We start from the raw sequence: 52501 nt of genomic DNA, 5'->3' as shown, positions 1-52501 counted from the left end.
CGCCCTCGTCGACCTTCTCGACCGGCTCCTGGCGGGCGGCGTCGTCATCACCGGCGACATCGTCCTCTCCATCGCCGACATCGACCTCGTCCGCATCTCCCTGCGTGCCCTCATCACCTCCGTCACCACCCCAGCCGGCCCCTCCACCCGCGCCGGCGAGCAGCCATGAACGCCGACCCCGACCCGCAGCCGCCCCCCGCCCCCGACCTCGACGCCCTCAGCGACACCATGGCAAACGCCTTCCGGCTCCTCCAGGCACCCCCCACCAGTCCCGGCGAAGCCCAACCCCCGGCTCGCCGCATCCACACCGACCCCGACCGCGTCGGCGAAGACCTCCTGAAGCTCGTCCTCACCCTCGTCGAGCTCCTGCGCCAGCTGATCGAACGCCAGGCCCTCCGCCGCGTCGACGCGGGCGACCTCACCGACGAGCAGGAGGAAGAACTCGGCGCCACGCTCCTCGCCCTGCACGACCGCATGACCGACCTGTGCGCCGAACACGGCTACACCCTCCAGGACCTCAACCTCGACCTCGGCCCCCTCGGCCCGCTGCTCCCACCCGCCCCCTGAGTGCGGCGTCAGGTGGCCCGCGCAGCAACGCAGGAAGAACAGAAAAAGAGGGAACGCAGCACGCGCCGAAGGATCCGTCGCGCGACCCAGACGGTCAGGCGCACACCCCATTTCGTCGTTCGTACACAGCCCCGGCGGAGGAGGGCTCGAGGGGTCCACCGAGCGAGGGCCCGGCGCCTGCGCCGCCTAAATCCGTGCCGCCCCGGAGTGAACTTCACGAGTATCACCTGCTGACTGCAAGATAATCGACAGGCGGATCATCACGGAACCGGAAGTGACGGCCAGGCAGGGGCCGATTTCGAGGTAGCGGCCAACGAAATCTGCGCCGGTCCCGTGAGAGCCGGCAGACGCGAGAAACGGCTTCACCCTCCAAGGGGAAGCCGTTTCGTCGACGCGCCGAGTTGGTGCGCAGTCAGCGCTACCTGTGACGCGCGAACAGGCGGTAGACAGCCAGCAGGATGAGAGAGCCGACGATGGCGGCGATCCAAGTGGAGAGCTCGAAGAAGCCGTCGACGGAGTCGACGCCGAAAATGACCTTACCCAGCCATCCACCCAGAAGACCGCCGGCAATACCGATGAGAATGGTGACGATGATGCCACCCGGGTCCCTGCCCGGCATCAAGAACTTGGCAATGATGCCTGCGAGCAGTCCTAGGAGGATCCAAGCGAGTATGCCCATGATTCCTTCCTGCCTGTGTCATGTAAAAGCCGGTGTCGATTTGACTTCTTTACTGTTCGGGAATTTCTAAACCCCGGAACCTGGGAAAAGTCCGCCCGTACGTCAACGGAACCTGTCCTTGCCCTTCTCCTTGCCATGCCGGGCCTTCCCGCGAGCTTCCAAAGCCGCACCCTTGGCTGCCAGGCCGTCTTTGCCCATCGCGTGGGCAGCCTTCCTCACAGCCTTCCCGGCAACTTGCTCGATCTGAGCCTTCGCCTTCTCGCTGGCGCTCATGTCGGTCCTTTCGCAAGGCTTGGCCTGGCCGGGGGCTGTGTGGCCCGGGCGCGCGACCCGCTCGCCCTGCGGGTGCCCGCGCGGCAGGGGTCCAAACACGAGAAGGGGCTGATGCCCCGCCCCCACCTGAGACCGTGCCAGCCGACCGGGCGCCACGGTGCGGGAGCGGCCCCAGCCACTCGCGGGCCAGACCAAGTACGTGGCATTCCTCCTGGTCAGGAGCCCTTGTTGGACTTTCTGCTGAGACGTGCCCGACGGGGAGTCCGGCGAACTCCTCGCCCGCGGTCCGTATGCCTTGCGAGGCTACTACCGGGCGCCCGACCACAACGCACGCTCCTTCACCACCGATGGCTACTTCCGCACCGGCCACCTCGCGCGGCACACCCCGGAGGGCAACCTGGTGGTGACCGGCCGCCTCAACGACGTCCCCCGGCGGGCCGGCCGCGAAGACGGGCCGCAGTCCCGGCCCCGGTAGTCAAGATGTGGTCCAACGTGCTCATCTGCGATGGCGAAGTCGGCGGCCCACGTCCGCGCCAGATGTGGTTTGGCCGCTGATGAGGGGGTTAGGCGCGCCATAGCGGGCGGCGCACCCGGCCGCCACCCGGAGGGGAAGGCGAGGCGACGCAACAAGACCTCCGCGCTCCAGGAGCACACCATGACACAAACCATCCGAGACATCATGACCCGCGATCCGGTCACGGTCGGCGCACTCACGTCGGTGCACGAAGCGGCCCGCCGCATGCGCGATGCGGACATCGGCGACGTCCTGGTAACCGACGACGGTCGGCTGCGTGGCCTGGTCACCGACCGCGACCTCGTCGTACGCGCCCTCGCCGACGGCAAGGACCCCGACCAGACCACCGTCGCGGAAGTCTGCAGCGAGGACCTCGTGATCATCGACGCCGACGACGACGTCGACCGTGCCGTCGACCTCATGCGCGAGCGCGCGCTGCGCCGGCTGCCGGTGATCGAAGGCGATGAGCTGGTCGGCGTCGTCGCCCTGGGCGATCTCGCCCTCGACCGCGACCCCACTTCCGCCCTCGCGGACATCAGTGCCGCGGAGCCCAACATTTGACGGCCGCCCCGCACCCGGCGCGCACGGCGGTGCCTCCGGGCAGCCAATGCCACGCCATGCCACGCCATGCCACGCCATGCCACGCGCCGGAAGATCCCGCATTCGGGTTTGCCCGGTCCGCGAGGGGTTAGCCGCGCCATAGGGCGCGCGCCGCGCTCCTGGCCCGTGGGGGCCGGCCCCGCTGCGAAGGGAGTTCGCGCGATGAAGGTCTCGGACCACCTGCTGAAGAGGTTGCGGGAGTGGGAGGTGGAGTACGTCTTCGCCTACCCCGGAGACGGTATCAACGGACTGCTCGCCGCCTGGAGCAGGGCGGACGACAAGCCGCGCTTCATCCAGTCCCGGCACGAGGAGATGTCCGCCTTCCAGGCCGTCGGGTACGCGAAGTTCTCCCACCGGACCGGTGTGTGCGCCGCGACCTCCGGGCCCGGGGCCATCCACCTGCTCAACGGCCTCTACGACGCCAAGCTCGACCACGTGCCCGTCGTCGCGATCGTGGGGCAGACCGACCGGTCCGCGATGGGCGGCGCCTACCAGCAGGAGGTCGACCTGCTCTCCCTCTACAAGGACGTGGCCTCCGACTTCTGCGAGATGGTCACCGTCCCCCAGCAGCTGCCCGGCGTCCTGGACCGGGCGATGCGCGTGGCCACGGCCCGGCGCACCGTCACCGCCGTGATCATCCCGGCGGACGTCCAGGACCTGCCCTACGAGGCGCCGACGCACGAGTTCAAGATGGTGCCCTCCAGCCAGGGCCTGGGCCGTTTCGCGCCCGTCCCGGCCGATGAGGAGCTGGCCCGGTGCGCCGAGGTCCTCAACGCGGGCGAGCGGGTCGCCATGCTGGTCGGCCAGGGCGCGCGGCACGCGCGCGCCGAGGTCGAGGAGGTCGCCGAGGTGCTCGGCGCGGGCGTGGCCAAGGCCCTGCTGGGCAAGGACGTACTGCCCGACACGCTGCCCTACGTCACCGGGTCGATCGGTCTTCTCGGCACTCGGCCGTCGTACGAGATGATGCGCGACTGCGACACCCTTCTCGTCGTCGGCTCCAGCTTCCCGTACAGCCAGTTCCTGCCCGACTTCGGCCAGGCGCGGGGCGTGCAGATCGACGTGGACCCCTCGCTGGTCGGCCTGCGGTACCCGTTCGAGGTGAACGTCGTCGGTGACGCGGCGGAGACGCTGAAGCGGCTGCTGCCGCTGTTGGAGCGCAAGACGGACCGGGCATGGCGCGACTCCGTCGAACAGTCCAACGAGCGCTGGTGGGAGGTGCTGGAGCGCAGGGCCAAGGTCCCCGCCGACCCGGTCAATCCCGAGCTGGTGGTGCACACGCTGGACTCGTTGCTGCCGGACGACGTCATCCTGGCCGCGGACTCCGGTTCGGCCGCGAACTGGTACGCGCGGCACCTGCGGATGCGCGGCTCGATGCGCGGCTCCCTCTCGGGGACGCTGGCGACCATGGGGCCGGGCGTCCCGTACGTCATCGGGGCGAAGTTCGCGTTCCCGGAGCGGCCGGCGATCGCGATCGTCGGTGACGGTGCGATGCAGATGAACGGCATGGCGGAACTGATCACCGTCGCCAAGTACTACCGGGAGTGGACGGATCCGCGGCTGATCGTCGCGGTCCTGAACAACCAGGATCTGAACCAGGTGACCTGGGAGATGCGGGCCTTGGAGGGCATGCCGCAGTTCGAGGAGTCGCAGCGGCTGCCCGACGTCCGCTACGCCGACTTCGCCGTCGGGCTCGGCCTGTCCGGCCTCCGGGTCGAGAGCCCGGACGACGTGGAGCCGGCGTGGCGCCAGGCCCTGGCCGCCGACCGGCCCTTCGTGATCGATTTCCGTACGGACCCGGCGGTGCCGCCGATTCCGCCGCACGCCACCTTGGACCAGGCCAAGGCAACCGCCTCGTCGGTGCTGCACGGGGACAGCGACCGTGCCTCGGTGGTCCGTCAGGGCCTCAAAGCGAAGATCCAGGACTTCTTGCCGGGCAAGGGCAGGGACAAGGGCTGATCCCGCTGATCCTGCCGACCCCCTTCGCTGACCTGCAGGCGGTCCGTGCGGGGCGGGACCTGACGGGCCCGGGGGTGAGCTGGTTCAGGTGCCCGTCTCCTTCGACGACCTGGTGGCCCTCGCGCTCGTGCGGGACGTCTTCACCGCCGACGTCGCCGCGGGCGAGTACGGCTACGACCTGCCGTACTTCGCCCGCGCGATCCCGGCCGTCGACTGCCTCCAGACGGGGGCTCCCTGCGACCCGGTGCGGACGGCGCTCCCGGCCGGGGCGCTTCACCCTGCGCACCGACCGGGCCGGCGCGTACCGGACCGGGTAGGGCAGGCCCGTCATGGGCCGCCCGGGCGACGTGGGGATCAGGTGTGGAGGCGGCTGTTGGGGCCGTCGTGGTCGACGGCGGTTTCGTCGTTGAACCAGTAGTCGCCGGCGGCGAGGTAGCGGAACGAGTGGGTGCTGTTGCTCGGAAGCTCCACCGTGACGGCGCGGTTGCCGTCCTTGCGGGGCGTCAGGGTGTGGATGCCGGGCCTCCAGTCGTTGAAGTCGCCGACCACGGAGACCGGTCCCGGCGGCGTGTCGGTGGGGAGGATGAAGGTGACCTGGGTGCGGTCCTTGCGCGGGGTGCGTTCCAGCATGGGGGCTCCTGACCGGTGGTGGGGGTGGGGGTACAGGCCCATAGTCAGCGGCGGGTACCCCGGCCGCATGTCGACGCCACCACCCGGTACCCCGTATCACCCACCCAGCACGTTCCGTGATGCAGCGGATGCGGATCGTGACCAGGCGTGCCAGTGTGGAGGCGAGGAATTACCTCAGCCACGCGTCACAGAGGAGTCGCCGTCATGGGCGGTATGAAGGACAAGCACCAGCAGCCGGGCAAGGGCCGCGAGGAGCAGGAGCGCATGCGCCGCCCCGGCCAGGACCCCGCCCACCCCGTCGCAGGGCAGGAGGGAGTCCGGGGCAAGAGCCCCGAAGAGCTCAAGCGGCGCGGTGAGGACGAGATGCGGCGCGAGCGCGACGCGGACGAGATGCTCGACGAAGAGATCTGACCGCGGGCAAGCCCTTACGCCCACGCACGCAGGACCCGGCCGGGATCAGTCACCATCACCCGGCCGGGTCCTGTCACGTGCGCGCGGAGCCGGCGCAAGGCGCGGGCGGTCGGCGCCTGCGGCCATGGACCGGCTGTCCAGCGGGTGGGCGCGAAGGGCACGGAACGCCCGTCAACTGACCTGGCCCACGAGCCGGCTGTACGCCAACTCCTCCCGTTGCGAGGCCCTGAGCCGGAGATGGGTGCCTTCGAGGAGCTCCTCCAGGACGGCACGGCCGGCCGAGTAGGGCTGCTCCTGTTCCCCGGCGGCGGCAGGGCACCAAAGGATCAGCAGCCGCTCGCTTCTGCGCATGCCCGCCGAGGTCGCGAAGGTGAGTTCGTGGGCGACGAGGCGCGGTTCGTCCGCAGGCAGGGCCTGGAGTACCTCGTCATGCGTCAAATTGCCCTCCAGCTCGAGCACCAGCCCGTCCTCGGCGTCATCGTGGCGGAGGATGACGGTATTGACATCCCGCCGCTCGCGCAGACGATGCAAGGCATGGAGGCAGTCGTCCGAGACGGTGATGGAAGTGCTCACAGGGCCTCATTTCGATCGTGGCCGGCCAGGACCCACGGATCAACGAACGGCCACCGTCGAAGATGCGTTCATGGGTCAGGCTGGTGGAACACGGCTTCGCGAGCCGGGCCCGGCGGCGCCGAGGGGGTGGGCACCGAGGGGACCAGGACGACGCGGTGATCGCAGAGGGTGCGGAGGACGGGTTGCCGGAGGGAGCGGGGCTCCCGTCCTCCGCCGCTCGGGCCGGCCGTTGTAACATGTCGTCCATCCGATGACAAGTAAGACGTCATCCAGCCGACGACGGCGCAGAGCGGGAGCGGGACAAGGCCCCGGCACGCCCAACTGAGCGGTCTCCACTTCATCTCGGCGAGAGTCGCGCGGCGAGCGATGGCGGTCAGCGACGGGGATCCGGAGCGGGACGACCACGGCCGTGTGGTGTGGGCCGGTCTGGCTGCCGGCCGGGAGATCCGGTAGAGGCCCGGCCGTCCACGGGCCGCCTCCACCCTCTGCCCTGCTCCGCCCAGTGCCGGCGGTGAACTGGAGCGGTGGCCCCGGTGCGTTCGGTGGTCCAGGCCCAGCGCACGAAAGGGTACCGGCTGCACCTGATTGCCGGCCTCTGATCGGCACTACTCGCTCCCCAGCGGGCTGAGTTGGCAGAGCCAAGGGGGTGGAGTCGGCGGGTGAGCGCTTGAGAGGTGGGAACCCATCAGACCCCCCCAACCGGCGTTGTCACCCCCCGGCTGTAGGTTGCGTCTCACCCCCTGTACAAGGAGCACCACGCATGTCCATACCGCCGCAGCCGCCGTCGTCCCCCGGGCCGTACTCCCAGTCGGGCCCGTACGGACAGCCGGGGCAGCCCGGGCCGTACGGCGGCCCGCAGGGCTGGCACGCGCCGCCCCAGATGCCGCTGACGCCGCAGAAGACCAACGCGTTGGCCATCGTGGCGTTCGTCATGTCGATCGTCTGCGCGCTTCCGCTGGTCCCGCTGATCCTCGGCATCATCGCCCTCTCCCAGATCCGCAACCGCGGTGAGAAGGGCAAGGGATTCGCCATCGCGGCCATCGCCATCCACAGCGCAACCATCGCGCTCTCCGCGATCGCGCTGATCTTCGGATTCTCCGGAGCACTGGACGACGGCCCTCCGCCGAAGCGCGACAGCAGTGGCCAGGTCACCACCCCGGGCTCCATCGACGTGGAGGACATCCGTACGGGGGACTGCTTCAACACGGGGGGCAAACTGGCGGAGTACAACGACGAGGACGGCGGCCAGGCCGGCTTCTCGGTGAAGATCGTGCCCTGCGGCGAACCCCACGAGGGGGAGGCGTACACCGTCGCCACCCTGGAGGACGGGGCGTACCCGGGCAAGGACAAGGTCATCTCGATCGCCGAGGAGAAGTGCGGCGGCACCGCCCTGACCGACTACGTGGGCGACGACGCGAAACTCCCGGAGACGCTGGAGGTGTTCTACTACTACCCGCAGCGCGCCACTTGGATCCGCGGCGACCGAGAGGTCACCTGCTTCCTGGGCCACACCAACGGCCCCAGCACCGGCTCGGTCCGCGCCACCGGTTCCTGAGCCGCAGTGGTCGGTCGGAGGTGCGGGACGACCCCACCGGCCGCTCCATCGAGGACGGCATCTGCGTAGCGATCCGACCGGGGGCGGCCGCAGGTCGGGCCGATTCCGGACGCAGAGGCGCTGACTGTGGGCCGTACCGGTCATGGTCCCCGGCTGTTTGGGGGATCCGTGGGCCACCTCCGGCGCTTCTTCCACCAGCGCGGGCATCTCTTGAGGAAGCGAAAGAGAGACACGATGCCGCTTTATCTGTCGAGGTTCAGCTACACGCCGGAGACGTGGGCGAGGCTGACCGCGCACCCCGAGGACCGCGGGAAGGCCGCTCAGTCGTACATCGAGTCCGTCGGTGGGAAGCTCCACGGCTTTTGGTACGCCTTCGGCACGCACGACGGCTATAACCTCTGGGAAGCTCCGGACAACGTGTCCATGGCCGCGGTGGCTCTGGCGATCAGTGGAGGCGGCGCGCTCAGCTCATTTGAGACGACCGTTCTCCTGACCGTGGACGAAACGCTGGATGCCTTGCGCCGAGCCGGCCAGATCCGATATCAGGCTCCTGGCATGCAGCGGTGAACAAGACTCGGATGTGTGGGCATCGGCGAGTCGCGCTGGGTCCTGCGGGTCTCGTTCCTGGATGGGTGGCACCCGGGGTCCGGTCTGGCTCGGCGCCCAGGTGACGGGTACGGCCTGTCGGCGGCGCGGCGCAGCTCGGTGCCGCCGACCTGCCACCCACGGTGCGCTCAGCGGCCGCTTGCATCCTGTACCCAGGTACAGGTTTACCGTCGGAGGTGTCCCCACTGCGGGGACCGATGAGGACGGGAGTGAGCACGATGACCGATCCGGCGTGGGTGCCGCAGTCCTGCACGCTGCCCACCGAGGAGCGGCCCTTGCGGGTCGCCGAGTGGGAGGCGCTGTTCTCCGAGCGGCTGACCGTCCTGTCCCGCCCCGAGCCGTTGCACCTGCGTCTTGACCTGGCCGGAGGGCCGGGGGCCGTCGCCCGGGTCCGGGACCTGGCGAAGCGTGAGAGCGGCTGTTGCTCCTTCTTCACCTTCACCGTCACCCCCGGCGAGGACTCGGTCCACCTGGACATCACCGTGGACCAAGCGCACGAGGCGGTCCTGGCCGCCCTCGCCGTACGGGCCGGCGCCGCCAGGGATCCACGGTGAGCACGGGCCTGCGCAGCGGCCAGGTGGCCGAGGCGGCCGGGGTGAACGTGCAGACGCTGCGCTACTACGAGCGGCGCGGTCTGCTGGCCGAGCCGGAGCGGAGCAACGGCGGGCACCGCCTGTACGGCGAGGAAGCGGTGACGGCGTTGCGGGTCATCAAGGCCGCCCAGCGCCTGGGCTTCACCTTGGATGAGGTGGCCGAGCTGCTGGAGGCAGGCCGTCACCGCCACGGCCGCCCGGTCGCCGGATTGCAGGAGCGGGCGGCCGCCAAGCTCGCCGAGGTCGACGCGAAGATCGCGGACCTCACCACCATCCGCGCCGCCCTGGCCGAGGCCTTCGAAGCGGGCTGCGACGACCTGACCGTCTGCGCGTCCAGCGCCTGCTGCCCCCTCCCCTTCACGGACCTCGCCGAGGAGAACCGCCCTGCCGGGCCCTGCTGCTGAGCCGCTCCTACGCAGCAACATCAGCCCGTCCCCCGCCCGAGTTGAGCCACTCCGCGACGGCCGGATGTCAGCAGCTGGCTCGGACGTATGCGGTGATCACGGGACGGGCACTCCCGTTCGGAGGAAGTAGAGACCTGTTATTCGGCCGCTTTCATTGAAGGTGACGCGGAACTCTCCCGGCTGCTTCGCCATGCGCAGCGGCACATTGACTACCGTCCCACTCCCGGATGCAACCTGCTGGGGATCCCCATGGGACTGGTAGCGCCCGAACTCCGCTTGGTAACTCTTCCAGGACTGCTCGAGAGCCTCCGGAGACACCTTTTGTTGCATCGCCTCATCGAAGCGGGATGAGACAGCGGTGAAGCTGCCTTGAATCACCTCGGCGAGAGTATCGAGAGCGAGCTGCTTGTACTGGGGCTGGCGAGGCACCGTCACGGCACGTGGGAGCATCACCTCCGCGGCTGGGACCACAATCTCCGCGGAGGCACGCGCCTGCGTCACCCCCAACACGGCATCGTTCCCGACGAACAACGCACTCGAAGCGACCGTGGCCACGGTCAGGCTCCGGATGAATCGCCGCTCCAGCCGCCGCTTCCCGCCGCACGATCTGTCCTTGCGAGAAATCAGAGCCATAGCCTTCTCCTTCTTCCCCAGGGGGGAGGGAGCAAATACGCCGCTCTGCCCTGCGCGCCATCCGATCGAACATCGGGCGAGAGGGAGTTGAGGAACGTCGCCGCGGCCGGAGGCACACGCCACCCGCCATTCGGGACCACCCTTTATGCTAGGTCGCCGAAATCGCGGCCGCATTTCGGCTCCCGCCGGCCGCAACCCTGCGGCCCGGAGGCGCGGCCGTCGGCCAGGCGAGCTCGTGACCGTCCTCCTTCGCGGGCGTCTTTCCGCCCCGGGTGGCGGCAGGTGCTGCCGGTGGGCGGGTCACAGTTCGGGTCCCGGTGATGTTCAATCGCCACTGGGGTCTGATGGAGCGTCAAATGGGTGGCGCAAGTACGGCGACCAGGTGGCCGCCGTCGCCGGATTCCACCCCGGCCCCCTGGTCACCGACACGCCCGACAGCCCGCACCTCCTCGTCCCCAAGCTCGCCGCCCCAGTCCACCTCGGCCTCGCAGAAAACGACATGCGGCCCGAGGCCGTCAGCGAGCTCAACCAGGCCTTGGACACCGCAGGTGTCGCCACACCTGCGAGATCCACCCCGGCACCGTCCACGGCTTCACCATGGCCGACACCGACGTCTTCAACCCCTCCGCACTGCAGCGCCACTGGGACCGCCTGCTCCTCCTCGGCCGCACCCTGGCCGACAGCTGAGGCTCCGGCTCCCAGACGGCGGGAGGGTCCATGACCGCGCTCGGTGACCTGATCGAGAGCGACGACCGGACCGTACTGGTCCTCGGGCAGGAACTGGATGTCGAGCACGATCAACCGGACGTGGCCAACACCCTCGTACACCGGGAGTCGCCGCTGCCGCCGTCCTCGACGGGCCGGCAGCAGACATGCGTGGTGCGTTCGGCGATCACGGACATGTCGGCCGGGCTGCTCCCCACGTCCGGGCCCGCGGTGTAGCGGCCGCCGAGCGATTCGATCACGTCGCCGAGGTCGTGGAGCAGGGCCGTGCGCTCCGCGCCGGCCGGGCTGCGGTCGGGAGGGCGACGACCGCCTTCGCGCCGCCGTGTTCCAGACCGGCCAGTGCGTTCTTCTCGGTCATCGCCGCCGCCAGCCTCAGTGCGTCCGCAACGTGATGCCGGCTGCAGACGATCACGTTCTGCTCACCGGCTTCGGTATCGCCGTAGACGAGACCGATACCCGAGGTCTCACCGAGATCGACAGCGCCCTGACCATGCTCCGCACCGCCGCTGCAAGCCCCCCGCCGAGGCGGCGCGCCACCGAGAACCAGCAGCCGGTGCAGCCTGGCCGGCGGGGAGTGGAAGGGCGTATCTGGCGGCTGATTGCCACACTCCTGTGCACCGTGGTCGCTGTCGTAGTCGCCGTCGTGGCCTATGACCACCGCATCACGATGGGAGCGACCGCAAACGAGCCGGGCCCGCTCCTCTTGCACATCTTCACCACGGCCGCCTGCGCCGGCCTGGCGGCGTCACTCTTCTTGTGGAGAGGGCAATCAGCCTACGGAATCAGCCCCAGAGCCAGAGCCACCCTCCTCGCCCTCGCCCTCCTGCTCCTGCTCCTGCTCTTGGAGATGGCCAACGGCTGGTGGTGAGCGAGCCAGTGGCCAATGAGCGGGCTGCTTTCCGGCCCCGGGAGCGTACGAGCAGGCCGGCAGGTTGCGCCAGCAGTCAACAGGACACGCCCCGTACGGCCGGCAGGTCGAGACAGCGCGACGTGCGGCGGCGTCCGCAGCGAAGAGTTCCAGGGGACCAGTACGGGTGTGGAGGAAGAGCTCCACGACTCGGCCCTCGAACCGGATCGTCTTCCGACACGTCGGCAGGCGCGCGGGAGCGGCTCTGGTCCGCCCACTGGTGGGCCGGTTGCCGCGGACACGCCAGCATGCTGGTCCCGGACGGGTGGTGTCGGTGCCGCACAGCGGGGCAGGGGCGTGGGGCAGGGGAGTCATGTTCACGGCTCCGCCGCCGGCGGAGCCCCGAGTTGTGGAAGGACATCTGATGTCGCAGGTGAAGGAATCGATCGAGGTTGATGTGCCGGTGACGACGGCCTACAACCAGTGGACGCAGTTCGAGTCGTTCCCCCAGTTCATGGATGGCGTGGAGCGGATCGAGCAGCGCACGGACACGCTCACGCACTGGGTGACGAAGGTCGCCGGGGTGGAGCGGGAGTTCGACGCGGAGATCACCGAGCAGGTCCCGGACCAGAAGGTGGCCTGGGTGACCGTGAGCGGTCAGAGTGAGCAGTCGGGGCTGGTCACGTTCCGGCCGATCGACCCGGCCCACACCGAGGTGACCCTGATGATGGACTTCGACCCCGAAGGCATGGCGGAGAACATCGGAGACAAGCTCGGGTTCGTCGACCGGCAGGTCAAGGGCGACCTGAAGCGGTTCAAGCACTTCATCGAGCACCGCGGCGCCGAGACGGGCTCCTGGCGCGGCCGCCTCTGACCGTCCCTTCGCCAGCCGGGGGACGACCCCGGCAGGCGACTCCCGTCATGTCGAACTCGGCCCGCGGGGCAGCCCCCGCGGGCCGAGTGCGTGGGTGGCTGAGACGGATCCACACCCCATGGCGGCCCGGTCGCTACACAAAGCCCCACCCGGAACCGTCTGCCCCGGCGATTTTCCCGAAGGCAGACGGTTCCGTGACCGTGCCGGCACGGTCATGGAATGCCCCGCGTGCGACTCCCGCTGCTGCGGTCCCTCTTCGTCGGGGAGCGGTGCCAACCCCCCCGTGTAGCACGGCTTCCTAGCGGGAGCGAGGACCCGGTAGTCGCTACGCCCGCCGGTGTAGCCGATGCTCGACCACGCCCACGACCGCTCCCACGCCCCCCGGCCGAGTGGACCGCCGCTCCTGCAGTCCCGACCCGGCAAGCTGATCCAGCGCCACTTCCCCGAACTCGTCCCGTGGCATGAAGGGATCTCCCTGCGCGGGACGAGCAGATCCGGTGGGGTGCAGGTCCAGAATCCCGGCGTGCCGGGCCGCTGCTGACGCGCTGCCGCAGAACACCGCTCTCGGAGGCCCCCTTTGCCGGGGCGATCCGTACCCTACGAGCCCGCGCGACGAAGTTCGCTCCCATCTGCCCCGTGTGAGACCCGGCGACCGGGGCAGGCGGGCTGTCACGCAAGGCATCACAGCCCAGCCAAGCAGAAAGGACACTCTTCATGAGTGAGAACGTGTGGGGCTACCGGGAGACGTCCGGCCGGCTGCAGGGCGTGGACCTGACCGGATTCAAGGTCGAGGCCGTCGACGGCAGCATCGGCAAGGTCGACAAGCACTCGGACGAGGCCGGCTCGGCCTGGATCGTCGTCGACACCGGCCCGTGGATCTTCGGCAAGGAGGTCCTCCTGCCCGCCGGCACCGTCTCCCGTATCGACGTGGCAGAGGAGAGGGTCTACGTCGACCGAACGAAGGAGCAGATCAAGAACGCCCCCGAGTTCCACCGCGACAAGCACCTCGGCGACGCCGGGTACCACGACGAACTGGGCGCGTACTACCGCTCCGGCGGCGCGTTCGGCGGCCGTCCTCTCTGACCCGGCACGAGGAGCGCGAGAGATGAGCGAGCACGGCAAGCACCCGCTGACGGCCCCGCCCTCGAAGGCGCCGGGAGAGAGCGGCGACCGGGAGGCGCGCGAGGAGGCCGAGAACGCCGTCATGCCCGGCACCAAGGACGGCGAGGCGGCAGACGCGCTGACCCCGAACACCCAGGCGCAGCGCCGCACCGCCGACCGGAACCGTGACCCGGACCGCGGCCGCTGACGTGGGAGGATGTGGCTCCCCGGCGCCCACAGCGTCGGGGAGCCACAGGCGTCCGGCCTGCCCCGCGCACCGGACCCCCCGCGCCACGGACGTGCGGGAGCTCGTCGTGGACTGCGCCGCCCGCGGGGCTGTCTCGCTCGGGGACCGCCCCCTGGCAGCCGAGGCAGACGACGATGCCAGACGGTGCCGGCCCCTTGGCGGGACGACGCGGCGCCGCCATGCCGACCCGGCCTGCCACGCGTTCGTCCTGGTATGCGGTCGGCACATAAACCGGTGGCCGTACGCGGTTCCGGGGGGAACGAAAACCGCGTACGACCACCGATCTCGCCGGTTGCCACACCGCTCAAAGGGGCAACGCGCCGACAGTGCGCGTCTATCCGGCCCCGGGGCTTCCAAACCCCCCGTGGTGTGCCGTGCGCCACATCCGAGTGGCGGATTCCCGCGTGCGGCGTCCGCTCCCTGCTTGCAGCATGGCCGTGTGCCCCCCACCGGACGACCCCCCACCGGACGACCAACGACATGCGCCCTGTCCGGACGATCCAGCTGGAAGGCAGGCCCCTGATGACTCCGGCCGTTCCAGGGGACCCCGAGGGACTCAAGCTGCTCATCGCACGCGAGGTGGCCTCGCTGCGGGCCGCGGCGAGCCGCACCGCCGGGATCCGGCGCGAGCCCCCCGACCAGCCCCTCACCTCGCCGGAGGCAGAGGAGCCCCCGCCGCAGGCCTGTCCTTGCGGAGGCAGCGAGGAGCGCGGGCACCAGTGCGCCGAGGCCCCCGCGGAGCATGACCCCTGGGGCTGTGTGTGCGCCACGTTGCCCGCCATCCCGGTGTCGGCCGCGCTGCTCGAGCCCGTCAAGGACGACGACGGCCGTACGGTCGACTTCGTCGTCCGGGCGGGAAACCACGTCCGGTCCGCGGAGTGGCTGGACCCGCCCGACCGGCAGGTGGGCCGCAGGCTGCTGGCGGTGCGGCCGGGCGCCGGGGGAGCCGGCTTGCTCGACGCGCTGACGGGCGTCCTCCGCACCGGCCGCGCCCTCAAGGGACACCCCGTCGACTACACCGAATGGCGCAGCGGCCGGCTGCACCGTACGACGCTGCTGTACGACGCCGCGACCTGCGGCGGCAAGGTGCTGGCGACCTGGCGGCCGGCGAGGGCGCACACCGAGCTGATGTCCCTCGAGGCGCAGTACATCGCCACCATGGGATGGGCGCACTTCGACCTGCTCGCCGGCACCACCACCTGGTCGGATGGGCTGGCCGCGATCTTCCGTACGGGACCGGACGGCCGGATGACGCTCACGGAGCTGTGCGACGCGGTGCTGATCGAGGACGCACCCCGGTTCGGCCGGCTGCTGAGGGCTCTGTTCGACTGCGAGGAACCCCCGGGCACCGACATCCGCTTCAGCGTGCACGGTGACGTCCGCCACCTCCACGTCGTGGGCCGGCCGGTGATCGACACCGACGGGCTGCCCTGGGCGCTGTACCTGATCGCGCGGGATCTGACCGCGCAGGTCCGCAGCAGACAGCGGCTCGCGGCCACCCGTCGCCAGACCGAAAGGATCATCGAGGAGGCGGCGGCCGAGCACCGGGTCGCCGTGGCGCTGCGCGAGGCGCTCCTGCCCACCCACTCCTCCGAGCTCGCCGAACGGGGATACGCCGTGGCGGCGGCCTACCTTCCGGCCGAGCCGGATGCCGCTGTAGGCGGCGACTGGTACAAGTGCCGGCTGCTGCCGGACGGCCGGATCCTGCTCGCGGTCGGTGACGCGTGCGGGCACGGGCTGGGGGCGGTCGCACGGATGGCCCAGCAGCGGCACGCGCTGGCCGGTCTCGCCCACACGCCCGGTACGGACGCCGGCGACCTCACCACCTGGCTGAACGAGCTGATCTGCGCCGACCCGACCGCCGAGACGGCCACCGCCGTCATCGGGCACATCGACGCGGCGCGCCGCCTGACCTGGGCCTGCGCGGGCCATCCGCCGCCGCTGCTGCTCCGCGGCCGTACGGCGACGACCCTGGACGCATCTCACCGCGGGCCGCTGCTGGGCCTGCTGCCGGGGGACGGGTACGCGACGGCCCAGGTCGAGCTGCAGCCGGGCGACATCCTGCTGCTGTACACCGACGGCCTCGTGGAACGCCGGGACGAGGACATCACGGACAGCATCGCGACGCTCCGCAAGCGCCTGGCGAGCTGCTCCGGCCTCGGCGCCCAGGGCGTCCTGGACTCGATCATGGCGCTGTACCCGCGGGGCGACTTCGCCGACGACAGCTGCCTCGTGGTCATCGAGGTGCGCTGACGTCGGCCTGCCTGCCGGACGAGTGGCCGGACGGGCCGGCCGACGCGGGGCATGCCGAGCATGGCGGTCGGGAGCGGCGTACGAGCGTGACGGCGCGCTCGATCTGTGCGCGGTCATGGGAGACATCCAAGGAGACGGCGGCGTACATCGTGCCGCGGACAGCTCGGACCGCGTCGGTGACGCCCGGATCGGTGCCGTCGTCTCGCCGGTCGTTTCGCCGCAGGCGGCTGAATCCGCGGCCTGACCCGACCACTCCGGCAAGGCGGCCCGCAGTGGCCGAGGGCGGTCGTCCCAGATGGAGCAACTCTCGTGGCGTGCCACGGTGCGTGGGTCGTTCAGCACCGCGGATACGTACACAGCGGCAGGAGTGTAGGACGGACATGTCCAGCAGCCCGAGCGCGCCTGCCTGGACGTCCGGGTCCCCGTCCAGGAGCGGGAGCAGGCGAAATGGCGTGGGGATAGGCAGTGCAGTCAGTGCCGGCCCTGCGCCGTCAGTGCGGCAGGCACCGTAAGGGTGCGGAGCCGAGGAGCGGGGCCGGCAGTGTGGTCGGTATGTCATGGGCGAGCCCCCGGCACCCCGGGGGAGGGGGGAAGACGTGATGTTTCGTCGCCGCTTCCGGGGGTCCCGTGACCTCCTGGACGTGGTGCCGGCAAGCCCGGACATGGTGGCGGAGATCAGTGCCGACCGACAGAGCTGTGCCACCGGGAGCACAGCCCAGCTGTCGGGCGTTGGACCGTCGAAGGGAGCGATCACGTTGCACACACCGCACTACCCGAGCGATGAGGAGGACCCGATGAACGCGGCTGACGAAGGACGGCAGTGGCCGGACGAGGTCAGTGTCGACAACGCGAGGACGACGCTGCTGCAGCTCCTCGCGCGGGCGGGGGTCCCTTCCGATGACGCGCGGGAACTGACCGGGCTCGTCGAGGCGGGTGCACTGGCTCTCGCGCACGAGGAGCTGAGCGGCGGCGCCCGGAGCGCGCCCGGGGACAAGGGCGCGGCGTACGAGTCGGGCTGGCTCGACGGCGCCGGGCACCTCCTGGAGGAGCTCGGCGCCGTTGCCGAGCGGACCCTGCTACGGGTCGTGGGGGCTGAGGGGCAGCCGGGCCCGGCCGGGGAGCGTCCGCCGGCCGGGCGGATGGAGGTGGAGCGGGCGCGGGTGGCACTCACACCCCTGTACCTGTCGTTCACCGCGGCCTCGGAGCTGGATCCGGAGGTGACCGAGGAGGTACTCGCCGCCGTCCTCACCACCATGAGCCCCCGGCAGCGGGCCGGGTACGCCGGGCGGCTGACGCAGTTCGCCGCGGCCCACCGCACCCGGCTGGAGCGGCTGTTCGCTGCGTTCGGACCGGGCAGCACGATCACGGTCCACGGCCGCTATTCGCTCCTCCACTCCGCCACGAGCATCGCCGTACTGGAGCGGCTCATCGCCGCGCCGCAGGCGCTGCGGGAGGAGTGGAACGCCGCAGAGCTGCCGCCCGCGTGGCTGGACGGCCTGACGACCGCCTGGAACGCCCCGGCCTGACTGACGTCGGCGATCACCGTCGCCCGGCCCGGCCGCAGTCCCCCGCCTGCGGCCGCCACGACACCACGGGCCGACCGTGCACGACCGGCCGGACCGTTCCGCTGCGCCCGGCCGCGGCCCGGGCCTCCCGCGACAGCGATGCCAGCCGGGCTGGCCGGTTTCGGCGCCCGCCGTCCCGCGGGCCTTGGTGGAGCTGCTGTTCGACCGGTTTGCGGCGCCCATGGCCCGGACCCGGGCGAGTGTGCCGCGGTCGTCCGCCGGACGCCGGGCGCCGCCCTCAGCGGACGAGGGGAAGAAGCGTGGGGGCCGGGGCGGCGGGGACGCGTTCGAGGACGCCGCCTGCGAACACGTCGTAGAGCGGCAGCGTCTCCAGGTGGACGTACCCGATGTGGCAGTCACAGACGGCCAGCGGGCAGGGGCGCGGCGCGAGGGCCACCCGGTAGGAACCGTCGTAGAGGTTGCCCAGCTCCGTACGGACGAAGTGACAGCGGCGGACCGTGCCCTCGCCGTCCACCGAGATGACCGACTCGCCCGTCCGGCACGGCAGTCCGGCCGAGCGGTGCGGGTGGCGGCTGTACGGGAAGAGCGGGTCCAGGGCGGTCCAGGCCGCGGCCTCCTCGTCGGTGTAGGTGTGACCCTCGGCCGCGTTGACCCAGAGGTAGACGTGGCCGGGCAGGGCGGCGCGCAGCCGGCGGGCGTGCTCCAGGTTCTCGGGCAGACCGACGATGCCGACGCTGTGCCGGATGCCGCGGTCGGCGAGGTCGCGCACCTTCCCCAGGAAGCGTTCGTACGGCGTCTGGCCGGGATGGTAGGTGCACCACAGGGCCACGGTGGCGGGGTCCGCGTCCGCCAGCCAGTCGGTGCGGCAGCTGAGGTTGGTCTGGATGGCGACGCGCTCGACGCGCGGCCGGTGCGAGAGTTCGACCAGGGCCCGTCGGTACCAGGAGCGGACCAGTCCCTCGCCCCAGGGGGTGAAGAGGACGGAGAGCCGGCCCTCGGTGTGGGAGGCCGCCCAGCCCGTGAAGCGTTCGAGGGCCGCCCGGTCCGCCCGCAGCTGCTCCGGGGTGTCGCGCCGCTTGGCGAACGGGCAGTACGGGCAGGCGTAGTCGCACGAGGCGAGCGGACCGCGGTAGAGGACGGTCAGGTGCGCGTCTCGGCTCCGGAGGGGGCCGCCGGGGAGTGGCAGGTGGTGCACGGGCGCCTACTTGGGATCGTAGGCGGCCATCGCCGCCCGTACGGCGGGGGAGAACAGCTCGGGGCCGAGCGCGTCGGAGTGGGCGAGCCCTTCGGGGGTGAGCCGCAGGAGCCCGCCGCCCGGCCCGCCGGCGCGGGCGTCGAGCCAGCCGCGGGCCGCGAAGGCGGCCAGCTCCCCGGGGAAGTCCTCGAACGGGTCGGTGCCGAACCGGGCGCGGTAGTCGGCGACCGGCATGCCCCGGGCTTGGAGCACGGACTGGAGGAGATGGCGGCGGCGGGCCTCGTCGCCGTCCACATACCGGCCGTGCACCGCCCGGCCGAACTCCTCGGTGCCCGTGTAGTCGTCGATGATCGCCCGGATCTGTCCCATGTCGACCGCGTAGTCGAAGGAGTAGTGGAGGGCGGAGGTGTACGAGCGGGCGCCGCAGCCGAGGCCGATCATGCCGTCGGTCTGGCAGGCGTGGTCGTCGGGGCCCTGCGGGGCCGCGCCGGTGCGGCGGAACATCCGCATCGACACCTGCTCGTAGCCGTGCGCGAGGAGGTGGTCGCGGCCCTGCCGGTAGAGGTTCAGGCGCTGTTCGTCCCACGCGCGGTCGGTGTGCGCGGTGCGCCGGGCGAGACCGGTGAGGGGGCGGACGTACAGGGGGTAGAGGTACAGCTCCTCGGGCTGCCAGGCGAGGGCGGCGTCCAGGGAGGCGCGCCAGGTGGCGGCGGTCTGGCCGTCGATGCCGTAGATGAGGTCGATGTTGAGGACGGGGATGCGGGCTTCGCGGATCCGGCCGAGCGCGGCGTCCACGTCGGCACGGCGCTGGGGGCGGACGGCGGCGCGGGCCTCCTCGTCCACGAAGCTCTGCACGCCGATGCTGAGGCGGGTGGTGCCGCGCTCGGCGAGGACGGCGAGGCGGTCGGCGGTCGCGGTGGCGGGCGAGGCCTCCACGGAGAGCGGGACGGCCCGGAGGTCGGCGCCCATGCGGTGCTCGGCGATGTCGCAGAGCCGGTCCAGCTCGTCCGCCGTCAGGAAGGTCGGGGTGCCACCGCCGAACGCGGCGCCGGCGAAGCGCACCGGGCCGTCGTCGCCGAGGGCCTCGCGGACGGCCGCGGCCTGGCGGTCGAGTGCGTCGAGGTAGCGGCCGGTCAGGCCGTCGGGGGCGCCGATCCGGGTGAAGAGGTTGCAGAACCCGCAGCGGACCTCGCAGAACGGTATGTGGACGTAGAGGGAGAGCGCGTCCTTGCGCTCGCCCCGCCACAGGTCGCCCAGAGCCGGGCGGCCGGCCAGCGGACGGTACGCCGTCTTGTGCGGGTAGGCGTAGACGTAACTCTGGTACGGCCGGACGCGGGTCGGAGTGGGGAGGGCGGCGGGGGCGGTCATGCGGACGGCTCCAGGAAGAAGTGGGCGTACGGCACGGTCCACACGGCCTCGTGGGCGAGGCGGTGGCCGGTGTAGCCGTCGTCGCCGTAGGTGGTGCCGTGGTCGGAGCAGACGATGGCGAAGCAGCGGCGGCGGGAGCTCATCGCGCGGAAGAGCCGGCCGATGTGCCGGTCGATGTACTCCAGGGCGGCGGCGTGGGTGGCGCGGGTGTCCCGCGCCCCGCAGGCGGCGCCGGGCAGGTGGAACCAGTTGGGCTGGTGCAGGGCGGAGGCGTTGAGGAAGAGGAACAACCGCCGGCCCGCCGGCAGCTCGGCGACGACCCGCTCGGCCCGCGCGACCTGTGCCTCGAAGGAGGTGGGGGACGCCACGCCGAACTCCGGTTCCCAGTGGCTCTCCTGGAACATGCCCGGGAGTACATCGCCCAGCGCCCCCTGCTTGTTGAAGAATCCGACGCCGCCGATGCACACCGTCCGGTACCCGGCCGCGGCCAGGCCGGACACCAGGTCGGGGGTGTCGAACACGAAGGTCCGCCCGGCGGTTGTCTCGCTGCCGGCGAAGCGCGCTGCGAACAGCCGCGGGTGCGGGCCGGGCGCGGCGGGCGTGGGCAGGAACCCGGCGAACATCGCCTGGTGCGAGGCGTAGGTGAAGCTGCCCGGGGCGTGCCGCCGCTCCCAGACACCGCCCGGGAGGTGGCGGGCCAGGTTCGGGATGCGCCCGGCGGCGGCCAGTTCGACGGCGACGTCGTACCGGAGGGTGTCCAGGGTGAGCAGGAGCAGGTCGTCGCGGCCGACGACCTCGTTCATGTCCGGGAGCGGCGCGCGCTCGGGCGGCGTCGCGTCGGCCCGGTGCGTCGTGCCGCCCGGGTGTGCCGTGTCGTCCCCGCGCGTCGTGTCGTGCTCGGTCAGCGGCCGGCCGGTCAGCGGCCGGTCGCTCTCAGGCGGGTGCACAGTGGTTCCTCGTGTGGTGGTGCTGGACGTACGTGGGGGCGGCAGCCACCTGGGCGGCGTAGGTGTCCAGGCCCTCGGCGCCGCTGCGGGGCAGGCCGGTGAGGCCGGGCAGCAGGTCCCCGAACGCGTTGACCTCGGCGACGGCGAACCGGCGCCAGCCGACGGCGGGCAGCAGGTCCACCCCGACGCACAGGGTGCCGGGGAAGCAGGCCGCGGCGCGTTCGCAGATCCGCAGGGCCTCGTCCCAGTGCGGGCCCGCGGCCAGGGTCACGGCCGCCAGGTCGCCGCGTCGTCCGCCGAGGTGCAGATTGGTCATGGGCGAGCGGCTCGTGCGGACCACGGCGTGGGTGGCCCGGCCGGCCACCACGACCACGCGCAGGTCGGCCGCCCTGCCGTCGAGCGAGGCCTTGGGCCACCAACGCTCCAGGTGCAGTCCGTCCGGGGCGAGGGCGTCGACGAGCGCCGCCACCTCCCGCTCGCTCGTCAGCCGGCGCAGCCGCAGGGAGTTGTGCAGATGCCCGTCCTCGGCCGTCTCCACGGAGGTGGTCGCCCGGATCCGGCCCCGCCCGGCGGTCTCGACGGCGACCACCCCGGACGCGGAGGACCCGTGCGCCGGCTTCACGAACGCGCGCGGCATCCCGTGCGCGTCCATGAGGGCCCGCACGTCGTCCCAGCCGCGCACGGGGGTGCCGCCGCCCGAGGTCGGGGAGTGGGGGACCGGCACCCCGGCGTGGTACAGGGTGCGGTGGCAGAGCCGCTTGTCGAAGAGGACGGCCAGCTCGCCGGCGTCGTCCATGCGGAGGCCGCCGGTGAGGGTACGGACCGCTCCGGTGAACCGCGTGTACCAGCGGGCGCTCCCGTCCACCCGGGTGGGACTGTCCAGACCGCGCAGGACCCGGTCGACCTCGGCGTTCTCCCCCGGCGAGTCCAGCCGTACGAGCTCGTCGGCGGCGAACTCGGCGCCGCCCGCGCGCAGCACGTCCGTCCAGGGCACGACGCGGGGTCCGGGCAGCCCGGCGTCGCGGACGGCCTGGCTGAACAGGCCGACGCGGCGGTTCTCCGGGTTGCCGACGACCGCCCAGCGCGCCGGGGCCCGCCGCGGCGGTGCGTTGTCCGTCATGGCCGGCGCGCTACTCGCCGACCGCGACGAAGCGCCAGGTGCGGCCGTCCCACTTGTCCTCCTCGGCATGGCCGCGGTGCAGGTCGAGGGTGACGCCGGCCTGCTCCAAGACGTCCCGGAAGCGCTGCTTCAGCGGCTCGGTCAGGTAGTTGTGGTGGAGGTCGAGCGTTTTGAGGTGGGTGAGCGGCTGGCCGCCGAGCAGTGCGGTCCCGCCCACGTCCGTGAGGACGCCCATGGACAGGTCGAGGGTCTCCAGGCGGGCCACGACGGGCGCGGCGGCCGTCGCGGCGGCGATCTCGTCCTGGATGTCGGAGTTCCGCAGGCCCAGGTGGCGCAGGTTCGGCAGCCGGTCGCCGCCGAGGATGGGCTCCACGTCGGTGAGCTCGCAGTCCCCGCCGTATCCGGCCGTGCCGAGCCAGAGGTCGAGGTGTTCCAGTGCGGGCAGCGCACTGGCGGCCACGTTCCGGACGGCCGCGGCGGGCATGCCGCCGGTCTCCACGGTGAGGGAGCGCAGCCGCCGGTGGGTGAACGGCGGGATGACGAGGCCGGTGCCCCCGCGGACGCCGAACTCCTCCAGCTCCGGGAAGCCGTCGACGAGCGGGCCGACGTCCCCCTGGCTGATCCACGATATTTCGCACTCCTCGGACTCCATGTCCCCGAGGAACAGGGCGCGCAGGGCGGGGAGTCGGGGACGCGCGGCCAGAAGTGCCTCGATGATCCCCTCGGGACCGCTTTCGTAGGCGTCCTCCCAGGCACCGACCACGATCGCACGGACCCGGGTGGTGTCGACGGCGGCGACGAACCGGGCGAACGTCTCGGGCCAGGCCTCGTCCGCGTCGTAGGTGTCCGACGAGATCCGCCACGCGACGGCGTCCGGCTCGGGCAGGGAGGTCTTCACTTCCTCCTCCGGGCCGGGGAAGTCGAAGACGGGCAGCCCGTACGACTCCTTCAGGTGGCTCGCATAGCTCATGTGTCCCCGCCGTTCCTCGCCTGTCGCGTCCGCGTCGATCTGCTGAGAGTTGTACCAAGTGCCACTGACAACGCCGCAGGCAGGGCGGCCGAGCGGCCGTTGTCAGACCCCGGCCCTACCTTCGAATCGACGCGGCGCACCGGGCGGCGCGTCGGGAGGGGGACACGCGTGTACAGGCAAGGGGACGTGCTCATCGCGCCGATCGGCGAGTCGGAGCTGCCGCCGCAGGTGGACGACGCGCCGGGGGAACCGCGCGACGGTCGGGGCCGGATGGTGCTGGCGCTGGGTGAGGTGACCGGGCACGCGCACGCCGTGCTGGGGCCGGGCCGGCTGCTGCGGGAGCGGGGTCCGCTCGGGCCGCTGCTGCTGCACCTCCCGGACGGCGGGCGGGTGGTGCACGAGGAACACGCCGCGATACCGCTGCCGAAGGGCTGGTACCGGGTGGTCCGCCAGCGGGAGTACGTGCCGGGCTCGGTACGGCTCGTGGCGGACTGACCGGTCGAGGAACGAGCGATCGGCGGATCGACCGATCGACGGATCGAGGGGGAGGACAGGGATGAGCGACAACGACAACGACATCGACACCGACGTGTGGCGGGTGGCCGCCGCGGCCACCGCGCCGGCGAACCGCCCGGAGGCGGAGGCCGGCGTGCGCCTCGCCTACCGCGCGGCGGGGCTGCGGGAGCCGGAACTGATCGTCTGGGCGGACTCGCCCCGGGCCGCGCTGGGTCTGCTGCTCGACGCCGACGGCCCCTGGGGCACGCAGGCGCGCGGCCGCAGCGTAAGGGAGGCCGTGCGCAGCGCCCCCTGGGCTGCCGAGCGGGACCGGCTGCAGGGGCGGCTCGGCCCGCGGGGCTGGGGGCAGAGGTGGAACGCCACGGGCGGCCGCCTGTGGACGAACACGGAGCGGCTGACGGACCGGATCCGGGCTGGGCTCCTGGAGTTGGCGGAGGACCGCGCCGAGGAGGCGGAGGTACGGCTGCTGCTCCTCGACGCGGTGCTCGGCCAGCACGACGCGGCCTGGCTGTGCGCGTTCGACACCGGGCCGGGGTCGCCGCTGCACGGGATGGCCGAGGTGGCGCGTTCGGCCGGCTGGTGGTGGCCGTACGAGCGGCTGGCCGTGGTGTGCGAGCGGCCGGTGGAGCTGCACCGTGACGAGGCGGGCCGGTTGGACCGCGGTGACGGTCCGGCCCTCGGCTTCCGGGACGGCTTCGCGCTGCACGCGTGGCGCGGCATGCCCGTGCCGGCCGAATTCCTGGACGGCTTGGGCAGTCTGACGCCGGAGCGGATCCGGGACGAGGAGAACGCCGAGCTGCGGCGGGTGATGCTGGAGCACTACGGCTACGACCGCTACCTGAGCGAGTCGGCGGCCGAACCGGTGCACCGGGACGAGACGGGGGTGCTGTGGCGCATACCCCTGCCGGACGACGAGGACGTGGTCATGGTGGAGGTCGTCAACTCCACCCCGGAACCGGACGGCACCAGCCGCACGTACTGGCTCCGCGTCCCGCCCGATACCCGCACGGCCAAGCAGGGAGTGGCCTGGACCTTCGGCCTCGACGAGCAGGCGTACGTACCCCTGCGCCAGACATGAGGCCAGGGCCGGCGGCCGCGGTGACGGACGACTCGGCGCGACACGTGAGTTCCGCGCCGTGCGCGGACCACTCCTACGCGGTGTGGTCGGCCGCTGGATGTCGCAGGCGCGGACCGGCCGTCAGGTGCCGCCGCGCTGCTGGTTGCTGTCGCGGCGGAGCCGGCGGGTGTGCCGGGTGAGGGTGTCGATGCGGTCGGCAAGGTCGGTGTGCCCCGGGCCCAGGTGGTCGCGGGTGGCGGTGAGCGGGCCGACGAGCTGGGCCGCGTCGTCGCGGCCGAGGGCACTGCTGAGCTCACGGACACTTGTCTCGGCGGCGGCGGGGAGGTCGGTGAGTGCGGTGATCTGACCGGCCAGCTGACGCAGGTCGGCGGCGTTGCCGCGAGCCCAGACGGTGACGGTGCGGTCGGCGGCACGCCGGTCGCGGACGGCCTGGACCCGCTGCTCGCCGGTGCTGTCGGCCGGGCCGGGGCGCAGGCGCAGGTAGCGGCGTTCAGCGGCCTGGCGGCTGGCGACCCCGAGGGGCCCTGCGAGATCGGCCCAGCTCGCGCCCGCTTCCCGTGCGGTTTCGATCAGGCCGGGCTCCCATCCGGCGAGCTGCTCTCGTACCTCGCGCAGAAGAAGCAGTGAGGCCAGGGCCTGCTCCGGGCCATCGTCCGTCGGGGGCGTGGCGGGGCCGGCGCTCTGGGCCTCGCGCACGGTGTTGCCGATGGCCTCCAGTGCCGCTGCGGCGGCCAGGAAGGAAGCGGGCCCGCGGGCCGGGTGGGTGCCTGGGGCCGGGGGAGGGACGGGCTTGTCGGCGGCAGTCACAGATGTCCTCCAGCTCTCGTCACCCTGAGGATGACACCTTGCTTGTCATCGTTTCGATGACATGTTACAACGGATGCACGTTGAAGCGCATTGGCAGTTCCTGCCCGAACCGACTGGAGGTGTTTCGCGACGTTGATGCGCACTGACCCGTTCCGCGAGCTCGACCGGATCACCCAGCAGCTCATGGGGACCACCGGCACGTGGTCGAAGCCGTCCGTGATGCCGATGGACGCCTACCGCGATGGCGACGACTACGTGATCGCCTTCGACCTCCCGGGCGTCACGGCGGACGCGATCGACATCGACGTCGAGCGGCACATGCTCACCGTCAAGGCCGAACGCCGTCCCTCGGCGAAGGCCGACAACGTGCAGATGGAACTCTCCGAGCGGCCCCTCGGGGTGTTCTCCCGCCAGATCACGCTGGCCGACACCCTCGACACCGAACACATCCAGGCCGACTACGCAACCCCCGCCACCACCCGCTGGGAGACCGGAGCCGTCCTCGCCGTCGTCGCCCGCCTTGCCGGCCCCGAACTCCTCACCCGCATCCTGAACCAACTCCCCGACGGCTGGGCACTCCTCTTCGGCCGGCCGCAGCTCCTCCAGCCACAGCCGGCCGCCTGAACCCCACACCGGACCCCGGCAGACAGGCCGCGATCGGCGCACCATCCGCGGGCCGGCGCCAGCCGTGCCTCGCGGCTGCGTGCCACCGACCGGATCTGCCATCTGGCCAGCCCCGGACCGTTGCGCAGAGGTGGGACGTGGGTCGCCGTCCTCGGCCGGGCACCGCATTCAGCGCCAGGTTTCGATCACGCAATACGACGATCTCCTGCCGGGAACAGGGTCCGCCGGAATGACGGGGCCGCGGGGGCAGCAGCGCGAGCGCGGCCAGGACGGCGCGGCCGGCCCCCGCGGATGGGCACCCGGACGGTGCGCAGCGGATGCAGGGCACCTTGTCAGGCTGGAACATGAGCCTATGGACGAAGGACGCAGCATCACGCAGGAAGGTCCGAGGCAGGCGGCCGGGGAGCGCGGCGGCCGCTCTGCCGGGGACGGCGCCGTGCGGCTGATTGAAGAGGCGCGCGGGGCTGTCGTCTCTGACGGCTGGCACCTGATGGCCCCGGCCGCTGTCTGTCAAAGTCTGGGTACGGATGCCTCCGTGTGGCAGCGGTTCGCCGCGCACTGGGAGGACCTTGCGGTGGACGCGTATGCGGCGCAGACCGGTACGCGTCGGCTGCGGCGCTATGGGCAGTTCCTGCTGTCCCGCTCCGGCGAGATCAAGGCGATGCCCCACGACGTCTTCGTGCAGCCGCAGGACAGCAATCCCCTCTATGTGGAGGTCGACCGCCGCTTCGAGCCGCTGACCGAGGAGTTCCGGGCCGAGCCGGTGCTGGGATCGCTGATCCGGATGCTCGGCCAGGTCGCCGCGGGCTTGGATGACGCGCAGGAGTGGACTGTCAGGGTGCATCCCTTCAGGGTTGTGGCGCAGGCGGACAGTCTGGGGCAGCCCACCCCCGAGGGACGGCACAAGGACGGGGTCACGCTCGTGACGTCGCTGCTGATCGGCCGCGAGAACGTCACCGGAGGCCAGAGCACGGTGTATGACGCGGACGGCAGGCAGACAGTGGCCACGACCCTCAGCGAGCCCGGGACCCTGCTCCTGAGTGACGACCGGGCGACCTGGCACGCCGTCTCCCCGGTCCACCCGCTGGACCCTGGCCGCGCCGGCCACCGGGACGTCCTGGTCACCACCCTCGCCGCGCGCTGACCTCACCCGTCGGGGCCAGAGCCGCGGGCGGTAGCGAGCAGGAGGCCGTCCACCGCTCCCACCGGGCCGCCCGCGTCCTCGGCCCAGGCCCGCTGCCGCGCCGCCCCGTCCCCACGGGTTGCCAGCCGCTGGAAGAGAGCGGTGACCTCACCCAGGTCTCCGAACTCCTCCAGCGCCGGACGCACGAAACCCACCAGATCGTCGGCGAGGTCCGCCACCGGTTTGGCCCGGCCGGTCAGCGCGTCGAAGCCGCTGCCGCTCCAGCCGTCCCGGGCGGCCCGCCAGCAGGCGGCGCGCAGCACCTCCCCCTCCCACCGGGGGCCGGGATCGCCGCGCTGGGCCTCGCCGGCGCAGGTGACTACCAGGGCGCGCAGGAGCACCGCGACCGCGGCGGTGTCGTCCAGGTCCTGCAGCACATCCATCGCACGGATCTCCAGGGTGGGAAGCCGAGGATTGGGGCGCAGGTCCCAAAACGGCATGCCCGGATCCAGTATGGCCTCGGTGTCGGCGATGACGGCGGCCAGCCGCTCGTGTTCCTCCCAGGACGCCGCATACGGCGGCGGCCCCAGGCAAGGAAAACGGCTCCTGATGACCGAGCGCCAGCTGGCGTAACCGGTGTCGCGCCCGCGGTGGAAGGGCGAGTTGGCGCTCAGCGCGACGAGAAACGGCAGCCAGGGCCGCACGTGGTTGCCCGTCAAAACGGCCAGCTCGCGGTCGGGCAGGTGGACGTGCACGTGCAGCGCGCTGATGGCGAAGTCGTCCATCATGCTGCGGTACTGCCGGCGGCCGGCCAGGTAGCGCGGATGGTCACCCACATGGGCCGGACCGGGATCCTGGAGCACCGGCGTCCCCGAGGCGCACAGCCGCAGTCCCTCCGCGCGGGCCGCAGCGGCCAGCGCCCCGCGGACCCGCTCAAGCTCCCCGCGCAGCTCTCCCGCTGACCGGCACGGGGGCGTACGCCCTTCGACCTGGCACTGGTCGAACTCCTCGGTCACGAGATCGCCCACTTCCCTCGCGGCGCGAGCGGCGACGGCCGGGCCGGCGGGAACGATCGAGCGCGTCTGCGCGTCGACGAGGAAGTACTCCTCCTCCACGCCGATCGTCGGCGCCCGGTCGGCGGATACGGGGCGGGGGGCGGAGGGAAGCGCGCTCATGCCTCCAGCATCGTGGCAACCGGCCGTTCCGCTGTCCGGCACGCGGAAGGAAACCCGCCGGCTGCCCCAACCTCACCCCCTTCAGTCCTGGCCGACGCCGTCCTCACACCCGCGCGCCGCGCCGGTACCGACGCACCATCCCCGGGCGCCGACCAGGCCCGCCGCAGCAGTCAACACACGCCGAACACGCCGATCACGATCTCGACGGAGTCCTGGGGATCGGCCAGGACGCCGAGGGGCGCCCGTTCTGCGTGCGCATCGCCGCGGGCGAGCTCACGGACGATCGCGGCGGGCAGACCGGGCACTACATCCAGGTCTACCTCTTCCAGACGGCGGCCCCGGACCGTCCCGCGGACGCGAACGATGTGTTCGAGACCGACGAACTCGACGAACTGGCCGGCGAACTCCGCAGGGGAGTGCTCGACTGGTACGGCGAGCGCCTGGAGTTCCGCTCTCCCACCCCCGAGGAGCGCGACCTGATCCGCACCACCACCGGCTGGAGCTGATAGCCGGCCATCACCCCATAGAGGCGCCGGGCGCCGAAGTCGCAGCCGTGGCGGTCCCTCCGTACGGGGGCCTTCCCCTCAACCAGCGGTGGCTCACCGTATGGTGGCGATCGAGCGGCGTCCGTAGCGTTCCGGGCATGATGAGAAAGCACACGACCAAGCAGGAGCTGCGCCGCGGCGGTGGCCCTCGCAGCCGTACTCGGCGGTGTCGCCGCCCCCGCGGCCATGGCCGCGCCGTCCTCCGCCGCCTCCTCCAAGGGGGCCGCCGCGGGCGCCCGGGGAACCCTCGTCTCCGTCACCCCGCTCGACAGCGCTCCCGGCAACGCCCCAGGCTGACGCCCCGAGCGGATACCGAACGAATGCAGCGAGGGGGACGGGCGTCATGGCCGAGCTGGGGGTCTAACGCAGAGCGGCGGCGACCAGGCCTTCGAGGGCTTCGCGCGGCACTTCGCCGCCGCTCACCAGCCGTTCGAAGACCAGTCCGTCGATGCAGGTCAGCAGGGTGTGACTGCGGCTCTCGACATCCGTCACGCCGTGCCCGGCGAGGAACAGCCGGACTGCTTCGCGGCCGGCGTTCTCGCGGGGTACCAGGATGTCGCGCAGCTCCGGGTCGCGCACGCTCTCGACGGCGCAGGCGTAGCGGGCGAGCGAGCGGCGGCGGCCCTCGCCGGTGAGTCTCTGCCGGGTGAGCAGCGCAATGCCGTCCACCAGTTCCTCGGCGGTGCGGAGAGCCGGGAACTGCTCGGCCATCGTGTGCAGTTCCTCCTGGTCGAGTCGGACCAGGCGGGTCACGAGCCCGGTGAGCAGCGCGGCGCGGGTGCGGAAGTACGCCGACGTGGTGCCGAGCGGCATCGCCGCTTTGCGGTCGACTGCGCGGTGGGTCAGGCCGCGGATCCCTTCATCGGCGAGTACGCCGAGAGCCGCGTCTGCGAGGAGGGTGCGTCGATCCGTAGCCATGGTTCCTTTCTACACCTGTAGTGCTTCAGGTAAGGTCATTCTTCTACAGATGTAGAAGCGTGGGGAGGCGGGTTCGCCATGGGTCACACGGCCGTGGTCGTCGGAGGGGGCATCGGCGGGTTGGCCGCCGCGATCGGTCTGCGCCGCATCGGCTGGGAGGTGACGGTCGTCGAGGGCGCGTCCGTGCTCGACGACGCTGGGGCGGGTATCTCGCTGGCCGCGAACGGTTTGCGGGCGCTGGATGAGCTCGGGGTGGGCAGGCATGTGCGGGAGGCCGCGCGGGGCCAGTACAACGGCGGCACCCGCACGCCAGAGGGTGGTTGGCTGGCCCGGATGGACGGCGCGGCGCTGGAGAAGGCGGTGGGCACGCCGATCATGGGCATCACCCGCACCGTCTTGCACCGGCTGCTCCGCGAGTCCCTGCCCGCCGAGACACTGCTGATCGGCGCGGAGGCGAGCTCGGTCCAGCACATCGGCCTAGGGACCGTTCGGGTGAGCTGCGGCGACACAGATCTGGACGCCGACCTGGTGGTGGCGGCCGACGGCATCGGCAGCAAGGTACGCAGCCTTCTCTTCCCAGGCCACCCCGGCCCGGTCTACAGCGGCTCGACGGTACTGCGCGCCATCACCGAGCAGGCAGTCGAACTGCACAGCGACTTCGAGCTGACCTGGGGGCAGGGCGCCGAGTTCGGGCACATCGCCTTCCATGACGGGCGGGCCGAGTGGCACGCCGTCCTCAACCTGCCCGCCGGGACACGGTTCGCCGACCCCGTGGCCGAACTGCGCCGACGATTCCACCACTGGCACGATCCGATCCCCGCCCTGCTGGACGCGACCCGGGCCGACGACGTGCTCCACCACGACGTCAACGAACTCCGCGCGCCGCTCCCCTCGTACACGGTCGGCCGGATCGCACTGCTCGGTGACGCGGCACACGCGATGACCCCGAATCTCGGACAGGGCGCCTGCCAGGCGCTGGAGGACGCGGTCACCCTGGCCGCCGCGCTCGCCACCGGGCCCGCCATCGAAACCGCGCTCGCCCGGTACGACGCCGAGCGCCGCCCTCGCAGCCAGGCCGTCGCGCGGGCCGCCCGGCAGGCGGGGCGGATGGGACAGCAGCTCTCCCATCCACTGGCCGTCGCCCTGCGCAACACGGCGATGCGGCTGACCCCCTCCCGCGCCGCCATGCGCATGATCCTTCGGCACCACGGCTGGGTGCCACCACACCTGAGCTGACCGACGCGCACGCCCCGGGTTCGATGACGCCGTCGAGATCCGCCCCTTCCGGCGGGCGGGTACCCCGCCCGCCGGTACCGCGACCACTGCGCCGCCGGCTGCCCCGCGACCCGGCCGCCGGCCCCCTCGAGCCTCGCCGCGGGTGCTGAGTGGGCTACGTCGCAGAACCGCCTCCCGTACGCCGTCGCTCTAATGGGTGCACGACCGTCACCCGCGGCTGGTCGTTGTCACTCTGTCCGGCACGTCGATCAGGAGGGGGAAGTTCATGGGCCGCAGAAAGCCCGGCAAGCAGCGCCGTCAGCGCGGAGGCAGCGCACAGGTGTACACACTTCGCGAACTGGAGCCGCCCGGAGCGGCGTACGAGGAGTGGTTCGTACCGGCTCAGGGACGAACTCCTCTCGGCACGCTCGATGAGGAGACAGTCGACGTTCTGGCCCGGGCGCAGCGTCTGGCCCCGCTCTATGACGGGGAGATCCCTCACGCAGCGCTCCAGCTCGACTTGGTTCTGGACACGGGCAAGTTGCCTGTCCTGGAGGGTGAGGACGTGCGCCTCATCCCACTTGACGCGTTTCCTGTTCAGCACGCCGGCCTGGGGGCGAGCTTCGAGGATGTCCGGGCGAGTATTCACAGACTGCATGCTGTCGGAGCGTTCCTGGTGGAGGTGCACGAGGAGACTGAGCTGCCTCTCATGCGGTTCGTCCTGAAGCGGCCCGAAAGGCCGGGTGAGGCGTGGGCCTTCATGGGCGACAAGACGGCGACAGCAGCTCAGACGTGCCTGCCCAACCGAATGTGGGAAACCCTGCCGGTGAACGTGGCCATGGCTGTCGCCTACCTTCGAAGCTGCGTGGGCCAGCTGGAGGAGCCTGATTTCGGAAAGTTCACGGCTCAGCACCATGGCGGCGATGCGGAGGCGGCCCGGTCTGCGTGGGACGCTGCTTGGTCGTCCGGGTATGTCGAGCACAAGGGCTGCGAGGCGTGTCCGGCGGGGCATCTGTGCACCCGCGAGCCGAGGTGAGCCGCAGGTGAACCGTGCTGTGCCCCCGCCTCCAACGGCTGGGGTGCAGCTGGTGGAAGTGGATGGTGTGGCTGTCGGTCGCCCAGGTGGAAGCCGACCGGCAGGCTCACCAGCCCGAACGTCCACTTCCCGCCCACACGGGTCTCGCCATCACCGACACCTCCAGCGCGGGCGCCCCACCCGCCCAGCTCAGACCCACCGGCCCGCGGTCGCCCCCGAGACGCCTTGGTCCGCCTGGTTCGTGCCTGGTGTCGGCGTGCGGAGTGCTCCGTCTTGCCTGGAGCAGGCAGCGTGCCCTGTCGGTGTGCGGGCAGGAGCAGGTCGCGAGCGACGGCGTTGGCTGCCACTGCTCCGTGCCTTCGCCTGAGCAGGTGCAGGAACAGGTCCTATCCGGAGGCACGCAGCCCCGTTATGTCCGTAATGCCAGTACTGGCGGCTGGGTGCCGCGCTGCTTGCTTCACTCCAGTTGGCCGACGCGGGCGATGAGGATGGCGATGTCGTCGTCTGCGGAGGCGGGTGCAAGTCCTGTGATGAGGGTGTCGCACAGGTGGTCCAAGGAGCGTCGGGGGTCGTCGAGCAGGCGGGTGAGTTCTGTGATCCGTTCGTCGATGTCGCGGCCGCGGGCTTCGACGAGACCATCGGTGTAGAGGACGAGCAGCGAGCCGGGGGCCAGCTTCATGGGAGTGGTGGTGAAGTCGATGCCGCCGACGCCGAGCGGGACACCCGGAGGCGTCTGGAGGAGGCGGACGGTGCCGTCGGGGTCCACTTGGGCGGGTGGGGGGTGTCCGGCGCGGGTGACCGTGCATTGTCCGGTGGCGGGGTCGCAGACGATGTAGATGAAGGTGGCGAGCATCGGCTCGGCGAGGTCTGCCAGGGCGGCTTCGAGCTGGTGGAGGATGTCGGCTGGTGGCAGGTCGAGGCGGGCCAGGGCCCGGACGCTGGCGGACAGCCGGCCCATGACCGCGGCCGCGGCGATGCCGTGACCCATCACGTCGCCGATCAGCAGGGCGGCCCGGCCGCCGGGGAGCTGGAGTACGTCGTACCAGTCGCCTCCGATCTCGTTGATGTCACTGGCGGGCAGGTAGCGGTGGGCCACCTCGACACCGGGTGGCGCGCTGATGTGCTGGGGGAGCATGCTGCGCTGGAGCAGGACGGCCGTCTCGTGTTCGTGCTGGTAGAGACGTGCGTTGTCGATGCTGACGGCGGCGCGCGCGGCGAGTTCGGCGGCCAGCAGCACATCACCGGCTCCGAAGGGACCCGTGGGCCGCGTGCGGTAGAACGTGGCGACACCGACAGCCAGATCCCGGGCGATGAGGGGCACCAACATCAACGAGTGCACCCCCGCCCGGTGCAGCTGGGCGGGCTGCTCCTGACCGCGGCTTGCCGGCCCGAAGACCCGATCGTCGAAACGGGCCAGGACGTAGGGCCGGCGGATGGACAGCGCGTGCGTGTACGGGGCGGCCGCCGGGAAGGGCAGGGTCCTCCCGAGCGGGGCCAGGGCATCCCCGACCGGGGAGCCGCCCAGCGGGGCCTTGCCCAGCCGCCGCAGCGCCACTCCCGCGGCCACGCCCGTGCCCGGCTCGCCGCCGCGGGCCAGGGACTCCAGGACATCCACGGTGACCAGGTCGGCCACGTGCGGCACCGCGAGGTCGGCCAGCTCCTGCGCGGTGCGTTCCAGCTCCAGGCTGGCGCCCATGCGCAGGCTGGCCTCACTGAGCAGGGCCAGTCGCCGCCGGCCGGCTTCGGCTTCGGTGTGGTCGTGCTGCTGCTCGGTGATGTCGACCACGGTGGAGATCAGCCCGATCGGTCGGCCGCCCGGGTCCTGCATCCGTACGTAGGAGCAGGACCACAGCCGGTCACGGTGAGGTTCCGCCGGCGTCCGGCCCTGGCGCTGGCGCTCCAGGAGCGGTACCCCAGTCTCCAGGACCTCCCGCATCGCGTCCTCCATGTCCACCGCGTTCACTTCCGGCAGCACCTCCGCCAGACGCCGCCCTATGTGGGCGGACTCCGCCAGGCCGTTCATGGCCTCCAGAGCAGGGTTGACCCGCAGAAAACGCAACTGGGTGTCCAAAACGGCGATCCCTACCGGGGAACGGACGAACAACCCGTCCCACACGGCAGAGGAACCCCGGATGCGGCGCGTGGCGTGGGCGTCGGCGGCGAAGACCAGGACCGCTGATGCCCCGCCTGCCCGGTCCGGTACCGGGCTGGCCCAGATCTCCAGCTCCAGCGGATACCCATCGCGGTGCCAGGCTGTGACCGTACCCATCACCCCGCGCCCCGTCGTGGCCGTCTCCCACAGCGCCCGCCCCAAGGTGCGGTCGGCCCCGGGATGCAAGAGATCCGCGATATGCCGTCCCAGCACATCCGGCGGCCGGTACCCCAGCAGCTCCTCGGCGGCGTGGTTCCAGCGCACGACCCGGCCGTCCGCGCCCGTGGCCACCTGGGCCACCGGCAGCGCACCGAGCCACCCGCCGGCGTCCTGGGCGGCGCTGCTGATCAGGTCCTCCATCGGCGTCGACTCGCTCATACACCACCGATCCGAGCCAGCCCCCGATACGGCACGCCCCAGTCGGTACAGCGGTTCCAAGACACCGCAAGGGCGCCCCCTACACACCCCATGGTCTCCCCGCCGTCTTTGGCGCGCTTCCCGGCCGCGGACCGCCTGAGCCCTCGGCGCAGGGGGCCTCAGAGCCGGGGTGCCGCTTCGCCGTCGACCCGAATGCCCAGCCGGTCGGCTACGGCAGTGAGGGCCGATCCCAGGGGGAGCGCGACCCGGCTGACGGCGTGCTGGTCGCCCCGGGTCGTGTCCCGGTTGACGATCAGCACCGGTTTCCCGGTCTGGGCCGCCTGACGGACGAACCGCAGCCCGGACATCACGGTCAGTGAGGAGCCCAAGACCAGCAGGGACGCCGCCTCGTGGACCAGGTCGCGGCAGTGCTGGACCCGCTGCGGCGGAACGGCCTCGCCGAAGAACACCACGTCCGGTTTGAGGATGCCGCCGCACACCGCGCAGGGCGCGACGCGGAAGCCCCGGGCCTGTTCATCGGTGAGGTCGGCGTCACCATCCGGGTTGATCCCGGCCGCCACCGGCTCGAAGCCCGGGTTGGCCTCCTCCAGCCGCATGGCGAGTTCGCGGCGGGGGCTGAAGGCGCCGCAGGAGAGGCAGAATACCCGGTGCAGACTTCCGTGGAGTTCTACGACGCCCTCGCTGCCGGCCGCCTGGTGCAGCCCGTCGACGTTCTGGGTGATCACCCCCGCGAGCAGTCCGCGCCGCCCGAACGCGGCCACCGCCCGGTGCCCGGCATTCGGCCGGGCGCGGCCGAAGGTACGCCAGCCGAGGTGGCTGCGTGCCCAGTACCGGCGCCGGGCCTGAGCGCTGCCGGTGAAATCCTGGTAGGTCATCGGGGTGTGCCGGCTCAGGCTCCCGCCCTCGCCGCGGTAATCGGGGATGCCCGACTCCGTGGAGATGCCCGCCCCGCTCACGACCAGCACACCGCCGGCGCTCAGCACGTCGGCGACCGGCGCCACATCCGTGGTGCCCGGAGGCAGGTCCTCGGCGGGGGTCCAGCTCAAAGTGGGGCGCATGCGCATGCCGCCAGGGTACGGAACACCGCGACCGAAGCCCCGGGGTGCTTCCGGGCCGCCTGTTTCCCGCCCTCTGCCCCGGTCACCCGGTGGTGCGGCTCGCGTGCCACCCCCATGGCAGGAACACGTCGAGGAGCGGCCTGTCGAACAGCGAGTCGTCGCTTTCGTCGAAACGGGAGATCAGGCGGATCACGACCGCGCCGAAGTACCGCTTCAACTGATTCGGTCTGTCAGGCAGGGCGGCGGCGGCCGTGTCCCAGCTGCGGGGTCGTGACGCAGCCTGCGAGCCGTTCCGCGCGGACTACTGGGCCCTCAGAGATGGCGTTCCAGAGCGCCCGCCAGAAAGGCGGGCGCGTCGGTCTGTTGGAGCACACCGGTCGGGAGTGTGCTCCGCAGGGCGCCCAACGGCGTGTTTCGTTCGGCCGAATGAGAACAGACGCGCTGCTGACACTCATACCGAAGGAGCGAGCGACGCTGTGCCGGGGCCCGCGCACCTGTGTGCTGCACATCGTGCTTGCCCGGTCGGGCAGTCGGCTCCGGTGTCGGCCGGTTTGATGCTGAGGCGGACGGACATACGCGTCCAGGAGGAAGTCATGGCCAACACACCTGACGGACAAGACAAGAAGGCGGGCGAGGGACAGCCCCTGAGGGCCGCCTCGGTGATCAGGGCCGCGATGCAGCAGCTCTCGGAGCTGCTGGCGCAGCCGGCCGAGGGCGTCAGCTCCTGCGAACGCGGCGAGGACGGTGACTGGCACCTGTCGGTCGAGGTCCTCGAACTGGCCCGCGTCCCGGACACGGTGAGCTTGCTGGCCTCCTACGAGGTCGAGGTCGACGCCGAGGGCGAGCTCATCGGGTACCGGCGCACCCGCCGTTACGAGAGGGGCCGTGCGGACCGCCGCTGAACTGGCGCTCCCCATTTCCCGGCCCCGTCCCCAAGAGACGAAAGGGAACCGGAAGTTATGACTGTCGTTCCTGCCCAGCCCGCTCCCGCCGCCTCGGGCGGCGGCTCCAGCGGCCTGTACGACGTTCTCGAACTGGTCCTGGACCGCGGCCTGGTGATCGACGCCTTCGTGCGCGTCTCCCTGGTCGGCATCGAGATCCTCAAGATCGACGTGCGCGTGGTGGTGGCGAGCGTGGACACCTACCTGCGTTTCGCCGAGGCGTGCAACCGCCTCGATCTGGAGGCCGGACCGCGCAAGAGCCCGGGCCTGCCCGAACTCGTGGGTGAGGTCACCGAATCCGGGGCGCGCGGAAAGACGAAGGGCGCTCTCAGCGGCGCCGCCCAGACCATTTCGGACGCCTTCAGCCAGGCCCGCGAAGAGGCCTCGGAGGAGAAGACCGAAAGCCGGCCCCGCAGCCGGCGTACGACCACCCGCCGGGAGGAGAAGGAATGAGCACCTACGTCTACGGCATCACCCGCGCCGATCAGCAGCTGCCCGCCCCCCTCGAAGGCATCGGGGAACCGCCGCTGCCGGTGCGCACGGTGCGCAGCGGGAAGCTGGTGGCCCTCGTCAGCGACGCCCCCACGGAGCTGAAGGCGAAGCGGCGTGACCTGCTCGCCCATCAGCGGGTGGTGATCCGGGCCGGCGGAGACGGCCCGGTCCTGCCGTTGCGGTTCGGCGGAGTCTCTCCCGACGACGACACTGTCACATCCGTCCTCGAACAGCGCCAGGAGCGCTACCTGGAGCGGCTGGCGCAGCTGGAGGGCAAGGACGAGTTCAACGTCAAGGCCTCCCACGAGGAGGAGGCCGTCCTCTACGCCGTGGTCAGCGCCGACCCGGAGCTGCGTGCCCTGCACCAGGCCCAGCGGGCGGCCGGTGGGGGTACGCACGAGCAGAAGCTTGCGTTCGGTGAACGCGTCGCCCGTGCCGTGTCCGCGCAGGAGCAGGTGGACGCCGCCCTGGTCGAGGAGACGCTGCGGCCGTACGCGGCCGCCTTGACGCACGGCCCCGAGGGAACGGGCTGGCTGGCGAACCTGTCCTTCCTCGTGGCGCGCGAGCAGCGGGAGAAGTTCCTGGCGGCGGTGCGTGCCCTCCACGAGCAGCACGAGCACCTGCAGGTCCAGGTGACGGGACCACTGCCCTCCTACAGCTTCGCGGATGCGGACTGACCATGGGTCTCCTCAAGGAGGTACTGCTCCTGCCGGCCGCCCCGATCCGGGGAACCGCCTGGGTGCTGCAGCAGGTGGTCGCCGAAGCCGAGCGGCAGTACTACGACCCCGCCGTGGTGCACAGGGAACTCGCCCGTCTGGTTGCCGCCTTCGAAGCCGGCGAGATGGACGAGGCCGAGTTCGACCGCCGGGAGGACGAGCTCCTGGCACGACTGGAAGGCAGGACACAACCGCGATGAACGACCGTGTGACGATCGGCCTGGCCGTGGGCGCCGGATACCTGCTGGGGCGGACCAGGAAGGCCAAGCTCGCCCTCACCGTGGGAACCCTGGTCATGGGCAAGAAACTGAAACCCGATGCGGAGGCCCTGGCTTCGTTCCTGGGTAGCCGGCTCAAGGACCATCCGCAGTTCAAGGAGATACGCGAGCAGCTGCGGGAGGACCTGCGCGGGGTCGGGTCGGCCGCGGCCGGCGCGCTGGTGGACCGGCGGCTGGAGGCTGTCGCGGACCGGCTGCACCACCGGACCCAGGGGGTGCAGGACCGGCTGGCCGGGGTGACCCCGTCCGCTGGGGGCGGTGACGGCGCCGAGAAGGCCACGGAGGAGGCCGGGAGCCGGCCGAAGAAGGCCCGGGCCCCCCGTCGCCGAGCCGGCGCAGGGCAGGAATCCGAGGCCGCAGGAGCCGGGGCCGCCGGGGCGGACGATGACACGGAGAGCGGTTCCCGCCCGGCGCGTCGGCCGGCCGCGAAGAAGACGGCATCCCGGCCGGCACCCGCGCGGCGGTCGGGCGGCAAGGCATCGTCAGCGGGCAAGTCCGCGGGCGGGTCCGAGGGAAGCGGGACCAGCAGCGGGACCAGCAGTGGGACCAGCCGACGCCGCCCCGCCAAGCGGGCGGGCGGCCGCGGCGAAGGGAGCGACGATGGCTGAGTCGGCCCTCAGCAAGCTCAAGGACAGCCCCGCGGCCGACCGGGTCAAGCAGGAGCTGGAGGCCTACCTGATGGCCCAGGCCGAACGCCTCCTGGTCGGCGCCGGAAGAAGCCTCGGCCGCTCCGCAGCGCACCTGAACGACATCGCGGCGGCCGAGGGCCCGGGGCTGAAGTCCCTCGCCCTGGACGGTGCCCGCAAGATCGCGCAGGGCAAGGGGCCCGCCCGGACTGCCGTCGAGCTCGGTGTCAAACGCCTGAAGGGCAGGGCCGGCCAGGCCCTGAGCCGTCGGCTGGGACGCCGGGGAGGCAAGGGCGGGAGCGGCAAGCCCACCGTCATCCTGGAATCGGTCGATGTCGGCGTGGACATCCAGGACGCCTACAACCAATGGACCCGTTACCGCGACTTCCCGGAATTCGCCCGAGGCGTCACCAGCGCCTCTTCCACCAGCGACACTGCCAGCGACTGGAACGCCAAGATCTTCTGGTCCAGCCGTTCGTGGACCGCGCATATCACCGAGCAGATCCCCGACGAGCGCATCGCGTGGACCTCCGAGGGCGTCAAGGGCACGACGCGGGGCGTGGTCACCTTCCACGCACTCGCGGACGGCCTGACGCGGGTCCTGCTCGCCGTCGAGTACCACCCCCAGGGCCTGGTCGAGAAGACGGGCAACCTCTGGCGGGCCCAGGGCCGCCGGGTGCGCCTGGACCTGAAGAACTATGCCCGCTTCCTCGCGCTCAGAGGAGAACAGCCCGACGGCTGGCGGGGCCGGATCGAGGAAGGCGAAGTCGTCACCTCCCACGAGGAGGCCCTGGCCGAACAGGACGAGGACGACATCGAGCGACCCGGCGTCGGTGCGGACGACGACGCCGGCAGCGAGGGCGCACGCCGTGTCCAGGACGCCGATGACAGCGACGACGCCCGGCCGGAGGACGAAGAGCGCGAGGACGAAGAGGCCGAGGACGTGGAAGAGGACGGCGACGCGGCGGACGCCCCCGACACCCTCGACACCCCCGAGGACGCGGCGGACCACGAAAACGAGGCCTACGAGGACCCGGACGAAGCGGCCTACGAGGACGACGAATTGGAGGACGTCGAGGACGAGGAGGGCTACGAGCCGGATGACGAGGAGGAGGCCTACGACGGGGAAGCCGAGCCCGGGGAAGCCGAGCCCTGGGAAGCCGAGCCCGAGGAGGCGCCGACGGGCCGCCGCGAGAGGCGCCGCCGGTCATGACGATGCCCTCAGGCCTGCCTCGCCCCTATGACGACGGCTCCAGCGCCAACCTCGCCGACATTCTCGAACGGGTCCTCGACAAGGGCGTCGTCATCGCCGGCGACATCCGCATCAACCTGCTCGACATCGAACTGCTCACCATCAAGCTGCGCCTCGTGGTGGCATCGGTGGACCGCGCCAAGGAGATGGGGATCGACTGGTGGGAACAGGACCCCGCCCTCTCCACCAAGGCACGCCAACGCGAGCTCGGCCGGGAGAACGAAGAGCTGCGCCGGCGCGTCGCGGAGCTCGAAGAACGTCAGGAGCAGGCATGAGCGGGCCGCAGTTGTTCTACGTATACACGGTTGTCGGGTCCGGGACCGGCGCCCTGGACACCGGCGAGTTCCGGGGTCTGTCAGGCTCGGGGATCACGGTCGTCGGCGACGACGTGCTGGCCGCCGTGGCCGAGCCGGTCGACCCGGCGGAGTTCGACGAGAGCGCGCTTCCCCGGCGGCTGGAAGACCTGGACTGGCTCTCCCATCTCGCCCGGACCCACCACCAGGTGGTGGCCGCCGTCGGGCGCTCCCTCACCACCGTGCCGCTGAGGCTGGCGACCGTATGCCGGGGCGAGGAAGGAGTTCTCAGGCTGCTGGCCGAGGGGCGCGACCGGCTCTCCCGCGCCCTGGCACGGGTGGCGGGTACGGAGGAGTGGGGAGTGAAGCTGTACGCGGCGGACTCCGCCCCGGCGGCGCCGGCCGGTTCCTCCCCCACCGGCCCGAGCGGGGCGGCCGACCCGTCGGATGCCGGCACGGCGACGGCGACCGGCCGGGACTACCTCCGGCGCCGCCTCGGTGAACGTCGCCGGCGCGAGGAACGGGCCGGGCTGGCTGCCCGAACCGCCGAGCAACTCCACCGGAAACTGGCCGCGCAGGCGGCCGAAGCGGTCCTGCATCCACCTCAGCAGACCCAGCTGTCCGGGACCCCGGACACCAACGTCCTCAACGCCGCCTACCTCGTCCCCTGTGACGCGCGCCCGGCCTTCCTCGACACCGTGCCGCGGTCTGCTGACCTCCCGCCCGGGCTCCGCAGCGAAATCACAGGCCCCTGGGTCCCCTACTCCTTCACTCAGGCGGCCGATCCGCAGGGGCCGGAGCAATGACCGGCGAAGAAGTGGCCCTCGTGGACCTCTTGGACCGGCTGCTGGCCGGAGGGGTGGTCCTGGCGGGCGACATCACCCTGAGCATCGCCGACATCGACCTCGTCCGTGTCGACCTCAAAGCCCTCATCAGCTCGGTCAACGATGCCGTGCCCTCCCCCTGGAAGCAGGTGAACGTGTGAGCGCGCCACGACGAGTGGAGCTCGACCCCGACACCGTCGAACGCGATCTGGCCCGCCTGGTGCTGACCGTCGTGGAACTGCTGCGGCAGCTCATGGAGCGTCAGGCCCTGCGGCGGGTCGAGGTCGGCGACCTGAGCGAGGACCAGGAAGAACGGCTCGGCCTGACGCTCATGCTCCTCGAAGACCGCATGGAGCTCCTGCGGACACGCTTCGGGCTGGAGCCGCAGGACCTGAACATCGACCTCGGCCCCCTCGGCAAACTCCTGTGAGAATCGCGCATACCGAGCACGGATCCGGCTACACGCGCTGCATGACTGCATCAGAGAAACCCGACAACGCCAAGACCAACAGCGGCAGTTCTCGTGCGTCCTCCAACGGGACGACCACCCGTCAGAGGGCCACCACCCGCGCCGCCCGGGCCACAACCGAAGCCGCGGCCGACGCCAACGAATCGGTGACCGGCACCCTGGCGGCTCTGCCCGCCCCCCTGGTCGAGAAGACGTACGCAGCGGCGCAGGCCGTGCGGGGCACCCTCAGCAATCTCGGCTGGGTGTGGACGGCCGTACGGGAGCGCAAGACCATCACCGCCATCGCGGCAGGAGGCACGGCAGCGGCCCTCACCGGCACGTACGCGATCGGCCGCCGGGCGGGGCTGCGCCAACGCGGCCCGCTGTCCCGGCTGACCGGCGGCCGCATCTGAGGGGGCGGGGGCCGAGCGCATCGCCGGTCCGTGCCTGCCCATCACGCTGTCGCCGTGCGCGCTGCCCGGGGGAGGGGCCCGGGCAGCGCGCACGCCGACATCGGCCGGGCCCCGGAAGACGGTGGTCCACCCGGCAGCGGAGGCGCCGTGGGGCCCGCCCGGAACCGACATCCCTGCCTGATCCCGCCTGCCTGCCCCGTCACATGTCGTCCGGCGCCGAATCCTCCCGTGCGCTGCGCAGGACCACCGTGCTGTGTGACTCCAGCCGCAGTGCGCTGCCCGCCTTCAGTTCCCGTTCGTCCGGGGCGTCCGTGATCGCGGTGTCGACCACCAGCGTCCAGCGGGCGGCGAACCGGTCGCCGGGGAGGCGGAAATTCACGGCCGTGCCCGAGCCGTTGAACATCAGCAGGAAGGAGTCGTCGGTGACCCGGTTGCCGTAGCGGTCGGGCTCGGTGATCGCCTCGCCGTTGAGGAACATGGTCAACGCGCCGGCTTGCGGCCACGTCCAGTCCACGTCCTCCATCGGCGAGGCGTCGGGACGCAGCCACTCGACGTCCGCGGGCAGCCGGCCCGTGTGTCCGGCGGCCCGCCCGGAGAAGAAGCGCCGGCGCCGCAGCACGGGGTGGCGGCGGCGGAGCCGGATGAGACCAGAGGTGAAGTCGAGGAGTTGGCGGGCGCCGTCGTCGAGGTTCCAGTCGATCCAGGTGGTCGGGTTGTCCTGGCAGTACGCGTTGTTGTTGCCGCCCTGGGTACGGCCCAGCTCGTCCCCGTGGCTGATCATGGGGATGCCCTGGGAGAGGATCAGCGTGGTCATCAGGTTGCGCTGCTGCCGTTCCCGCAGGGCCAGGACGCCGGGGTCGTCCGTCTCGCCTTCCGCCCCGCAGTTCCACGACCGGTTGTGGTCCTCGCCGTCCCGGCCGTCCTCGCCGTTCTCCTCGTTGTGCTTGCAGTCGTACGAAACCAGGTCCCGCAGGGTGAAACCGTCGTGGGCCGTGACGAAGTTGACGCTGGCGAGGGGGCGGCGCCGGTCGTGTTCGTACAGGTCGGCCGAGCCGGTGATGCGGGAGGCGAATTCGCCGAGCGTGCCCTCGGTGCCGCGCCAGTAGTCACGGACGGCGTCGCGGTAGCGTCCGTTCCACTCCGACCACAAGGGCGGGAAGTTGCCGACCTGGTAACCGCCTTCGCCGAGGTCCCAGGGCTCGGCGATGAGTTTGACACGGCTGATCACCGGGTCCTGCTGGATGACGTCGAAGAAGGCGGAAAGCCGGTCGACCTCGTGGAACTGGCGGGCGAGGGTGGCGGCGAGGTCGAAGCGGAAGCCGTCGACGTGCATCTCCTGGACCCAGTAGCGCAGGGAGTCCATGATGAGCTGCAGCACGTTGGGGTGGTGCATCAGCAGGCTGTTGCCGGTGCCCGTGGTGTCGTAGTACTGGGAGCGGTCCTCGTCGACCAGCCGGTAGTAGGCGGCGTTGTCGATCCCCTTGAACGCCAGGACGGGGCCCTTGTCGTTTCCCTCGGCGGTGTGGTTGTAGACGACGTCGAGGATCACCTCGATGCCCGCCGCGTGCAGCGCCTTCACCATCTGCTTGAACTCGGTGACCTGAGCTCCGCGCCCTCTGGTGGCCGCGTAGGCGTTGTGCGGGGCGAAGAAGCCGATGGTGTTGTAGCCCCAGTAGTTGGACAGGCCCTTTTCAGCCAGGTGGCCGTCCTGGACGAACTGGTGCACCGGCATCAGTTCCAGCGCGGTCACCCCGAGACCGGTGAGGTGGTCGAGGATGGCGGGGTGGGCGATGCCCGCGTAGGTGCCGCGCAGTTCCTCGGGCAGGGCCGGGTGCGTGCGCGTGAGGCCGCGTACGTGGCCCTCGTAGATGACGCTCTCGGCGTACGCGTAGCCCGGCGGCTTGTCGTCGCCCCAGTCGAAGCTGCGGTCGGTGACCACCGACAGCATGGTGTGGCCCGCGCTGTCCAGGGTGTTCGGCTCCGCGCCGTCCGCGAAGTGGTGGCCGTAGAGCGACTCGTGGTGGTCGAGCTGCCCGTCGATGGCCGTCGCGTACGGGTCCAGCAGGAGCTTGGCCGGATTGCAGCGGTGCCCGGCGGCCGGGTCGAAGGGGCCGCTCACGCGGTAGCCGTACCGCTGGCCGGGGCCCACGTCCGGAAGGTGGATGTGCCAGGCGGACCGGTCGATCTCGGTCATCGGTACGCGGGTCTCGTGCCCCGCGTCGTCGACCAGGAGCAGGTCCACGCCCTCGGCAACTTCGGAGAACAGTGCGAAGTTGGTTCCGGAGCCGTCGTACGTCGCTCCCAGGGGATACGGTTTGCCTGTCCATGTGCGCATGCGGTCACGCTACTGTCGGCGCGGCCCTTGGGCCTGCTGGTCCGTCGGCCCAGGGTGTCGCGGCGCCGAACGGTCCACCCGAAACCGTCTGCCCGGACCGGTGCGCCCCCCGACCGCCGCGTCCGGCCCACTGATCGCGGCCGGCACGCATGAGCGGGCCGTGGCGGGTTACACGGTGTCAATGAGACCTGAACGCGGAGCGGCCGAGCGATCCGGCAGCCTCTCCGTACTGTTGTTGCTGCCGGTACAGGCGGCCCTGATGGCCGGAGTGGGGCTGATGGTCACCGGTCCGCTCGCGGAACAGTGGCCGCTGGCGGCGGAAGACGGCATCAACCGCGGCCTGGCCGCGCACCGCGGCGGCCCCGCCACCCCGTTCTCGGACTGGCTGTCCTTGCTGGCCGGCACCCAGAGCATCATCGCCCTCACCGTCCTCGCCGTCGCCGCGATGCTCGGGCTCTCACGGGGGCGGTGGCTGCGGGAGGCGGTGTTCCTGGCCGCGGCCGTGGCCGCGCAGTCGGCGGTCTTCCTGCTGGTCACCCTCGTCGTTGAGCGGCCGCGTCCGCACGTTCCCCATCTGGACGCCGCGCCGCCGACCTCCAGCTTCCCCTCCGGGCATGTCGGGGCGTCAGTTGCCCTGTTCGGCGGCCTCGCCGTCCTCGTGGCGCTCCGCCTGCGCGGCGCCAGGCGGTGGGCGCGGTACGCCGTGGTCGCCGCCCTGCTCCTGATTCCGGTGGCCGTGGCGTTCTCCCGCGTCTACCGGGGGATGCACCACCCGTCCGATGTGGTGGGCGGCCTGCTCAACGGGGCCTGCGCCCTTTTCGTCGTGGCGCACGCGTTGCTGCTGCCGGTGCGGTCCCGGCCGTTCGCGGATCCGGCCTCCGCCGCGGTCCCGGCGGACCGGCATCCGGCGGACCGGCTCCCGGCCGCTCGCACCACCCGCGACGACGACGCGGTAGTCCGGCGGGCCGTGGTGGTCCGCCACCCGCACGGCTGCGGGGCGGAACTGGCCGAGCGCGTGCGAAGTGTCCTGCGTCGCCACGGCTACGCCGACCAGGCGTGGACGGCGACTTCCGCCGAGGACGCCGCCGGCGGCCTCGCCGGGCGGATCGCCGAGGAGGACACCGCCCTCGTCGTGGTCTGCGGCGGGGACGGCACCGTACGCGCCTGTGCCGACGTGCTGGCCGGCACCGGGATCCCGCTCGCGGTGGTCCCCTGCGGCACCGGCAACCTGCTGGCGCGCAACCTGCGGCTGCCCGCCGATCCGGCCGCGGCGCTGGAGGCGGCCCTGTCGGGGGAGACCGCGCTGATCGACGTGGGCCGGGTTCAGGGCGACGGACTGGGGACCGCCCGGTTCACCGTCATGGCGGGAGCCGGTTTCGACGCCGCCATGGTCGGCGACGCCTCCGAGCGGGTGAAGGAGCGCCTCGGCTGGGCCGCGTACGTGCTGTCCGCCGTCCGCCACCTCGGGGATCCCCGGATGCGCCTGTCGATCCGGCTGGACGAAGGCCCCGTACGGGAGCGCCGCGCCCGCATGGTCGTCATCGGCAACGTCGGCACTCTGCAGGGCGGGCTGCCGCTGCTGCCCGACGCCCGGCCCGACAGCGGCCGGCTGGAGGTGGTGCTGCTCGATCCGCGCGGTGCCCGCGGCTGGCTCGCGGCGGCGGGACACCTCGGGGCGCGCATGCTGCCCGGCCGGGCCGCGGCCGGCTCCGGCGGCGGGCACGGCAGGGTGGCCGGCGGTGCGCTGGAGTACTTCAGCGCCGTACGCGTCGAGATCCGCTTCGCCCGGCCCCAGCCGCGCGAGCTCGACGGTGACGTCTTCGGAGCCGGCACCCGGCTGAGCGCGGAGGTGGAACCGGGCGCGCTGCGGATCTGGCTTCCGCCGCGGGCGCCGGGCGAGCAGGCGCGTACGACCGCGGCCGGGGACGCGGGGCGCACCGAGCGGGCCGCCTACACCGGCGGTGGCTGAAACCGGCTTCCAGGCACACGACTTCGACAGGGGGTGACGGCATGGGAACCGCGACGCGGGTACCGCAGCGCGAGGACGCGGCGGCGGTGGCAGCCGAACCGGAGGTGGAGGGCGAGGAACTGTCCGCCGAGGAGGCCGTGGCCGCGCTGCGGCGCTACGGCGGCTGGAGCCTCGTACGGGACTCCTTCATCCGGTTCCGGTACGCCGACGGCTTCAGCCACTCCAGGGCGCTGGCCCTGCAGACGGTGCTGTCGATCGTCCCGCTGGCCATCGCCGTCATCGGGCTGTCCAGCGCGCTGCACACCGAGGACATCGGGCGGGTCGCGGAACTGACGATCCGCCGGCTGGCGAGCGGGCCGAGCCAGGAAGTGGTCGAGGACGCGCTGACGCAGAGCCGGCACCGGCCCGGCGACGGGAGCCAGGTCGCCCTCTGGCTCGGCCTGCTGTTCTCCGTCGTGAACGTGACCACCGCCCTGTGCCAGGTGGAGCGGGGCGCCAACCGCATCTACGGAACGGAACGCGACCGGCCGTTCCTGTACAAGTACACCCGCGGGCTGGTCATGTCCGTGCTGGCCGGCCTGCCCCTCGGGCTCAGCTTCGCGGTCACCGTCCTCGGCGCCCACCTGAGCCGCGCGGTGGCGGAGGTGTACCACCTCGGTCCGGGCACCATCCGCGCGTGGGACCTGCTGCGCTGGCCCTTGGGTGTGGTGCTGGCCCTCCTCGCCACCAGCGCCATCTTCCGACTCTCCCCCCGCCGCACCCAGCCCGGCTACACCTGGCTGGCCTTCGGTGCGACGGTGTACCTGGTGCTGTGGCTGCTGGCGACGTGGGGACTGAGCCTGTACGTCGGCGCCAGCGGCTCCTTCGCCACCGTGTACGGGCCCCTCAGCGCGTTCGTGTCGTTGCTGCTGTGGTCCTACCTGACCTCGATGGCGCTGTTCCTGGGGCTGGCCTTCGCCGCCCAACTGGAGGCCGTACGGGCCGGGGTGACGGAACCGGTCACGGAGGATCCCGGCGTCTGAACGCGCGGCACGCCCGAACGCGCCCGGACGTGCCCGAACGCACCCCGGCAAGGCAGCCCCTGACGCGCCGCAGGGAAACCCCGAAAGGAAGCACCACGACCATGGCACGACTCTCCACCCGCCCGCGGCGCCTGCTCGCCCGGCTCGTCTCCGCCCGCTCGGGACCGGACGCCCGGTTCGGCGCGCGGCTGCTGACGACGGTGGCCGCGACCGCCCTGGTGTCCGTGCCCTTCGCGCTCGCCCTGGTGCTGGTCGAGTCGCAGTGGCCGCCGCTGCGCCGGCTGGACCAGGGGGCGGCCGAGCGGCTGCACGAGGCCGCGCTGGAGCATCCCGCGTGGGTGCGGGTACTCGAGTTCCTGACCCACGTGGTGTGGGGCCCCCTGACGATGCGGCTGCTGGTGGCGGCGCTGGTGGTGTGGCTCCTCGTGCGGGGCGCCGTACGGCTGGCGCTGTGGGCGGCCGTCACCGCGACGGCCGGCGGCCTGCTGGGCCTGCTGGTGAAGAACGTGGTCGCACGGGCCCGGCCCCACCTGCCCGACCCGGTCGCCCATGCGCCCGGGTTCTCCTTCCCCTCCGGGCACGCCATGACGGCCACCACCTCCTGCGCGGTGCTGCTGCTGGCGCTGCTGCCGCTGGTGCCCCGGCGCTGGCGTCCGCTGCCGTGGGTGCTCGCGGCGGTCTCGGTGGTGGGTGTCGGTTACACGCGGGTGGCGCTCGGCGTGCACTGGGTGAGCGATGTGGCAGGGGGCTGGCTGCTCGGTCTGGCCCTGGTGACGGCGACGACCCTGGCCTTCGAGGCCTGGCGGGCGGAGGTCGGGCGGCGCCGCACCACACCCGCGCAGGGGCTGGAGCCGGAGATCCGCTCAGACCACCCCGAGCCGCCGGTGGGTGTCAAGGAGCGTCTGGGAACGTCATGACCCAGATCCTCAGCGACGACGCGCAGGCCCACAGCGCCACCGGACACCACCCCTATGGGAGTGAAACGCTCTTCAAGAGGTCTTGGTCATGAGGACCGTGTCGCAGCTGTCGGGATCGCCTGGGAAGTACCCGATCTTGGGCTGCTTTCGCATGGGCCGCGGGGCGTCAACGCGACACCAGCACCGGCAGGTTGCGCCACTACCGACACCCATCCGGGTGAAGAGCTGGACGAGACTCTGCTCGTCGTGCCCCAAGTCGAGCCATGGTCTCTTCAGAGGTAACGGGCTCGCCGAAGGGAATGGGACATTGTATTTGAGGCGCACCGGAACGGTCCTGGGTGCAGCGGCACTCGCCATGCTGACCTTGCCGGCCGACGCTCATGCTGCAGCAATCGCCTGTGGTGGAGGTGTGTCGACCGGCCGTGTAGCCGTCAATGGCTGCATCAGTGCCCAGCGAGGATCTGTCGGCAAGGTCATCACTCGGGAGATCACGGCGCACATCAAGGCGCGTAACACTGGAGCAAAGGGACTGAATGTTTCGTATGAGGCATTTTTCCGCGTGGTCGATGGTGGTCACTGGGTGAAACTTGGCAGCGGTCGCGCCTATGTCCCGCCAGGCGAGGCCATCGGCCCTGTCGAAGTGGGAGCTACGACGCGGGCATGCGGCCCCGTGAAGGTCGAGATCCGAGTGCATGCTCGCGCTGAGGGCTCCGCGTGGAGCGGCTGGTCTCCCGCATCCACGAAGCAATGCCAGACCTGAGCGCCTGAACCTCCTCAGTCCTCAGCGAGCGGCGCGCCCCAACTCGGTTAACAATCACAGCCATTGACGGTAGCCAGCGTCTTTCGGCGTGCGGTCGCGGGCGATGGTGGAGGGGTGGACGCCCGAGGCGGGCCACGTGGCGCTGCGGGCTCCGGTGAGCGGCTGAGCGTTTGTCGGAGACTGGGCGTGCCGCCCCCTGGCGCCCCCGGGTTGAAGGCCTCGGCCGGTTTCCGGGCAGCTCCGGCACCCGGCGAGACGCCCAAACAGCGGATCTCTGACCTGTACCCGCGGGTACGGGTTCGGAGCGTGTGCACATTTGATAGATGTGGACGCGGTAAGGCAGGTTTCCGGGGAAGGGAGGAAAGGGGCCCGATGGTGAACGTACTTCGGCCGCGGACCGTCATCTGCTCTTACTGCAAGGCGGGCCCCGACGCCGGCGCCGCCCGCACCCTCGCCGCCCGGGAGGGATGTCTGACGGTCACCTGGCACGCCAGAACCTGTCCGCACTACCTTGCGGACCGGATCCTGGCCGGCAAGGAAGCCTAGGACCGCGCGGAGACTCGTCGCGGGGCCCCGCGTTCGCTGCTGTCGGCGAGGCGCTCGATGCGGGCCTCACCCGCGAGAGCGCTGCCCGGGCGGGCGAGGTGACCGCCCGTTCGGCGGCGCCGGGGCGCGGCCGCTGCCGGGACCGCCGACCATGGAGTCTTCCCCTCCATCACTGCTGGCAGGAGTAACCCATGCTGGAACGCAGGCCGCGGAAGGACCGTATCGAGGTCACGTTCGTCCTTCCGGGTGAGGTACCGCCCGGGCCGGTGAGCGTGGTGGGCGACTTCAATGACTGGCAGCCCGGCGTCCACCCCCTCAGGGCCCGCAAGGACGGCAAGCGCGCCGTCTCGGTCGAACTCCCCAGCAACGCCACCCACTCGTTCCGCTACCTCGCGGCGGGTGACTACTGGTTCAACGACGAGAGCGCCGGCGACCGGGAGGGCGAGAACAGCCGCCTGCACACCTGACCGCCAGCGGCGAGGCCGGGCAACGGCTCTCGGCGCATGTGGAGCAGTCCGGCTGCAGACCGGGGGCCGGCGTGCTGAGATCGGCCGGTGAAAGATCCCTTCGGCTGTGAAGAACCCGCCCTTTTGACGCCCTGCGGGACGGGGGACCGGGAGGCGGCGCGCCGCGTCGTCGCCGCACGCGCCACCGACCCCGACGATCTCGCGGTCCTGCTGGACATGCTCGGCCTGCTGCCCCAGACCGCGGCCGAGTCCCGCGCCCGGGAGCACCCCGACCGCTGATACGCCCCCGGGCGGAGAGGTGTGGCCGGTGGCGCGCCGTGGGTGGGCTGGGACCCGACCGCCGCCCCGTCCGCTACGGCACGGGCCGATACGACTTGCGCGGCGGCCCGGTCGCGGGGTTTGGCGAACGCGTCAGAGGCGTTGCAGCGCCGCGCCGTAGGCGGGCTGTCTGTTCTTCGGACGCTCCGGCGCTGGTTCGCGGTCTGGTCAGGGTTGAAGTACGGCGTCGGTCTCGTTCTGGGGTGCGTCGGCGGTGTGGTCGGCGCCCTGGTTGGTGTCGGTGTCGGTGTCGGTGCCGGCGTCGGGCTCCGGAGCCGGGGAGAAGTGAGCGTTCCGGACGGTGTGAGCTTCTTGAGGTAGAGGCGCTGGGAGTGGCCGGCCGCGGTGGCATCGACGGCGGGCACCGCGGCCTGGGTGTCGGAGGCGGCGATCGCGCCGGCGCGATACAGCTGTTCCGCCGCCGGGTGGCATGAGGCAAGCCGTGCCGGCGGCCATGGGCGTGGGCCGTCTGTCTCAACGCGGTCGGGCTGTGCAACGGGGAACGTTCCCCCGAAGTCCTGGTGGTTCCGACACAAGGGCCGCTGCGCGAGCACCCGACACCACCAGCCTCGTGCAGGCCGTCCTCGTCCTCCCCCTGCATCTGGCCGGCTCAGAGCGAAGAGGGGGAAGGCTCAGCCCCTCGGCCGGACCGCGTAGTCCTCACGGTCGAAGCCGTAAGGCAGACGACCGCGGCCGTGCTTGGGGGACAGGAACTCCCGAAACACTCGCGCGGAGCGCGGGTTCTGGCTGCACTGCCACACGCCGTGCGGGCAGTAGTCGGTAATGCTGTGGTAAAGCGGCCTTTGCTCGGCGATCCATGCCAGCATGTGCCGCATGTACTCAGGGTTGTCGCCGTTCCGGAACAGCCCCCATTCGGGGTACGAGATCCGCTTGCCGTGCGCCTTCGCGAAGTCGACCTGCCGCTGGAGTCCGTAGGGCTGGGTGACCTGCTCGCCGAAGGTACGGCCGGGCGGCTGGTCGTAGGTGTCCATGCCAATGACATCGACCACGTCATCACCTGGGTAGCACCTGGTCCAGGCGATCGCGTCACCGCCGCGATTGGGGGCGAAGTCGAAACGGAACCGCTGCCCCTCCACAGAGCGCATGGCAGCCACGATGCGCCGCCAGTACCTGGTCTCCCCGTCCGCCCTGCCTACACGCCCGGTGTCAGAACGCCGCGCCGCCCCGAGTGGGCCGCGATGCGGAGCTGACTTGCACGTATCACCGAGGTTCACGCCCGTTCCCGCAGCCTGTACGGGGCGCACCGCGTGTGCCCGCCGCGCTGCTCCGTGACGGCCGCGGCTGTGGGCGGCGCCGGGTAGCTCGCCTGTTGCGGGCTGCGGACATCACCGGCGCGACCGCAGGCGCGGGCAGCGGACGACGACCAGCGATCCACCCGCGGCAACCCGCCCCGCCCTGGTCAGGCGCGTCTCTGGCTGGCCCCGCCGTGCTCAGTCGGTCAGACACCCCCTAGCCTGTGGCCCGTGGCCGGAGCACGACGCCCGGCGGCAGGTCACAGGGGTGCGGGGGGACGAACGTGAGCAGGAGGAGGGGCGGAGCCGTGTGGGCGGCTGTCGCAGGGGTCGTGGCGCTTGCGGCCATCCTTGCCGTCGGCGGGATTGTCCTGGCTTCGGTCGGGGAGGACCGCGGGGACGGCTGGGTCCGGGAGCTCGCGGGAGGGAAGACCCCGGCCCGCGCCGGGGGAGAGCCCTCGCGCGGCACGGTCGCGGCGGAACTGGCCGCGGCCGCCACCGCTGCCGGGCTCATCCCGGGCGCCGCCTCCCCCGCCGCGGAGGGGGAGCTCGCCGATTGCATCGTGGACTGGACGGGCGACGGCCCCGCCGACGACGGCCGGATGGCGGCCCTCGAAACCGCCCTGGAAGAACGCGGCTGGCAGGTCACGGCCCGCCACGGCGAGCCCGTTCCGGCGGTGGCGCTGACCAGCGGCTCCTGGCGCCTGGAGTTCACCAACGGCGGCCTCGTGGACACCCTCTCGCTCGTGGCCACCCGCTCCGGCCGGACCTGCGACGAGGCCTTCCGCCGCGCCGCAGCGACCCGGGGGCCGCGCGGCTAGGGTCTGTGTGATGTCGT

General features: G+C 71.6%; 61 protein-coding genes and 2 pseudogenes (1 of these 63 cut by a window edge). 44 read left to right on the top strand and 19 right to left on the bottom strand.

Annotation, left to right across the window (positions count from 1 at the left end):
* Positions 1-169 carry the 3' portion of a gas vesicle protein gene (locus J7E94_RS30235; RefSeq protein WP_215019991.1) on the top strand. The gene continues 44 nt to the left of window position 1, outside the view, so the window shows 169 of its 213 coding nt (coding positions 45-213); its start codon lies beyond the left edge, outside the window; it ends in the stop codon at positions 167-169.
* On the top strand, positions 166-567 hold the full coding sequence (locus J7E94_RS30230; protein WP_215019990.1) for a gas vesicle protein K: 402 nt from the start codon (positions 166-168) through the stop codon (positions 565-567). Before J7E94_RS30235 ends, J7E94_RS30230 begins: the two co-directional genes overlap by 4 nt.
* A gap of 418 nt (positions 568-985) precedes the next feature.
* Here J7E94_RS30230 and J7E94_RS30225 read toward each other — a convergent pair whose 3' ends face one another.
* Together J7E94_RS30225 and J7E94_RS30220 are read right to left on the bottom strand one after the other, a co-directional pair.
* The gene (locus J7E94_RS30225; RefSeq protein WP_215019989.1) at positions 986-1246 is read right to left on the bottom strand and encodes a GlsB/YeaQ/YmgE family stress response membrane protein; all 261 of its coding nucleotides are present in this window, start codon (positions 1244-1246) and stop codon (positions 986-988) included.
* Positions 1247-1348: 102 nt separating this feature from the next.
* A complete protein-coding gene (locus J7E94_RS30220) occupies positions 1349-1519 on the bottom strand; it encodes a hypothetical protein (protein ID WP_215019988.1) in 171 nt (56 codons plus the stop codon).
* Positions 1520-1766: 247 nt separating this feature from the next.
* Here J7E94_RS30220 and J7E94_RS30215 point away from each other — a divergent pair, with 247 nt between their 5' ends.
* From J7E94_RS30215 to J7E94_RS30205, 3 genes are all read left to right on the top strand, one after another.
* Complete coding sequence (locus J7E94_RS30215; protein WP_374224516.1) at positions 1767-1994, top strand: hypothetical protein; 228 nt, start codon at positions 1767-1769, stop codon at positions 1992-1994.
* A gap of 180 nt (positions 1995-2174) precedes the next feature.
* Complete coding sequence (locus J7E94_RS30210; protein ID WP_215019987.1) at positions 2175-2594, top strand: CBS domain-containing protein; 420 nt, start codon at positions 2175-2177, stop codon at positions 2592-2594.
* Positions 2595-2795: 201 nt separating this feature from the next.
* Positions 2796-4589 carry a thiamine pyrophosphate-requiring protein gene (locus tag J7E94_RS30205; protein WP_215019986.1) on the top strand — a complete coding sequence of 598 codons (1794 nt, stop codon included), beginning with the start codon at positions 2796-2798 and terminating at the stop codon, positions 4587-4589.
* Between the two features lie 354 nt (positions 4590-4943).
* Here the strand turns inward: J7E94_RS30205 and J7E94_RS30200 are convergent, their stop codons facing one another.
* Entirely contained in the window at positions 4944-5219 is a 276-nt protein-coding gene (locus J7E94_RS30200; RefSeq protein ID WP_215019985.1) for an isoamylase early set domain-containing protein, read from the bottom strand.
* A 204-nt stretch (positions 5220-5423) separates the two neighbouring features.
* Between J7E94_RS30200 and J7E94_RS30195 the strand changes: the two genes are divergently transcribed.
* Positions 5424-5630 carry a hypothetical protein gene (locus J7E94_RS30195; RefSeq protein ID WP_215019984.1) on the top strand — a complete coding sequence of 69 codons (207 nt, stop codon included), beginning with the start codon at positions 5424-5426 and terminating at the stop codon, positions 5628-5630.
* Between the two features lie 171 nt (positions 5631-5801).
* Here the strand turns inward: J7E94_RS30195 and J7E94_RS30190 are convergent, their stop codons facing one another.
* Positions 5802-6203, bottom strand: coding sequence for a cofilin family protein (locus J7E94_RS30190; RefSeq protein WP_215019983.1), 402 nt, complete (start codon positions 6201-6203; stop codon positions 5802-5804).
* A 760-nt stretch (positions 6204-6963) separates the two neighbouring features.
* Between J7E94_RS30190 and J7E94_RS30185 the strand changes: the two genes are divergently transcribed.
* The 4 genes from J7E94_RS30185 (at position 6964) to J7E94_RS30170 (ending at position 9361) form a co-directional block, all read left to right on the top strand.
* On the top strand, positions 6964-7758 hold the full coding sequence (locus J7E94_RS30185; RefSeq protein WP_215019982.1) for a DUF4190 domain-containing protein: 795 nt from the start codon (positions 6964-6966) through the stop codon (positions 7756-7758).
* 234 nt (positions 7759-7992) lie between these two features.
* Entirely contained in the window at positions 7993-8325 is a 333-nt protein-coding gene (locus tag J7E94_RS30180) for a GYD domain-containing protein (RefSeq protein ID WP_215019981.1), read from the top strand.
* Positions 8326-8582: 257 nt separating this feature from the next.
* Entirely contained in the window at positions 8583-8918 is a 336-nt protein-coding gene (locus J7E94_RS30175; protein ID WP_215020064.1) for a hypothetical protein, read from the top strand.
* On the top strand, positions 8915-9361 hold the full coding sequence (locus tag J7E94_RS30170) for a MerR family transcriptional regulator (protein ID WP_215019980.1): 447 nt from the start codon (positions 8915-8917) through the stop codon (positions 9359-9361). Before J7E94_RS30175 ends, J7E94_RS30170 begins: the two co-directional genes overlap by 4 nt.
* Positions 9362-9457: 96 nt before the next feature.
* Here the strand turns inward: J7E94_RS30170 and J7E94_RS30165 are convergent, their stop codons facing one another.
* Positions 9458-9994, bottom strand: coding sequence for a DUF3887 domain-containing protein (locus J7E94_RS30165; RefSeq protein ID WP_215019979.1), 537 nt, complete (start codon positions 9992-9994; stop codon positions 9458-9460).
* Between the two features lie 379 nt (positions 9995-10373).
* On the opposite strand from J7E94_RS30165, the pseudogene J7E94_RS30160 reads away from it, so the two are divergent.
* Both J7E94_RS30160 and J7E94_RS30155 read left to right on the top strand, forming a co-directional pair.
* A pseudogene (locus J7E94_RS30160) lies at positions 10374-10681 on the top strand (dienelactone hydrolase family protein); the annotation flags it as partial.
* A 30-nt stretch (positions 10682-10711) separates the two neighbouring features.
* Complete coding sequence (locus J7E94_RS30155; RefSeq protein WP_215020072.1) at positions 10712-10936, top strand: hypothetical protein; 225 nt, start codon at positions 10712-10714, stop codon at positions 10934-10936.
* A 19-nt stretch (positions 10937-10955) separates the two neighbouring features.
* On the opposite strand, the gene J7E94_RS35070 is transcribed toward J7E94_RS30155, so the two are convergent.
* Positions 10956-11378, bottom strand: a complete 423-nt coding sequence (locus tag J7E94_RS35070; RefSeq protein WP_251057445.1) for a Glu/Leu/Phe/Val dehydrogenase dimerization domain-containing protein — start codon at positions 11376-11378, stop codon at positions 10956-10958.
* 9 nt (positions 11379-11387) lie between these two features.
* Here J7E94_RS35070 and J7E94_RS30145 point away from each other — a divergent pair, with 9 nt between their 5' ends.
* From J7E94_RS30145 to J7E94_RS30120, 6 genes are all read left to right on the top strand, one after another.
* The gene (locus J7E94_RS30145; RefSeq protein WP_215019978.1) at positions 11388-11588 is read left to right on the top strand and encodes a hypothetical protein; all 201 of its coding nucleotides are present in this window, start codon (positions 11388-11390) and stop codon (positions 11586-11588) included.
* A gap of 403 nt (positions 11589-11991) precedes the next feature.
* Entirely contained in the window at positions 11992-12441 is a 450-nt protein-coding gene (locus J7E94_RS30140) for an SRPBCC family protein (RefSeq protein WP_215019977.1), read from the top strand.
* A 714-nt stretch (positions 12442-13155) separates the two neighbouring features.
* On the top strand, positions 13156-13524 hold the full coding sequence (locus J7E94_RS30135) for a PRC-barrel domain-containing protein (RefSeq protein WP_215019976.1): 369 nt from the start codon (positions 13156-13158) through the stop codon (positions 13522-13524).
* A 22-nt stretch (positions 13525-13546) separates the two neighbouring features.
* Positions 13547-13750: a hypothetical protein gene (locus tag J7E94_RS30130; RefSeq protein ID WP_215019975.1), complete on the top strand. Its 204-nt coding sequence runs from the start codon at positions 13547-13549 to the stop codon at positions 13748-13750.
* A gap of 519 nt (positions 13751-14269) precedes the next feature.
* A complete protein-coding gene (locus J7E94_RS30125; protein WP_251057444.1) occupies positions 14270-16042 on the top strand; it encodes a PP2C family protein-serine/threonine phosphatase in 1773 nt (590 codons plus the stop codon).
* A gap of 794 nt (positions 16043-16836) precedes the next feature.
* A complete protein-coding gene (locus J7E94_RS30120) occupies positions 16837-17568 on the top strand; it encodes a hypothetical protein (RefSeq protein WP_215019974.1) in 732 nt (243 codons plus the stop codon).
* Positions 17569-17845: 277 nt separating this feature from the next.
* On the opposite strand, the gene J7E94_RS30115 is transcribed toward J7E94_RS30120, so the two are convergent.
* The 5 genes from J7E94_RS30115 to J7E94_RS30095 all read right to left on the bottom strand — a co-directional run bounded on the left by J7E94_RS30115 (position 17846) and on the right by J7E94_RS30095 (position 23168).
* Positions 17846-18763 carry an STM4011 family radical SAM protein gene (locus J7E94_RS30115; RefSeq protein ID WP_308345526.1) on the bottom strand — a complete coding sequence of 306 codons (918 nt, stop codon included), beginning with the start codon at positions 18761-18763 and terminating at the stop codon, positions 17846-17848.
* Between the two features lie 6 nt (positions 18764-18769).
* Positions 18770-20131, bottom strand: a complete 1362-nt coding sequence (locus tag J7E94_RS30110; RefSeq protein ID WP_215019973.1) for an STM4012 family radical SAM protein — start codon at positions 20129-20131, stop codon at positions 18770-18772.
* Positions 20128-20934, bottom strand: a complete 807-nt coding sequence (locus J7E94_RS30105) for an STM4013/SEN3800 family hydrolase (protein WP_215020061.1) — start codon at positions 20932-20934, stop codon at positions 20128-20130. Before J7E94_RS30105 ends, J7E94_RS30110 begins: the two co-directional genes overlap by 4 nt.
* Before the next feature lie 130 nt (positions 20935-21064).
* Positions 21065-22198: an STM4014 family protein gene (locus tag J7E94_RS30100; RefSeq protein ID WP_215019972.1), complete on the bottom strand. Its 1134-nt coding sequence runs from the start codon at positions 22196-22198 to the stop codon at positions 21065-21067.
* A 10-nt stretch (positions 22199-22208) separates the two neighbouring features.
* Positions 22209-23168 (bottom strand): STM4015 family protein, encoded by a 960-nt coding sequence (locus tag J7E94_RS30095; RefSeq protein WP_215019971.1) that lies wholly within the window; start codon positions 23166-23168, stop codon positions 22209-22211.
* Between the two features lie 168 nt (positions 23169-23336).
* Here J7E94_RS30095 and J7E94_RS30090 point away from each other — a divergent pair, with 168 nt between their 5' ends.
* A complete protein-coding gene (locus tag J7E94_RS30090) occupies positions 23337-23663 on the top strand; it encodes a hypothetical protein (protein WP_215019970.1) in 327 nt (108 codons plus the stop codon).
* 61 nt (positions 23664-23724) lie between these two features.
* Positions 23725-24762, top strand: coding sequence for a DUF6745 domain-containing protein (locus tag J7E94_RS30085; RefSeq protein ID WP_215019969.1), 1038 nt, complete (start codon positions 23725-23727; stop codon positions 24760-24762).
* A gap of 120 nt (positions 24763-24882) precedes the next feature.
* On the opposite strand, the gene J7E94_RS30080 is transcribed toward J7E94_RS30085, so the two are convergent.
* The gene (locus J7E94_RS30080; RefSeq protein WP_215019968.1) at positions 24883-25569 is read right to left on the bottom strand and encodes a type III effector protein; all 687 of its coding nucleotides are present in this window, start codon (positions 25567-25569) and stop codon (positions 24883-24885) included.
* 135 nt (positions 25570-25704) lie between these two features.
* On the opposite strand from J7E94_RS30080, the gene J7E94_RS30075 reads away from it, so the two are divergent.
* On the top strand, positions 25705-26193 hold the full coding sequence (locus J7E94_RS30075) for an Hsp20 family protein (protein WP_215019967.1): 489 nt from the start codon (positions 25705-25707) through the stop codon (positions 26191-26193).
* Positions 26194-26545: 352 nt separating this feature from the next.
* Positions 26546-27337 carry a 2OG-Fe dioxygenase family protein gene (locus J7E94_RS30070; RefSeq protein ID WP_215019966.1) on the top strand — a complete coding sequence of 264 codons (792 nt, stop codon included), beginning with the start codon at positions 26546-26548 and terminating at the stop codon, positions 27335-27337.
* A gap of 2 nt (positions 27338-27339) precedes the next feature.
* Here the strand turns inward: J7E94_RS30070 and J7E94_RS30065 are convergent, their stop codons facing one another.
* Positions 27340-28491, bottom strand: coding sequence for a glutamate--cysteine ligase (locus J7E94_RS30065; RefSeq protein ID WP_215019965.1), 1152 nt, complete (start codon positions 28489-28491; stop codon positions 27340-27342).
* A gap of 251 nt (positions 28492-28742) precedes the next feature.
* On the opposite strand from J7E94_RS30065, the gene J7E94_RS30060 reads away from it, so the two are divergent.
* Positions 28743-28997 carry a hypothetical protein gene (locus J7E94_RS30060; protein ID WP_215019964.1) on the top strand — a complete coding sequence of 85 codons (255 nt, stop codon included), beginning with the start codon at positions 28743-28745 and terminating at the stop codon, positions 28995-28997.
* 180 nt (positions 28998-29177) lie between these two features.
* Positions 29178-29333 carry a hypothetical protein gene (locus J7E94_RS30055; protein ID WP_215019963.1) on the top strand — a complete coding sequence of 52 codons (156 nt, stop codon included), beginning with the start codon at positions 29178-29180 and terminating at the stop codon, positions 29331-29333.
* 63 nt (positions 29334-29396) lie between these two features.
* Here the strand turns inward: J7E94_RS30055 and J7E94_RS30050 are convergent, their stop codons facing one another.
* Positions 29397-29954, bottom strand: coding sequence for a TetR/AcrR family transcriptional regulator (locus J7E94_RS30050; protein WP_215019962.1), 558 nt, complete (start codon positions 29952-29954; stop codon positions 29397-29399).
* Positions 29955-30032: 78 nt separating this feature from the next.
* Between J7E94_RS30050 and J7E94_RS30045 the strand changes: the two genes are divergently transcribed.
* Positions 30033-31190, top strand: a complete 1158-nt coding sequence (locus J7E94_RS30045; RefSeq protein WP_215019961.1) for an FAD-dependent monooxygenase — start codon at positions 30033-30035, stop codon at positions 31188-31190.
* 265 nt (positions 31191-31455) lie between these two features.
* Positions 31456-32205: a hypothetical protein gene (locus tag J7E94_RS30040; protein WP_251057443.1), complete on the top strand. Its 750-nt coding sequence runs from the start codon at positions 31456-31458 to the stop codon at positions 32203-32205.
* 457 nt (positions 32206-32662) lie between these two features.
* On the opposite strand, the gene J7E94_RS30035 is transcribed toward J7E94_RS30040, so the two are convergent.
* The 3 genes from J7E94_RS30035 to J7E94_RS35530 all read right to left on the bottom strand — a co-directional run bounded on the left by J7E94_RS30035 (position 32663) and on the right by J7E94_RS35530 (position 36010).
* On the bottom strand, positions 32663-34735 hold the full coding sequence (locus J7E94_RS30035) for a SpoIIE family protein phosphatase (protein WP_215019960.1): 2073 nt from the start codon (positions 34733-34735) through the stop codon (positions 32663-32665).
* A gap of 158 nt (positions 34736-34893) precedes the next feature.
* The gene (locus tag J7E94_RS30030; RefSeq protein WP_215019959.1) at positions 34894-35799 is read right to left on the bottom strand and encodes an NAD-dependent protein deacetylase; all 906 of its coding nucleotides are present in this window, start codon (positions 35797-35799) and stop codon (positions 34894-34896) included.
* Between the two features lie 76 nt (positions 35800-35875).
* The gene (locus J7E94_RS35530; RefSeq protein ID WP_285440844.1) at positions 35876-36010 is read right to left on the bottom strand and encodes a hypothetical protein; all 135 of its coding nucleotides are present in this window, start codon (positions 36008-36010) and stop codon (positions 35876-35878) included.
* A 376-nt stretch (positions 36011-36386) separates the two neighbouring features.
* Here J7E94_RS35530 and gvpO point away from each other — a divergent pair, with 376 nt between their 5' ends.
* The 11 genes from gvpO to J7E94_RS29975 are packed head-to-tail and all read left to right on the top strand — an operon-like array spanning position 36387 to position 42076.
* Entirely contained in the window at positions 36387-36695 is a 309-nt protein-coding gene (gene gvpO / locus J7E94_RS30025; RefSeq protein ID WP_215019958.1) for a gas vesicle protein GvpO, read from the top strand.
* A gap of 57 nt (positions 36696-36752) precedes the next feature.
* Complete coding sequence (locus tag J7E94_RS30020) at positions 36753-37187, top strand: gas vesicle structural protein GvpA (RefSeq protein WP_215019957.1); 435 nt, start codon at positions 36753-36755, stop codon at positions 37185-37187.
* The gene (locus J7E94_RS30015; protein WP_215019956.1) at positions 37184-37903 is read left to right on the top strand and encodes a GvpL/GvpF family gas vesicle protein; all 720 of its coding nucleotides are present in this window, start codon (positions 37184-37186) and stop codon (positions 37901-37903) included. Before J7E94_RS30020 ends, J7E94_RS30015 begins: the two co-directional genes overlap by 4 nt.
* A gap of 2 nt (positions 37904-37905) precedes the next feature.
* Entirely contained in the window at positions 37906-38142 is a 237-nt protein-coding gene (locus tag J7E94_RS30010) for a gas vesicle protein GvpG (RefSeq protein ID WP_215019955.1), read from the top strand.
* Positions 38139-38828: a DNA primase gene (locus J7E94_RS30005; protein WP_251057442.1), complete on the top strand. Its 690-nt coding sequence runs from the start codon at positions 38139-38141 to the stop codon at positions 38826-38828. Before J7E94_RS30010 ends, J7E94_RS30005 begins: the two co-directional genes overlap by 4 nt.
* Positions 38821-40059, top strand: coding sequence for an SRPBCC family protein (locus tag J7E94_RS30000; protein ID WP_215019954.1), 1239 nt, complete (start codon positions 38821-38823; stop codon positions 40057-40059). Before J7E94_RS30005 ends, J7E94_RS30000 begins: the two co-directional genes overlap by 8 nt.
* Positions 40056-40373 (top strand): gas vesicle protein, encoded by a 318-nt coding sequence (locus J7E94_RS29995; protein ID WP_215019953.1) that lies wholly within the window; start codon positions 40056-40058, stop codon positions 40371-40373. Before J7E94_RS30000 ends, J7E94_RS29995 begins: the two co-directional genes overlap by 4 nt.
* Positions 40370-41197: a GvpL/GvpF family gas vesicle protein gene (locus J7E94_RS29990; protein ID WP_215019952.1), complete on the top strand. Its 828-nt coding sequence runs from the start codon at positions 40370-40372 to the stop codon at positions 41195-41197. The genes J7E94_RS29995 and J7E94_RS29990 overlap by 4 nt, the downstream gene beginning before the upstream one ends.
* Entirely contained in the window at positions 41194-41376 is a 183-nt protein-coding gene (locus J7E94_RS29985; RefSeq protein ID WP_215019951.1) for a gas vesicle protein, read from the top strand. The genes J7E94_RS29990 and J7E94_RS29985 overlap by 4 nt, the downstream gene beginning before the upstream one ends.
* Entirely contained in the window at positions 41373-41645 is a 273-nt protein-coding gene (locus J7E94_RS29980; protein ID WP_215019950.1) for a gas vesicle protein K, read from the top strand. The genes J7E94_RS29985 and J7E94_RS29980 overlap by 4 nt, the downstream gene beginning before the upstream one ends.
* Positions 41646-41686: 41 nt before the next feature.
* Positions 41687-42076 carry a hypothetical protein gene (locus J7E94_RS29975; protein WP_215019949.1) on the top strand — a complete coding sequence of 130 codons (390 nt, stop codon included), beginning with the start codon at positions 41687-41689 and terminating at the stop codon, positions 42074-42076.
* 199 nt (positions 42077-42275) lie between these two features.
* Here J7E94_RS29975 and glgX read toward each other — a convergent pair whose 3' ends face one another.
* Positions 42276-44411, bottom strand: a complete 2136-nt coding sequence (gene glgX, locus J7E94_RS29970; protein WP_215019948.1) for a glycogen debranching protein GlgX — start codon at positions 44409-44411, stop codon at positions 42276-42278.
* A gap of 181 nt (positions 44412-44592) precedes the next feature.
* Here glgX and J7E94_RS29965 point away from each other — a divergent pair, with 181 nt between their 5' ends.
* The 6 genes from J7E94_RS29965 (at position 44593) to J7E94_RS29940 (ending at position 50371) form a co-directional block, all read left to right on the top strand.
* Complete coding sequence (locus J7E94_RS29965; protein WP_215019947.1) at positions 44593-46380, top strand: diacylglycerol kinase family protein; 1788 nt, start codon at positions 44593-44595, stop codon at positions 46378-46380.
* A 41-nt stretch (positions 46381-46421) separates the two neighbouring features.
* Positions 46422-47402, top strand: coding sequence for a YihY/virulence factor BrkB family protein (locus J7E94_RS29960; RefSeq protein ID WP_215019946.1), 981 nt, complete (start codon positions 46422-46424; stop codon positions 47400-47402).
* A gap of 101 nt (positions 47403-47503) precedes the next feature.
* Positions 47504-48319, top strand: a complete 816-nt coding sequence (locus J7E94_RS29955; RefSeq protein WP_215019945.1) for a phosphatase PAP2 family protein — start codon at positions 47504-47506, stop codon at positions 48317-48319.
* 1132 nt (positions 48320-49451) lie between these two features.
* Entirely contained in the window at positions 49452-49625 is a 174-nt protein-coding gene (locus J7E94_RS29950; protein WP_215019944.1) for a hypothetical protein, read from the top strand.
* Positions 49626-49816: 191 nt separating this feature from the next.
* The gene (locus tag J7E94_RS29945; protein WP_215019943.1) at positions 49817-50092 is read left to right on the top strand and encodes an isoamylase early set domain-containing protein; all 276 of its coding nucleotides are present in this window, start codon (positions 49817-49819) and stop codon (positions 50090-50092) included.
* Between the two features lie 87 nt (positions 50093-50179).
* Entirely contained in the window at positions 50180-50371 is a 192-nt protein-coding gene (locus tag J7E94_RS29940) for a hypothetical protein (protein WP_215019942.1), read from the top strand.
* Positions 50372-51114: 743 nt separating this feature from the next.
* On the opposite strand, the pseudogene J7E94_RS29935 reads toward J7E94_RS29940, so the two are convergent.
* Positions 51115-51540 (bottom strand): annotated as a pseudogene (locus J7E94_RS29935) (glycosyl hydrolase); the annotation flags it as partial.
* 455 nt (positions 51541-51995) lie between these two features.
* Here J7E94_RS29935 and J7E94_RS29930 point away from each other — a divergent pair.
* Positions 51996-52484 (top strand): hypothetical protein, encoded by a 489-nt coding sequence (locus J7E94_RS29930; protein WP_215019941.1) that lies wholly within the window; start codon positions 51996-51998, stop codon positions 52482-52484.
* Positions 52485-52501 lie beyond the last annotated feature (17 nt).

The sequence above is a fragment of the Streptomyces sp. ISL-94 genome (assembly GCF_018614075.1).
Lineage (GTDB): Bacteria > Actinomycetota > Actinomycetes > Streptomycetales > Streptomycetaceae > Streptomyces.
The sequence above is the reverse complement of the archived record's forward strand: the minus strand, read 5'-3'. Positions and strand labels throughout refer to the sequence as shown.

Excerpts from the sequence above, each read along its gene's own strand:
- J7E94_RS30075 (WP_215019967.1), top strand. The coding sequence starts at position 25,705 with ATGCGCACTGACCCGTTCCGCGAGCTCGACCGGATCACCCAGCAGCTC.
- J7E94_RS30095 (WP_215019971.1), bottom strand. The coding sequence starts at position 23,168 with ATGAGCTATGCGAGCCACCTGAAGGAGTCGTACGGGCTGCCCGTCTTC.
- J7E94_RS30010 (WP_215019955.1), top strand. The coding sequence starts at position 37,906 with ATGGGTCTCCTCAAGGAGGTACTGCTCCTGCCGGCCGCCCCGATCCGG.
- J7E94_RS30155 (WP_215020072.1), top strand. The coding sequence starts at position 10,712 with ATGACCGCGCTCGGTGACCTGATCGAGAGCGACGACCGGACCGTACTG.
- J7E94_RS29990 (WP_215019952.1), top strand. The coding sequence starts at position 40,370 with ATGAGCGGGCCGCAGTTGTTCTACGTATACACGGTTGTCGGGTCCGGG.
- J7E94_RS30180 (WP_215019981.1), top strand. The coding sequence starts at position 7,993 with ATGCCGCTTTATCTGTCGAGGTTCAGCTACACGCCGGAGACGTGGGCG.
- J7E94_RS30165 (WP_215019979.1), bottom strand. The coding sequence starts at position 9,994 with ATGGCTCTGATTTCTCGCAAGGACAGATCGTGCGGCGGGAAGCGGCGG.
- J7E94_RS30140 (WP_215019977.1), top strand. The coding sequence starts at position 11,992 with ATGTCGCAGGTGAAGGAATCGATCGAGGTTGATGTGCCGGTGACGACG.
- J7E94_RS30220 (WP_215019988.1), bottom strand. The coding sequence starts at position 1,519 with ATGAGCGCCAGCGAGAAGGCGAAGGCTCAGATCGAGCAAGTTGCCGGG.
- J7E94_RS30225 (WP_215019989.1), bottom strand. The coding sequence starts at position 1,246 with ATGGGCATACTCGCTTGGATCCTCCTAGGACTGCTCGCAGGCATCATT.
- J7E94_RS30035 (WP_215019960.1), bottom strand. The coding sequence starts at position 34,735 with ATGAGCGAGTCGACGCCGATGGAGGACCTGATCAGCAGCGCCGCCCAG.
- J7E94_RS30105 (WP_215020061.1), bottom strand. The coding sequence starts at position 20,934 with ATGAACGAGGTCGTCGGCCGCGACGACCTGCTCCTGCTCACCCTGGAC.
- J7E94_RS30070 (WP_215019966.1), top strand. The coding sequence starts at position 26,546 with ATGGACGAAGGACGCAGCATCACGCAGGAAGGTCCGAGGCAGGCGGCC.
- J7E94_RS30185 (WP_215019982.1), top strand. The coding sequence starts at position 6,964 with ATGTCCATACCGCCGCAGCCGCCGTCGTCCCCCGGGCCGTACTCCCAG.
- J7E94_RS30085 (WP_215019969.1), top strand. The coding sequence starts at position 23,725 with ATGAGCGACAACGACAACGACATCGACACCGACGTGTGGCGGGTGGCC.
- J7E94_RS30145 (WP_215019978.1), top strand. The coding sequence starts at position 11,388 with ATGGGAGCGACCGCAAACGAGCCGGGCCCGCTCCTCTTGCACATCTTC.
- J7E94_RS30110 (WP_215019973.1), bottom strand. The coding sequence starts at position 20,131 with ATGACCGCCCCCGCCGCCCTCCCCACTCCGACCCGCGTCCGGCCGTAC.
- J7E94_RS30005 (WP_251057442.1), top strand. The coding sequence starts at position 38,139 with ATGAACGACCGTGTGACGATCGGCCTGGCCGTGGGCGCCGGATACCTG.
- J7E94_RS30030 (WP_215019959.1), bottom strand. The coding sequence starts at position 35,799 with ATGCGCATGCGCCCCACTTTGAGCTGGACCCCCGCCGAGGACCTGCCT.
- glgX (WP_215019948.1), bottom strand. The coding sequence starts at position 44,411 with ATGCGCACATGGACAGGCAAACCGTATCCCCTGGGAGCGACGTACGAC.
- J7E94_RS30050 (WP_215019962.1), bottom strand. The coding sequence starts at position 29,954 with ATGGCTACGGATCGACGCACCCTCCTCGCAGACGCGGCTCTCGGCGTA.
- J7E94_RS30135 (WP_215019976.1), top strand. The coding sequence starts at position 13,156 with ATGAGTGAGAACGTGTGGGGCTACCGGGAGACGTCCGGCCGGCTGCAG.
- J7E94_RS30100 (WP_215019972.1), bottom strand. The coding sequence starts at position 22,198 with ATGACGGACAACGCACCGCCGCGGCGGGCCCCGGCGCGCTGGGCGGTC.
- J7E94_RS30200 (WP_215019985.1), bottom strand. The coding sequence starts at position 5,219 with ATGCTGGAACGCACCCCGCGCAAGGACCGCACCCAGGTCACCTTCATC.
- J7E94_RS30210 (WP_215019987.1), top strand. The coding sequence starts at position 2,175 with ATGACACAAACCATCCGAGACATCATGACCCGCGATCCGGTCACGGTC.
- J7E94_RS29950 (WP_215019944.1), top strand. The coding sequence starts at position 49,452 with ATGGTGAACGTACTTCGGCCGCGGACCGTCATCTGCTCTTACTGCAAG.
- J7E94_RS30015 (WP_215019956.1), top strand. The coding sequence starts at position 37,184 with ATGAGCACCTACGTCTACGGCATCACCCGCGCCGATCAGCAGCTGCCC.
- J7E94_RS30040 (WP_251057443.1), top strand. The coding sequence starts at position 31,456 with ATGGGCCGCAGAAAGCCCGGCAAGCAGCGCCGTCAGCGCGGAGGCAGC.
- J7E94_RS29945 (WP_215019943.1), top strand. The coding sequence starts at position 49,817 with ATGCTGGAACGCAGGCCGCGGAAGGACCGTATCGAGGTCACGTTCGTC.
- J7E94_RS30205 (WP_215019986.1), top strand. The coding sequence starts at position 2,796 with ATGAAGGTCTCGGACCACCTGCTGAAGAGGTTGCGGGAGTGGGAGGTG.
- J7E94_RS30000 (WP_215019954.1), top strand. The coding sequence starts at position 38,821 with ATGGCTGAGTCGGCCCTCAGCAAGCTCAAGGACAGCCCCGCGGCCGAC.
- J7E94_RS30195 (WP_215019984.1), top strand. The coding sequence starts at position 5,424 with ATGGGCGGTATGAAGGACAAGCACCAGCAGCCGGGCAAGGGCCGCGAG.
- J7E94_RS30175 (WP_215020064.1), top strand. The coding sequence starts at position 8,583 with ATGACCGATCCGGCGTGGGTGCCGCAGTCCTGCACGCTGCCCACCGAG.
- J7E94_RS30230 (WP_215019990.1), top strand. The coding sequence starts at position 166 with ATGAACGCCGACCCCGACCCGCAGCCGCCCCCCGCCCCCGACCTCGAC.
- J7E94_RS29955 (WP_215019945.1), top strand. The coding sequence starts at position 47,504 with ATGGCACGACTCTCCACCCGCCCGCGGCGCCTGCTCGCCCGGCTCGTC.
- J7E94_RS30130 (WP_215019975.1), top strand. The coding sequence starts at position 13,547 with ATGAGCGAGCACGGCAAGCACCCGCTGACGGCCCCGCCCTCGAAGGCG.
- J7E94_RS30120 (WP_215019974.1), top strand. The coding sequence starts at position 16,837 with ATGAACGCGGCTGACGAAGGACGGCAGTGGCCGGACGAGGTCAGTGTC.
- gvpO (WP_215019958.1), top strand. The coding sequence starts at position 36,387 with ATGGCCAACACACCTGACGGACAAGACAAGAAGGCGGGCGAGGGACAG.
- J7E94_RS30125 (WP_251057444.1), top strand. The coding sequence starts at position 14,270 with ATGCGCCCTGTCCGGACGATCCAGCTGGAAGGCAGGCCCCTGATGACT.
- J7E94_RS29960 (WP_215019946.1), top strand. The coding sequence starts at position 46,422 with ATGGGAACCGCGACGCGGGTACCGCAGCGCGAGGACGCGGCGGCGGTG.
- J7E94_RS30045 (WP_215019961.1), top strand. The coding sequence starts at position 30,033 with ATGGGTCACACGGCCGTGGTCGTCGGAGGGGGCATCGGCGGGTTGGCC.
- J7E94_RS29965 (WP_215019947.1), top strand. The coding sequence starts at position 44,593 with ATGAGACCTGAACGCGGAGCGGCCGAGCGATCCGGCAGCCTCTCCGTA.
- J7E94_RS29985 (WP_215019951.1), top strand. The coding sequence starts at position 41,194 with ATGACCGGCGAAGAAGTGGCCCTCGTGGACCTCTTGGACCGGCTGCTG.
- J7E94_RS29995 (WP_215019953.1), top strand. The coding sequence starts at position 40,056 with ATGACGATGCCCTCAGGCCTGCCTCGCCCCTATGACGACGGCTCCAGC.
- J7E94_RS29975 (WP_215019949.1), top strand. The coding sequence starts at position 41,687 with ATGACTGCATCAGAGAAACCCGACAACGCCAAGACCAACAGCGGCAGT.
- J7E94_RS30020 (WP_215019957.1), top strand. The coding sequence starts at position 36,753 with ATGACTGTCGTTCCTGCCCAGCCCGCTCCCGCCGCCTCGGGCGGCGGC.
- J7E94_RS30065 (WP_215019965.1), bottom strand. The coding sequence starts at position 28,491 with ATGAGCGCGCTTCCCTCCGCCCCCCGCCCCGTATCCGCCGACCGGGCG.